At 68.5% G+C, this 54,809-nt stretch carries 56 protein-coding genes and 4 tRNA genes (1 of these 60 only partly in view); 17 read left to right on the top strand and 43 right to left on the bottom strand.

Annotation, left to right across the window (positions count from 1 at the left end):
* The first annotated feature begins 31 nt into the window (after positions 1-31).
* From DDZ18_RS05505 to DDZ18_RS05490, 4 genes are read left to right on the top strand one after another with little or no spacing between them, the layout of a single operon-like run.
* The gene (locus DDZ18_RS05505) at positions 32-1,477 is read left to right on the top strand and encodes a cryptochrome/photolyase family protein (RefSeq protein ID WP_109252379.1); all 1,446 of its coding nucleotides are present in this window, start codon (positions 32-34) and stop codon (positions 1,475-1,477) included.
* Complete coding sequence (locus DDZ18_RS05500) at positions 1,474-2,841, top strand: NAD(P)/FAD-dependent oxidoreductase (protein WP_109252378.1); 1,368 nt, start codon at positions 1,474-1,476, stop codon at positions 2,839-2,841. The genes DDZ18_RS05505 and DDZ18_RS05500 overlap by 4 nt, the downstream gene beginning before the upstream one ends.
* The gene (locus DDZ18_RS05495) at positions 2,838-3,656 is read left to right on the top strand and encodes a DUF1365 domain-containing protein (RefSeq protein ID WP_109252377.1); all 819 of its coding nucleotides are present in this window, start codon (positions 2,838-2,840) and stop codon (positions 3,654-3,656) included. The genes DDZ18_RS05500 and DDZ18_RS05495 overlap by 4 nt, the downstream gene beginning before the upstream one ends.
* Before the next feature lie 49 nt (positions 3,657-3,705).
* Positions 3,706-4,950: an SAM-dependent methyltransferase gene (locus tag DDZ18_RS05490; RefSeq protein WP_199241132.1), complete on the top strand. Its 1,245-nt coding sequence runs from the start codon at positions 3,706-3,708 to the stop codon at positions 4,948-4,950.
* Positions 4,951-5,061: 111 nt separating this feature from the next.
* Here the strand turns inward: DDZ18_RS05490 and DDZ18_RS05485 are convergent, their stop codons facing one another.
* The 3 genes from DDZ18_RS05485 to DDZ18_RS05475 are packed head-to-tail and all read right to left on the bottom strand — an operon-like array spanning position 5,062 to position 8,081.
* A complete protein-coding gene (locus DDZ18_RS05485) occupies positions 5,062-5,850 on the bottom strand; it encodes an SDR family NAD(P)-dependent oxidoreductase (RefSeq protein WP_109252376.1) in 789 nt (262 codons plus the stop codon).
* Complete coding sequence (locus DDZ18_RS05480) at positions 5,847-7,397, bottom strand: cryptochrome/photolyase family protein (protein WP_109252375.1); 1,551 nt, start codon at positions 7,395-7,397, stop codon at positions 5,847-5,849. The genes DDZ18_RS05485 and DDZ18_RS05480 overlap by 4 nt, the downstream gene beginning before the upstream one ends.
* 3 nt (positions 7,398-7,400) lie before the next feature.
* On the bottom strand, positions 7,401-8,081 hold the full coding sequence (locus DDZ18_RS05475; protein ID WP_109252374.1) for a DUF6134 family protein: 681 nt from the start codon (positions 8,079-8,081) through the stop codon (positions 7,401-7,403).
* Positions 8,082-8,225: 144 nt separating this feature from the next.
* Here DDZ18_RS05475 and DDZ18_RS05470 point away from each other — a divergent pair, with 144 nt between their 5' ends.
* Positions 8,226-9,236 carry a cysteine synthase A gene (locus DDZ18_RS05470; protein WP_109252373.1) on the top strand — a complete coding sequence of 337 codons (1,011 nt, stop codon included), beginning with the start codon at positions 8,226-8,228 and terminating at the stop codon, positions 9,234-9,236.
* On the opposite strand, the gene DDZ18_RS05465 is transcribed toward DDZ18_RS05470, so the two are convergent.
* Positions 9,233-10,294: an amino acid ABC transporter substrate-binding protein gene (locus DDZ18_RS05465; RefSeq protein WP_233245719.1), complete on the bottom strand. Its 1,062-nt coding sequence runs from the start codon at positions 10,292-10,294 to the stop codon at positions 9,233-9,235. The genes DDZ18_RS05470 and DDZ18_RS05465 overlap by 4 nt on opposite strands.
* Before the next feature lie 65 nt (positions 10,295-10,359).
* Between DDZ18_RS05465 and metC the strand changes: the two genes are divergently transcribed.
* Positions 10,360-11,499, top strand: a complete 1,140-nt coding sequence (gene metC / locus DDZ18_RS05460; protein ID WP_109252372.1) for a cystathionine beta-lyase — start codon at positions 10,360-10,362, stop codon at positions 11,497-11,499.
* Between the two features lie 9 nt (positions 11,500-11,508).
* Here the strand turns inward: metC and DDZ18_RS05455 are convergent.
* The 4 genes from DDZ18_RS05455 to DDZ18_RS05440 form a co-directional block, all read right to left on the bottom strand.
* A tRNA-Arg gene (locus DDZ18_RS05455) sits at positions 11,509-11,585 on the bottom strand.
* Between the two features lie 8 nt (positions 11,586-11,593).
* On the bottom strand, positions 11,594-11,899 hold the full coding sequence (locus tag DDZ18_RS05450; protein ID WP_109252371.1) for an ETC complex I subunit: 306 nt from the start codon (positions 11,897-11,899) through the stop codon (positions 11,594-11,596).
* A gap of 57 nt (positions 11,900-11,956) precedes the next feature.
* Positions 11,957-12,033 (bottom strand) — tRNA-Pro (locus DDZ18_RS05445).
* A gap of 45 nt (positions 12,034-12,078) precedes the next feature.
* Positions 12,079-12,627, bottom strand: coding sequence for a DUF192 domain-containing protein (locus DDZ18_RS05440; protein WP_109252370.1), 549 nt, complete (start codon positions 12,625-12,627; stop codon positions 12,079-12,081).
* A gap of 154 nt (positions 12,628-12,781) precedes the next feature.
* On the opposite strand from DDZ18_RS05440, the gene DDZ18_RS05435 reads away from it, so the two are divergent.
* Both DDZ18_RS05435 and ppa read left to right on the top strand, forming a co-directional pair.
* On the top strand, positions 12,782-15,175 hold the full coding sequence (locus DDZ18_RS05435) for a TonB-dependent receptor (protein ID WP_109252369.1): 2,394 nt from the start codon (positions 12,782-12,784) through the stop codon (positions 15,173-15,175).
* Positions 15,176-15,329: 154 nt separating this feature from the next.
* Complete coding sequence (gene ppa / locus DDZ18_RS05430) at positions 15,330-15,854, top strand: inorganic diphosphatase (RefSeq protein ID WP_109252368.1); 525 nt, start codon at positions 15,330-15,332, stop codon at positions 15,852-15,854.
* Positions 15,855-15,881: 27 nt separating this feature from the next.
* Here the strand turns inward: ppa and DDZ18_RS05425 are convergent, their stop codons facing one another.
* The 5 genes from DDZ18_RS05425 to DDZ18_RS05405 all read right to left on the bottom strand — a co-directional run bounded on the left by DDZ18_RS05425 (position 15,882) and on the right by DDZ18_RS05405 (position 19,711).
* A complete protein-coding gene (locus DDZ18_RS05425; RefSeq protein ID WP_109252367.1) occupies positions 15,882-16,361 on the bottom strand; it encodes a DUF2165 family protein in 480 nt (159 codons plus the stop codon).
* 95 nt (positions 16,362-16,456) lie between these two features.
* Positions 16,457-16,531: transfer RNA gene (locus tag DDZ18_RS05420), tRNA-Glu, on the bottom strand.
* Between the two features lie 78 nt (positions 16,532-16,609).
* Entirely contained in the window at positions 16,610-18,424 is a 1,815-nt protein-coding gene (gene recJ / locus DDZ18_RS05415; protein ID WP_109252366.1) for a single-stranded-DNA-specific exonuclease RecJ, read from the bottom strand.
* Positions 18,421-19,380, bottom strand: coding sequence for a class II fructose-bisphosphatase (gene glpX, locus DDZ18_RS05410; RefSeq protein ID WP_109252365.1), 960 nt, complete (start codon positions 19,378-19,380; stop codon positions 18,421-18,423). The genes recJ and glpX overlap by 4 nt, the downstream gene beginning before the upstream one ends.
* A 64-nt stretch (positions 19,381-19,444) precedes the next feature.
* On the bottom strand, positions 19,445-19,711 hold the full coding sequence (locus DDZ18_RS05405) for a hypothetical protein (RefSeq protein ID WP_109252364.1): 267 nt from the start codon (positions 19,709-19,711) through the stop codon (positions 19,445-19,447).
* Positions 19,712-19,864: 153 nt separating this feature from the next.
* Here DDZ18_RS05405 and phaC point away from each other — a divergent pair, with 153 nt between their 5' ends.
* Positions 19,865-21,826 (top strand): class I poly(R)-hydroxyalkanoic acid synthase, encoded by a 1,962-nt coding sequence (gene phaC / locus DDZ18_RS05400; RefSeq protein ID WP_199241131.1) that lies wholly within the window; start codon positions 19,865-19,867, stop codon positions 21,824-21,826.
* Here phaC and DDZ18_RS05395 read toward each other — a convergent pair.
* The 3 genes from DDZ18_RS05395 to rplM form a co-directional block, all read right to left on the bottom strand.
* A complete protein-coding gene (locus DDZ18_RS05395; RefSeq protein WP_146190613.1) occupies positions 21,823-23,595 on the bottom strand; it encodes a hypothetical protein in 1,773 nt (590 codons plus the stop codon). The two genes, phaC and DDZ18_RS05395, sit on opposite strands and share 4 nt — an antisense overlap.
* 150 nt (positions 23,596-23,745) lie before the next feature.
* On the bottom strand, positions 23,746-24,246 hold the full coding sequence (gene rpsI / locus DDZ18_RS05390) for a 30S ribosomal protein S9 (protein WP_109252361.1): 501 nt from the start codon (positions 24,244-24,246) through the stop codon (positions 23,746-23,748).
* A 2-nt stretch (positions 24,247-24,248) separates the two neighbouring features.
* Complete coding sequence (gene rplM / locus DDZ18_RS05385) at positions 24,249-24,713, bottom strand: 50S ribosomal protein L13 (protein ID WP_109252391.1); 465 nt, start codon at positions 24,711-24,713, stop codon at positions 24,249-24,251.
* A 226-nt stretch (positions 24,714-24,939) separates the two neighbouring features.
* Here rplM and DDZ18_RS05380 point away from each other — a divergent pair, with 226 nt between their 5' ends.
* Together DDZ18_RS05380 and DDZ18_RS05375 are read left to right on the top strand one after the other, a co-directional pair.
* Positions 24,940-26,358 (top strand): alkaline phosphatase PhoX, encoded by a 1,419-nt coding sequence (locus DDZ18_RS05380; RefSeq protein ID WP_109252360.1) that lies wholly within the window; start codon positions 24,940-24,942, stop codon positions 26,356-26,358.
* Positions 26,322-27,317, top strand: coding sequence for a hypothetical protein (locus DDZ18_RS05375; RefSeq protein WP_109252359.1), 996 nt, complete (start codon positions 26,322-26,324; stop codon positions 27,315-27,317). The genes DDZ18_RS05380 and DDZ18_RS05375 overlap by 37 nt, the downstream gene beginning before the upstream one ends.
* On the opposite strand, the gene DDZ18_RS05370 is transcribed toward DDZ18_RS05375, so the two are convergent.
* Positions 27,242-28,369 (bottom strand): COX15/CtaA family protein, encoded by a 1,128-nt coding sequence (locus tag DDZ18_RS05370; protein ID WP_109252358.1) that lies wholly within the window; start codon positions 28,367-28,369, stop codon positions 27,242-27,244. The two genes, DDZ18_RS05375 and DDZ18_RS05370, sit on opposite strands and share 76 nt — an antisense overlap.
* Positions 28,370-28,536: 167 nt before the next feature.
* Between DDZ18_RS05370 and DDZ18_RS05365 the strand changes: the two genes are divergently transcribed.
* From DDZ18_RS05365 to DDZ18_RS05355, 3 genes are read left to right on the top strand one after another with little or no spacing between them, the layout of a single operon-like run.
* The gene (locus DDZ18_RS05365; RefSeq protein WP_109252357.1) at positions 28,537-29,715 is read left to right on the top strand and encodes an acyl-CoA dehydrogenase family protein; all 1,179 of its coding nucleotides are present in this window, start codon (positions 28,537-28,539) and stop codon (positions 29,713-29,715) included.
* 25 nt (positions 29,716-29,740) lie between these two features.
* A complete protein-coding gene (locus DDZ18_RS05360; RefSeq protein ID WP_109252356.1) occupies positions 29,741-30,865 on the top strand; it encodes an acyl-CoA dehydrogenase family protein in 1,125 nt (374 codons plus the stop codon).
* Between the two features lie 31 nt (positions 30,866-30,896).
* Positions 30,897-31,406 carry a paraquat-inducible protein A gene (locus tag DDZ18_RS05355; RefSeq protein ID WP_109252355.1) on the top strand — a complete coding sequence of 170 codons (510 nt, stop codon included), beginning with the start codon at positions 30,897-30,899 and terminating at the stop codon, positions 31,404-31,406.
* Here DDZ18_RS05355 and DDZ18_RS05350 read toward each other — a convergent pair.
* From DDZ18_RS05350 to DDZ18_RS05320, 7 genes are all read right to left on the bottom strand, one after another.
* Positions 31,371-31,922: a DUF6935 domain-containing protein gene (locus tag DDZ18_RS05350; RefSeq protein WP_109252354.1), complete on the bottom strand. Its 552-nt coding sequence runs from the start codon at positions 31,920-31,922 to the stop codon at positions 31,371-31,373. The genes DDZ18_RS05355 and DDZ18_RS05350 overlap by 36 nt on opposite strands.
* A gap of 68 nt (positions 31,923-31,990) precedes the next feature.
* Positions 31,991-32,068 (bottom strand) — tRNA-Pro (locus DDZ18_RS05345).
* Positions 32,069-32,159: 91 nt separating this feature from the next.
* Complete coding sequence (locus tag DDZ18_RS05340) at positions 32,160-32,585, bottom strand: MerR family transcriptional regulator (RefSeq protein WP_109252353.1); 426 nt, start codon at positions 32,583-32,585, stop codon at positions 32,160-32,162.
* Positions 32,586-32,595: 10 nt separating this feature from the next.
* The gene (locus DDZ18_RS05335; protein WP_109252352.1) at positions 32,596-32,898 is read right to left on the bottom strand and encodes an integration host factor subunit alpha; all 303 of its coding nucleotides are present in this window, start codon (positions 32,896-32,898) and stop codon (positions 32,596-32,598) included.
* Between the two features lie 102 nt (positions 32,899-33,000).
* Complete coding sequence (locus DDZ18_RS05330) at positions 33,001-33,975, bottom strand: beta-ketoacyl-ACP synthase III (RefSeq protein WP_109252351.1); 975 nt, start codon at positions 33,973-33,975, stop codon at positions 33,001-33,003.
* Positions 33,972-35,030, bottom strand: coding sequence for a phosphate acyltransferase PlsX (gene plsX / locus DDZ18_RS05325; protein ID WP_109252350.1), 1,059 nt, complete (start codon positions 35,028-35,030; stop codon positions 33,972-33,974). Before plsX ends, DDZ18_RS05330 begins: the two co-directional genes overlap by 4 nt.
* Positions 35,031-35,126: 96 nt before the next feature.
* Positions 35,127-35,669, bottom strand: coding sequence for a ubiquinol-cytochrome C chaperone family protein (locus DDZ18_RS05320; RefSeq protein ID WP_109252349.1), 543 nt, complete (start codon positions 35,667-35,669; stop codon positions 35,127-35,129).
* Between the two features lie 110 nt (positions 35,670-35,779).
* On the opposite strand from DDZ18_RS05320, the gene DDZ18_RS05315 reads away from it, so the two are divergent.
* Positions 35,780-36,289: an outer membrane protein assembly factor BamE gene (locus DDZ18_RS05315; RefSeq protein ID WP_109252348.1), complete on the top strand. Its 510-nt coding sequence runs from the start codon at positions 35,780-35,782 to the stop codon at positions 36,287-36,289.
* A gap of 87 nt (positions 36,290-36,376) precedes the next feature.
* Here the strand turns inward: DDZ18_RS05315 and DDZ18_RS05310 are convergent, their stop codons facing one another.
* The 10 genes from DDZ18_RS05310 to glyA form a co-directional block, all read right to left on the bottom strand.
* On the bottom strand, positions 36,377-38,503 hold the full coding sequence (locus DDZ18_RS05310; protein WP_109252347.1) for a sodium-translocating pyrophosphatase: 2,127 nt from the start codon (positions 38,501-38,503) through the stop codon (positions 36,377-36,379).
* 154 nt (positions 38,504-38,657) lie between these two features.
* Positions 38,658-39,152, bottom strand: coding sequence for a hypothetical protein (locus tag DDZ18_RS05305; protein ID WP_109252346.1), 495 nt, complete (start codon positions 39,150-39,152; stop codon positions 38,658-38,660).
* Between the two features lie 24 nt (positions 39,153-39,176).
* On the bottom strand, positions 39,177-40,166 hold the full coding sequence (thiL, locus tag DDZ18_RS05300) for a thiamine-phosphate kinase (protein WP_109252345.1): 990 nt from the start codon (positions 40,164-40,166) through the stop codon (positions 39,177-39,179).
* A 5-nt stretch (positions 40,167-40,171) separates the two neighbouring features.
* On the bottom strand, positions 40,172-40,654 hold the full coding sequence (nusB, locus tag DDZ18_RS05295) for a transcription antitermination factor NusB (protein ID WP_109252344.1): 483 nt from the start codon (positions 40,652-40,654) through the stop codon (positions 40,172-40,174).
* On the bottom strand, positions 40,651-41,097 hold the full coding sequence (gene ribH / locus DDZ18_RS05290; RefSeq protein ID WP_408631532.1) for a 6,7-dimethyl-8-ribityllumazine synthase: 447 nt from the start codon (positions 41,095-41,097) through the stop codon (positions 40,651-40,653). The genes nusB and ribH overlap by 4 nt, the downstream gene beginning before the upstream one ends.
* Positions 41,081-42,217: a 3,4-dihydroxy-2-butanone-4-phosphate synthase gene (gene ribB, locus DDZ18_RS05285; protein ID WP_408631533.1), complete on the bottom strand. Its 1,137-nt coding sequence runs from the start codon at positions 42,215-42,217 to the stop codon at positions 41,081-41,083. Before ribB ends, ribH begins: the two co-directional genes overlap by 17 nt.
* The gene (locus DDZ18_RS05280) at positions 42,211-42,828 is read right to left on the bottom strand and encodes a riboflavin synthase (protein WP_109252341.1); all 618 of its coding nucleotides are present in this window, start codon (positions 42,826-42,828) and stop codon (positions 42,211-42,213) included. The genes ribB and DDZ18_RS05280 overlap by 7 nt, the downstream gene beginning before the upstream one ends.
* The gene (locus DDZ18_RS05275) at positions 42,829-43,506 is read right to left on the bottom strand and encodes a RibD family protein (protein ID WP_109252340.1); all 678 of its coding nucleotides are present in this window, start codon (positions 43,504-43,506) and stop codon (positions 42,829-42,831) included. It lies immediately after the preceding gene.
* Positions 43,503-43,985 carry a transcriptional regulator NrdR gene (gene nrdR / locus DDZ18_RS05270; protein WP_109252339.1) on the bottom strand — a complete coding sequence of 161 codons (483 nt, stop codon included), beginning with the start codon at positions 43,983-43,985 and terminating at the stop codon, positions 43,503-43,505. The genes DDZ18_RS05275 and nrdR overlap by 4 nt, the downstream gene beginning before the upstream one ends.
* 12 nt (positions 43,986-43,997) lie before the next feature.
* On the bottom strand, positions 43,998-45,302 hold the full coding sequence (glyA, locus tag DDZ18_RS05265; protein WP_109252338.1) for a serine hydroxymethyltransferase: 1,305 nt from the start codon (positions 45,300-45,302) through the stop codon (positions 43,998-44,000).
* A 247-nt stretch (positions 45,303-45,549) separates the two neighbouring features.
* Between glyA and DDZ18_RS05260 the strand changes: the two genes are divergently transcribed.
* Positions 45,550-45,975 carry a MucR family transcriptional regulator gene (locus tag DDZ18_RS05260; protein ID WP_109252337.1) on the top strand — a complete coding sequence of 142 codons (426 nt, stop codon included), beginning with the start codon at positions 45,550-45,552 and terminating at the stop codon, positions 45,973-45,975.
* A gap of 25 nt (positions 45,976-46,000) precedes the next feature.
* Here DDZ18_RS05260 and DDZ18_RS05255 read toward each other — a convergent pair whose 3' ends face one another.
* The 5 genes from DDZ18_RS05255 to DDZ18_RS05235 form a co-directional block, all read right to left on the bottom strand.
* A complete protein-coding gene (locus tag DDZ18_RS05255; protein WP_109252336.1) occupies positions 46,001-46,246 on the bottom strand; it encodes a DUF6898 family protein in 246 nt (81 codons plus the stop codon).
* The gene (hemA, locus tag DDZ18_RS05250; RefSeq protein ID WP_199241134.1) at positions 46,243-47,463 is read right to left on the bottom strand and encodes a 5-aminolevulinate synthase; all 1,221 of its coding nucleotides are present in this window, start codon (positions 47,461-47,463) and stop codon (positions 46,243-46,245) included. The genes DDZ18_RS05255 and hemA overlap by 4 nt, the downstream gene beginning before the upstream one ends.
* A gap of 127 nt (positions 47,464-47,590) precedes the next feature.
* Positions 47,591-48,496, bottom strand: a complete 906-nt coding sequence (gene mmsB / locus DDZ18_RS05245) for a 3-hydroxyisobutyrate dehydrogenase (RefSeq protein ID WP_109252390.1) — start codon at positions 48,494-48,496, stop codon at positions 47,591-47,593.
* A gap of 282 nt (positions 48,497-48,778) precedes the next feature.
* Positions 48,779-49,825, bottom strand: a complete 1,047-nt coding sequence (locus tag DDZ18_RS05240; protein WP_109252334.1) for an enoyl-CoA hydratase/isomerase family protein — start codon at positions 49,823-49,825, stop codon at positions 48,779-48,781.
* On the bottom strand, positions 49,822-50,958 hold the full coding sequence (locus tag DDZ18_RS05235) for an isobutyryl-CoA dehydrogenase (RefSeq protein ID WP_109252333.1): 1,137 nt from the start codon (positions 50,956-50,958) through the stop codon (positions 49,822-49,824). The genes DDZ18_RS05240 and DDZ18_RS05235 overlap by 4 nt, the downstream gene beginning before the upstream one ends.
* 88 nt (positions 50,959-51,046) lie before the next feature.
* Between DDZ18_RS05235 and hemB the strand changes: the two genes are divergently transcribed.
* A complete protein-coding gene (gene hemB / locus DDZ18_RS05230) occupies positions 51,047-52,033 on the top strand; it encodes a porphobilinogen synthase (protein ID WP_109252332.1) in 987 nt (328 codons plus the stop codon).
* On the opposite strand, the gene DDZ18_RS05225 is transcribed toward hemB, so the two are convergent.
* The 4 genes in view from DDZ18_RS05225 to DDZ18_RS05210 are tightly spaced (at most 32 nt apart) and all read right to left on the bottom strand, a layout consistent with a single transcriptional unit that may run on beyond the window.
* Positions 52,030-52,689: a DUF4396 domain-containing protein gene (locus DDZ18_RS05225; protein WP_109252331.1), complete on the bottom strand. Its 660-nt coding sequence runs from the start codon at positions 52,687-52,689 to the stop codon at positions 52,030-52,032. The genes hemB and DDZ18_RS05225 overlap by 4 nt on opposite strands.
* A 32-nt stretch (positions 52,690-52,721) precedes the next feature.
* On the bottom strand, positions 52,722-53,354 hold the full coding sequence (locus DDZ18_RS05220) for a trimeric intracellular cation channel family protein (RefSeq protein WP_109252330.1): 633 nt from the start codon (positions 53,352-53,354) through the stop codon (positions 52,722-52,724).
* Entirely contained in the window at positions 53,351-54,355 is a 1,005-nt protein-coding gene (locus tag DDZ18_RS05215) for a TIGR00341 family protein (protein ID WP_109252329.1), read from the bottom strand. The genes DDZ18_RS05220 and DDZ18_RS05215 overlap by 4 nt, the downstream gene beginning before the upstream one ends.
* A gap of 14 nt (positions 54,356-54,369) precedes the next feature.
* Positions 54,370-54,809, bottom strand: partial view of an NAD(P)-dependent oxidoreductase gene (locus tag DDZ18_RS05210; protein ID WP_109252328.1) — the 3' portion only. 430 nt of this gene lie beyond the right edge of the window; only the last 440 of its 870 coding nucleotides appear in the window; its start codon lies beyond the right edge, outside the window; its stop codon occupies positions 54,370-54,372.

The raw sequence follows: 54,809 nt of genomic DNA, 5'->3' as shown, positions 1-54,809 counted from the left end.
TCCCGTCATCCATTGGGCGCTGTTTCACACCTTGTCCGACGCTTCCCGTTCTCCCGCCATCGTCTGGTTCCGGCAGGATCTTCGCCTCGCCGACAATCCCGCCCTGCTCGCCGCCTGCGAGAGCGGCCGGCCGGTATTGCCCGTCTACGTCCTCGACGACGAGACGCCGGGCGACTGGCGGCCCGGCGGGGCGAGCCGGTGGTGGCTCCATCACAGCCTCGCCGATCTTGACCGCGCTTTACAGAACAAGGGCGCCCGGCTCCACCTGCGCAAGGGTCCGGCGGACCGGGTCATTCGCGAACTCGTCGAACAGACCGGCGCCGGCGCCGTTTACTGGAACCGCTGCTACGAGCCCTTCGCGACCGAGCGCGATGCGCGCCTGAAGGCCGCGCTGAAGGAGGCCGGCGTCGAGGCGCGCTCATTCAACGGCTCATTGCTCGCCGAGCCCTGGGAGATCGCGACGAAGGACGGCGGTCCGTACAGGGTGTTCACGCCGTTCTGGAAGGCGCTGCAGGCCCGCGGCGCGCCGCCTGCGCCGGCGCCGGAGCCGGGGTCGATCGAGCACTACGCCGCGCACGGCTCGGACGAACTCGACGCCTGGGGCCTGCTCCCGACGCGTCCGGACTGGGCGGGCGGTCTGCGCAAGACCTGGACGCCGGGCGAAGCCGGCGCGCAGACCCGGCTCGAGGCCTTCATCGAAAGCGCCCTCGACGACTATAGCGAGGGCCGCAACCGCCCGGACCGCGAGTCGACTTCCCGCCTGTCGCCGCACCTGCATTGCGGGGAAATCTCGCCCCGCCAGGTCTGGACCGCCGTCGACGCGGCCGCCGCGCCGCCCGACGCCAACGCCGCCGCGTTCCTCAGCGAGATCGGGTGGCGCGAGTTCAGCCATCACCTGCTCCACCACTTTCCGCGCTTTCCCGACGCGAACTTTCAGTCGAAATTCGACGCCTTCCCGTGGCGCGACGGCGACGAGGCCTTCCGCGCATGGACCCGCGGCGAAACCGGCTTTCCCATCGTCGATGCGGGCATGCGCCAGCTTTGGGAGACCGGCTGGATGCACAATCGCGTGCGCATGATTGTCGCCTCCTTCCTGGTGAAGGACCTGATGATCGACTGGCGCAAGGGCGAAGCCTGGTTCTGGGACACGCTCGTCGACGCCGACCTCGCCAACAACGCGGCGGGCTGGCAGTGGACGGCCGGTTCCGGCGCCGACGCCGCGCCTTTCTTCCGCATCTTCAACCCGATCACGCAGGGTCGGAAATTCGACCCCGATGGCGCCTATGTGCGCCGCTGGGTTCCCGAGCTGGGCGAGATGCCCGCTGACCTCATCCACGCCCCCTGGGAGGCGGACTCCGTGACTCTGGCCGGCGCCGGGGTGCGGCCGGGCGAGACCTATCCCGATCCCATCGTCGACCACGGCGAAGCGCGCAAGCGCGCCCTCGCCGCCTTCAACGCACTCAAGGACGCCGCATGAATACGCTCGATCCCCTGCTTCATGAACGCGCCCGCATCGCCGTCGTCGGCGCCGGGATCGCCGGTCTCGGCGCGGCCTGGGCGCTGCGCGACGTCCACGACGTGACCCTGTTCGAGGCCGAGGACCGTCTCGGCGGTCACGCCAACACGGTCACCATCGATTATGACGGCCGGCCGATCGACGTCGACACCGGCTTCATCGTCTTCAACACGGAGAACTATCCCAACCTCACCGCCCTGTTCGAGCATCTCGGCGTCGACTCCTTCCGCAGCGACATGAGCTTCGGTTTCAGCCTCGGCCCCGAGCTGGAATGGTGCTCCAACGGGCTCAAGGGGCTTTTCGCCCAGCCCGCCAACCTGTTCCGGCCGCGCTTCCTGGGCATGCTGCGCGAGATCCTGCGCTTCAACCGCCTCGCGCCGCGCGATCTCGAGTCCGGCGCGCTGCGCGGCCTTTCCCTCAACGATTATCTCGATCAGGCGGGCTTCGGCGCGCGCTTCCGGGAGTACTACCTCCTGCCGATGGGCGCGGCGATCTGGTCGTCGACCGAGGCGGACATGGCGGGATATCCCGCCGAGGCCTTCGTGCGCTTTTTCAAGAACCACCGCCTGATGAACATGAAGCGGCCGAAATGGCGCACCGTCATCGGCGGCAGCCGCACCTATGTCCGGCGTATCGCGGACGATCTGAAAGCCGCCGGCGTGGAGACCGCCCCGGCGGCGCGATCGGTGCGGCGGATCGGCGGCGGCGTCGCGATCACCGACGCCGACGGCCGCACGCGGCGTTTCGACGAGGTCATCCTCGCGTGCCACTCCGACCAGGCGCTGAAGCTGCTCGCCGACGCCGACTACGAGGAGCGCGAATTCCTCGGCGCCATCCCCTACGCGCCCAACGAGGCCGTGCTGCACCGTGACCAGAGCCTGCTGCCGCGCCGGGAGGCGGCCCGGGCCGCCTGGTGCTATCTTCGCGAGGGCGATCGCGAGAACGCCGCCGTGACCTACGACATGAACCGCCTGCAGGGCATTGATGGCGATTGTCCGCTCTTCGTGACCCTCAACCCGTCGCGCCAGCCCGAACCGGCGCTGACCTTCGCGCGGTTCGAGTACGATCACCCCCAGTTCACCGCCGCGGGCATGGCCGCGCAGCGGATCTTCAACCGCATCCAGGGCGTTCGGAACACGTGGTTCGCCGGGGCCTGGCTCGGCTACGGCTTCCACGAGGACGGGCTGCGTTCCGGGCTGCGCGCCGCGCTCAAGCTGGGCGGCCGCATCCCGTGGGATTTCGTGGAGGGCGATATCGACGGCGGCGGGTTCGGCGCCCGCCTGGAGAACGACCACCACGCAGCGCTGATGACGGCCGCCGAATGACGCACGCCGACCCCGCCCCGCTCGAGATCTACGCCGGACGCACGGTCCACGAACGCCGCGCGCCGTTCAGCCACCGGATGAGCTACCGGCTGGCGCTGATCCTGATCGATCTGGATCGCCTTGATGCGGTCGGCCGGATTTCGCGCCTGTTCTCCGTGGAGCGGTTCAACCTCTACAGTTTCCGCGCCCGCGATCACGGGCCGCGCGACGGCTCGTCCCTGCGCGCCTGGGCCGAGGCGCGCTTCGCCGAGGCCGGCGTGGATATCGACGGCTGCCGCCTGCGGCTGCTCTGCTCGCCGCGCGTGCTCGGCTATGTGTTCAACCCGCTGTCGATCTATTTCGCCGAAGCGCCGGACGGATCGCTGCGCGGCGTCATCTACCAGGTCCACAACACGTTCGGCGACGCCCACGCCTATGTCGCGGCGGCGTCCGGCGCGGCGGTGGAGCGCCAGTCCGCCGACAAGGTCTTCCACGTCTCGCCCTTCTTCGATGTTGGCGGCCGCTACGAGTTCACGCTGCGCCCGCCGGGCGAGCGGTTCACGCTGAGCATTCTCAAGCAGCGCGAGGCCGGTCCGGACTTTGTCGCCACGATGAAGCTCAAGCGCGCCCCGGCGAACAACGGCGCCTTCGCGCGCCTGTTCGCCTCCCAGCCCTTCTCGACCCTCAAGACGATTACGGCGATCCATTTCGAAGCGCTCAAGCTCTGGATCAAGGGCGCGCGCTATCATCCGAGGCCAGAACCGATTTCGAAAACCAGCGTGGCGCAACCGGGGCATCGAAAAGACTCGAAGCCTCTGGTCGCGCCGGCGGAATAGCCTTACCTTTCGTTAAACATTGAAACCGTCCGTGATCGGAGCCGCGCCCATGTCCGACGCCGCCCTCTCCTCTCCCGGATCCGCCATCCCCGCCGACTCGCTGTCGATCTCCTCTCTGAAAGACGTCCCGCGTCTTTTCCGCATGGGGCTGATGCGCCTGCTGAAACTGAAGCGGGGCCGATTGGACGTCGTCCTGCCGGACGGGCGGACGCTTGCGTTCGAGGGCGTGGCGGAAGGCCCGCACGGGGTGCTGAAAGTACACGACTACGCGGTGGCGCGCCGGGTCCTGGCCGGCGGCGATATCGGCTTCGCCGAGGGCTATATGGACGGCCAGTGGACGACCCCGGACCTGCCGGCCGTGCTCGGCGTCTTCTCGGCCAATCTCGACGACATCGAGGGCGTGGCGAGCGGCGGACCGCTCACCCGCTTCGTCCACTGGCTCCAGCACCGCATGCGCGCCAACACCAGACGCGGCGCGCGGAAGAACATCGAGGCGCACTACGACCTCGGCAACGACTTCTACGAGCTCTGGCTCGACCCCTCGATGACCTACTCGAGCGCGCGGTTCGCCGCGTCGGACCAGAGCCTCGAGGACGCCCAGCGCGAGAAATACGCCGCCCTCGCCCGCTCCATCGGGCTGGAGCGGGACCATTCGGTTCTCGAGATCGGCTGCGGCTGGGGCGGTTTCGCTGAGTACGCGGCGAAGGAAGTCGGCGCCAACGTGACCTGCCTCACCCTGTCGCCCTCGCAGCGCGACTACGCGCTCGAGCGCATCCAGCAGCACCAGCTGGGCGACAAGGTCGAAATCAAGCTGCAGGACTATCGCGACGAGACCGGCCGCTACGACCGGGTCGCCTCGATCGAGATGTTCGAAGCCGTCGGCGAGGAATACTGGCCGAGCTTCTTTTCCAAGGTCGGCGAGGTGCTCAAGCCCGGCGGCCGCGCCGGCCTGCAGATCATCACCATCCGCGACGACCTGTTCGAGGACTATCGCGGCCGCGCCGATTTCATCCAGCGCTACATCTTCCCTGGCGGCGTGCTGCCGAGCGTGGAGAAGCTCAAGGAGCAGTTCGCCCGGGCTGGCCTTCTTTTCGACGGCATGGAGGCCTTCGCCGAGGACTACGCCCGCACGCTGAACCAGTGGCTGCACCGCTTCCGCGACGCCTGGGACGAGATCCGCGTGATGGGCTTCGACGAGCGCTTCAAGCGGATGTGGGAGTTCTATCTCGCCTATTGCGAGGCGGGCTTCCGCACCGGCCGCATCGACGTCGCCCAGTTCGCGCTGTCGCGCTGAGGTCGGGCCGGGTCGTCATCGCCGGACTTGTTCCGGCGATCCAGGCTCGCTATCCGCTGGATGACCGGGACAAGCCCGGTCATGACACGGAGTTGGCGGATGCGAGACGCGTCAGTCGTCCCCCGCCTTCCCCCAGCCCGTCTGCTTGCGCACGAGCGGCAGATACCAGGCCTTCGGCAGGGCGTAGATCAGCTTCAGCATCCAGGTGAAACGCCGCGGGAAGGTGATCTCGAAGCGGCGGGACCGGAACCCCGCCGCCATCCGGCGGGCCGCCGTCTCGGGGCTGATCATGAACGGCTTGGGAAATTCATTATCTTCCTGGGCGGGCGTCTCGACGAAGCCCGGCGTGACCGCCTGGACGAGCACGCCGTGACGGTGAAGCTCGATGCGCAGGCACTCGGCCATGTTGAGAAGCGCGGCCTTGGTCGCGCCATAGGCCGAGGCCGTCGGCATGCCGCCGAACGCCGTCGCCGAGGACACGATCGCGATCTGTCCCGATCCGCGCGCGACCATGCGCGGGGCGAGCGCGCAATAACACGCCGCCGTCCCGGCGAGATTGACGTCGAACGTCTTGCGATAGGCGTCGAACTCGGGGGCTTCGGCGGCGACGGGGATGTAGACGCCGGCGTTCAGAACGGCGAGCGCGATCGGTCCGTGCTCGTCTTCGATCCCCGCGACCGTCTCCTCGACCGCGGCGGCGTCGGTGACGTCGAGCGGCGCGGCGTGAATGCGGCCTCGGCCCTCCCCTGCCAGCTCCTCCAGCGCCTCTTGGCTGCGCGCGGAGATGACGACCGTCCAGCCCTGCTGCGCCATGCGTCGGGCCAGCGCGGCCCCGATCCCCGAGCTCGCGCCGGTGATCCAGCACACGCCGTCGGCCGGTGTCGCGGGACGCGGGGTCATGACGCGGTCTCCTCTTCGCGGGCGACGCCGATGCGATCAAAAAAGCGGCGGGCATCCGCGCGCACGGCGGATCGCTTCTCGGCGCTCATGCGGTCGAGCGTGTTGTAGATCATGCCGAGCCGATGGTTGTCCCGCAGCCTGTCTTCGTTCTCGATCAGGAAATTCCAGTAGAGGTAATTGAACGGACAGGCGGTTTCGCCGGTCTTCGCCTTCACCGAGTAGGCGCAGCCCGCGCAGTGATTGCTCATCCGGTCGATATAGGCGCCGCCGGCGGCGTAGGGCTTGGTCGCCATCAGCCCGCCGTCGGCGTAGAGCGCCATGCCGTGCGTGTTCGGCGCCTCCACCCATTCATAGGCGTCGGCGTAGACGGCGAGATACCAGGCGTTGACCTCGGCCGGGTCGACCCCGGCCAGAAGCGCGAAATTGCCCGTCACCATCAGCCGCTGGATGTGGTGAGCGTAGGCGTGCTTGCGCGTGGTGCGCACCACGTCGGCGACGCAGGCCATGTCGGTTTCGCCGGTCCAGTAGAAGTCCGGCAGCGGGCGCGTCGCCGCGAGATGGTTGCGCTCGAGATAGCCCGGCATGAAGCGCCAGTAGATCCCGCGCACGAACTCGCGCCAGCCGAGGACCTGCCGGATGAAGCCCTCCACGGCGTTGATCGGCGCTTCGCCGTCGCGCCAGGCCTGCTCGGCGACGCGGCAGACGGCCATCGGGTCCAGCAGCCCGGCGTTGAGATACATCGACAGGACGGAGTGGAAGAGGAAGGCCTCGCCTTCGGCCATTGCGTCCTGGTAATCGCCGAAGCGTGGCAGGGCGTGGGCGACGAACCAGTCGAGCTGGGCTTCGGCGTCCGCGGAGGCGACCGCGTAGCCGAACGGCTCGAGATCGCCGAAGTGATCGGCGTAGCGGTCGGCCACCGTGTCCAGAACCTCGCGCGTGATCGCGTCGGGCGCGACGGCCGGACGCTCGGGAATGTCGATTCCCGTGGGCAGCGCCTGGCGGTTGTCATGGTCGAAGTTCCATCGGCCGCCGGCGGGTTCGTCGCCCTCCATCAGCAGGCCCGTCTCGCGACGCATCTCGCGGTAGAAATACTCCATGGTGAGCCGCTTGCGGCCCTCGGCCCAGGCGTCGAAGCGCTCGCGCGAGCAGATGAAGCGATCGTCGCGGCGCACCTGTACGGGAACGCCGAGCGCCCCGGGCCAGCTCTCCATCTCTTCGCGCAGCCGATATTCGCCGGGCTCCACCGCGACCACCTCGTCGAATCCGCCCGGCTCCAGGGCGCGGGCGACCTCGCCGCGCAGGTTGTGCGTATTGTCCGGATCGTCGATGCGCGTGTAGGCGATCCGGACGCCTTCGGCCTCCAGCTCGGCGGCGAAATGGCGCATCGCCGAGAAGACGAAGGCGATCTTCTTCTTGTGGTGACGCACATAGGTCGCCTCGGTGTCGACCTCCGCCATCACGACCAGATCCGCCTCGGGGTCGAGGTCGCGCAGGCTGGCGATGTCGCGCGTCAGCTGGTCGCCCAGGACGAGGCGGAGAGCAGCCATGGCTCAGCTGAAGCTTTGCGGCGGCGCGCGGCGGACATAGCGGATCGACTGGCCGCGGGCTTCGAAGGCGCAGCCGGCCCAGTGGCCGTTCTCGTCATACCAGAGATCGACGGTGATATCGCTGACGACGCGGAACCGGTGAGCGCGGATCGTGCCGCCGTCTCCCGCGATGCGCTCCTCGCCGAGATACTGCACGTCGACCGGCAGGGGCCGCCCGGTCTCGGTGCTGATCATCCGGTCGAGCTCGACGCCGTAGCGATGCCAGTGCGAGGACGGCGGCGGCGCCGACTGGAACAATTCGTCGAAAGCCCCGGCCTCGTCCTCGCCGCGGACCCGCAGGCCTTCGCGCGTGCGCTCGGCCGCCACGCGGTAAGTCTCGCCGTCCTTCAGCGTGCGCGCGCGCAGCGAGACGAGCTCGTCGCCGCGCCAGCGTTCCGTGGACTCGTGTTCGTAGCGGAACATGGTGATCGGACCGAGGCCGGCCCGGAGGCGAATGGAGACGTCGACTTTGAGCGCATCTTCTTCTTCGGAGAACTCGACGCGATGCTCGCCGAATTCCGCATTCCCGCGATAGACGTCGAACACGATCGACTGGCCCGGGCGGGGCTCGGGCTCCGGCGCGACGTCCGCGACGGCGGCCGGCGCGGCGGCGAGGCAAACGACGAATGCGAGGGCGCGGATCATGAGGGGGCTCCTGCCTGAACTGGACATACGTAATACGCGTCGCCCCGCTGTTCGGATCACGGCCGCTTCATTCGCGCCCTGCCGGCGTTGAACCCCCAGGCGGGGGCGCCTAGCTTGCGGTCACCTTCACGAGGAGACCGCGCCATGCCCGCCGCCGCGACCAACGTCATCGACCTGATCGGGAACACCCCGCTCCTCCGCCTTCGCAAAGCCTCCGAAGAGACTGGTTGCGAGATCCTCGGCAAGTGCGAGTTCCTCAATCCGGGCGGCTCGGTGAAGGATCGCGCCGCGCTGGGCATCATCCGCGACGCCGAGGAGAAGGGCCTGCTCAGGCCCGGCGGGACCATCGTGGAGGGCACGGCGGGCAATACGGGCATCGGCCTGGCGATGGTCGGATCCGCGCTCGGCTATCGCACGGTGATCGTTTTCCCGCGCACCCAATCACAGGAGAAGCGGGATGCGATCCGGCTGATGGGCGCCGAGCTGATCGAGGTCGACGCCGCGCCCTACTCCAACCCCAACCACTATGCGCGCTACTCCGGCCGTCTCGCCGAGGAATTGAACGCGTCCGAGCCGAACGGGGCGATCTGGGCCAACCAGTTCGACAACATCGCCAATCGCAAGGCGCACTACGAAACCACCGGCCCGGAGATCTGGGACCAGCTCGGCGGGAAGGTCGACGGTTTCGCCGCCGCCGTCGGCTCGGGCGGCACGATCGGCGGGGTGTCGATGGCGCTCAAGGAACGCCGCAAGGACGTGCGGATCGCACTCGCCGATCCCGGCGGCGCGGCGCTCTACGGTTATTACGCCCATGGCGAGCTCAAGGCCGAGGGGACCTCGATCACCGAGGGCATCGGCCAGAGCCGCATCACGGCGAACCTGGAGGACGTCGAGATCGACGAGGCCTTCCGGATACCCGACGCCGAGGCGCTCGAGATCCTGTTCGACCTGGTCCAGGAGGAAGGCCTGTGCCTGGGCGGCTCGGCCGGGATCAATATCGCCGGCGCGGTCCGACTGGCGCGCAAGATGGGACCCGGCCACACCATCGTGACCATTCTCTGCGATCACGGCCAGCGCTATCAGTCGAAGCTCTACAACCCGGATTTCCTGCGCGAGAAGGAATTGCCGGTCCCGCCGTGGATGGACGCCGCCTAGCGGAAAGGCGGCGCGTAGAGCAGCCCGCCCTGGGACCATTGCGCGTTGAGGCCGCGCCTGAGGCCGAGACGCGAGTCAGCTCCGAGATGCCGCTCGAACAGCTCGCCGTAATTGCCGACGGCGGCGATCGCATCGAGCGCAAAGTCCGGCTCGAGATAAAGCTCTTCGCCGATCGCGCCCTCCGCGCCGAGCAGGCGGCGGACCTCCGGATTGCGCGAGGTCTCCGCAAGCTCGCGGGCATTGTCGCGGGTGACCCCGTACTCCTCGGCGGCGATGAGCGCATACAGCACCCAGCGCGCGGCTTCGGCGAAGCGCGGATCATCGGCCGAAACCACGGGCCCGAGCGGCTCCTTGGAGATCACGTCGGGCAGCAGGACATGCGCCTCGGGATCCTCGAGCGTCACGCGCAGGCCGGCCAGCGAAGAGATGTCGTTGGTGAACGCGTCGCACTCGCCGGCCTCGTAGGATTCGAGCGCGGCCGCCGCCGTCTCCCTTTCGACGGGCGTGAAGCTGATGTCGTAGGTCGCGGCGTAGTCGTTGAGATTGAGAACGGTCGTGGTCGCCCGTTGAACGCAGATGCGCGCGCCGTCAAGCTCCCGGGCGCTCGACACGCCGAGATCGGCTGGGGTCATGAAGCCCTGGCCGTCATAATAGTAGACGCCCGCGAAGCTCACCTCGAAGCCGGCGTCGCGCGCAAAGGTCCAGCTGGTGTTGCGGATCAGGATGTCGGCGCGGCCGTCGACGACGGCCTCGAAGCGCTCCGCCGTCGTCAGCGGCACGAACTCGACCCGGCGGGCGTCGCCCAGGAAAGCCGCGGCGTAGGCGCGACAGAGATCGGCTTCGAAGCCCGTCCAGCGGCCCTCTTCATTGCGGATCGCGAAGCCTTCCAGCCCGGTGTCCACACCGCAGCGCAGCACGCCGCGATCGCGGACCGCCTCCAGCTGGGAGCCCATTTCCTCGAATCCGCTCTCGGAAACCGTGAAACCCAACGCGAACGCCGCCGCCGCGCGTGCGAGACGACGCGGCGTGAACAGATCGAAGAACGGCGCAGTCGCCACCTCTTCCTCCGGGCCTAAGGCTGGGGCACGCTTCGGGTTTAGCGAACAGCGGAAGCGGCGTCGACATGAAACGAACCACGCGCCTGATCCATGCCGGGCGGCCCGACGACGACGACGGACTGGTCAACCCGTCGGTCCAGCGCGCCTCGACCCTGCTGGCTCGAAGCTCGGAAGCCCTCTACGCACCTGCGAAACGCCCCTTCCACTACGCGCGCGGCGGGCTCAGCCCGCAGGCCGAACTCCGCGATGCGCTCGCCGATCTCTACGGCGCCGACCATGTCGCGCTCGCGTCGTCGGGACTCGCCGCGGTCGCGCTCGCGCTGCGGCTGGCCGTGGAGGGCCCCGGCGAGGCGCTCATCTCCGACAGCGTCTACGGTCCGGTGCGCTATTTCTGCGACGAGGAGCTGCCCCGGCTTGGCGTCACGCCGCGCTACTACGCTCCCCGGATCGGCGCCGGCATCGCCGACCTGCTTTCCGAGGAGACGCGGTGCGTCCTGATGGAGTCGCCCGGCTCGCTCACCTTCGAGGTTCAGGACGTTCCCGCGATCGCGGACGCGGCACGCCGCGTCGGCGCGAAGACGGTGATCGACGACACCTGGAGCGCGGGCCTCCTGATGAATCCGCTGGAGCTCGGCGTCGATTTCGCCGCCCAGGCGCTGACCAAGTATGTGGGCGGCCATGCCGACTTCCTGATGGGCTCGGTGGCGGCGCGCGGAGACGACGCCGATGCGCTCGCGCGGCGGGAGATCCGCTACGGGCTGCATGTCTCGCCGGACGACGCCTTCCTCGCCCTGCGGGGGTATCGGACGCTGGCGCTCCGAATGGAGCGATCCGGCGCGTCGGGCCTGGAGATCGCCCGACGCCTGCAGGCGCATCCGCGCGTCGCCGAGGTGCTGCATCCAGGTCTCGAGGACAGCCCGGACAACACGCTGTTCCGACGCGATTTCTCGGGCGCGGCGGGATGCTTCGGCGTGGTCCTGAAGGACGTATCGGGGCGCGAGGCCGAGGCGATGCTCGATCGCCTCGAGCTCATCGCGCTGGGCTTCTCCTGGGGCGGGTTCGAGAGCCTGGCGATGCCCTGCGATCGCCAGCTCAGGCGACCGGCCGGCTCCTGGACGGCCGACGGCGCGCTGATCCGGCTCGCGATCGGGCTGGAGGACGTCGATGATCTCTGGGCGGATATCGAGCAGGCGCTGGCGGATTAGGGCAGGGTCTGGCGCCTCCGGCAGGACTCGAACCTGCAACCGTCCGCTTAGAAGGCGGGTGCTCTATCCGGTTGAGCTACGGAGGCGTCGCGGTTCAGTGCGACCAGGGCTCCTTGCGGTCATAGGCGAAATTGGACGCATATGACTTCACGGGACGTGGCGCTTCATGAACGTCGCGCACGCGGAAGGGAATGCCGTGGCGCCGCGCGTATTCGACCGCCTCGTCCTTCGTGTCGAAGCGAAGCGTGACCTGGCGCTGCATGTCGGTGCTGCTCGCCCAGCCCATCAGGGGATCGGGCCGCTTGGCGTGACGGGGTTCGAACTCGAGCACCCAGCGCTTGGTCTTCGCGCGGCCCGACTGCATGGCGGTTTTCGACGGGCGATAGATCTTCGCGAACATGAGCGATCGTCCTCACCTGATGACGCTTGCGGCGGCCGACGCCGAAGCGGATTGAGTTGGTCGGGGCGGCCGGATTCGAACCAGCGACCCTCTGCTCCCAAAGCAGATGCGCTACCAGGCTGCGCTACGCCCCGGCGCCGACGCCGGTTTAGGCCGCGCCGGCCGGCGAGGCAAGCCGATCAGCCCTCCCCGCCCTCGGACGCGTCAGCGTCGGCGGGCGCCTCGGTCTCCGGCGCATCGGCCTCGGTCGTGCCGAACATGGCGTGGCGGACGAGGTCGCCCGGCGCGATCCCCGCCTGGGCGGCGCGACCGCCGGCGATTTCCAGCACGCCGATCACCGGGAAATCCGACGGCAGCTGGCGCAGCGAGCGCGGCTGGGCGTGAGCGACCACCTTGGCGATCGTGCCGTCGGCGCGGATATAGACGATGTCCAGCGGGATCAGCGTGTTCCGCATCCAGATCGTGACCGGGCGCACCTGGCCGAAATCGAACAGCATCGCCTCGTCCGGCGCGATCGACTCCCGCCACATCATGCCGCGCTGGCGGCTGGCCGGGGTGTCGGCGATCTCGGCGGAGAATCGCACCGGTCCGGCGTCCGTTTCGACGACGACCGGCTCAGGGCCGCCGTACTCGACGACGGCGTCGCGCGCCGTGGGGTCGACGGGTTGCGCCGCGGCCGAGGCGGTGGCGAAGGCGAAGGCGGCGAAGAGTGCGATGAGGCGTGTCATGGCGCGCAAGCTAGCCGCCCGCCCCGGCGCGCGCAATCGCGTGGACTGGGCTGCGCGCGGATCGGGCTGCTGCATTTCATCATATTTCATGCATTCACATCGCCGTGAGCCGCGTTAACCTTTGTTCATAGAAAATGAGCACGGGGAGAAAGCGATGAAATATCCAAAGAGCGTTCTTTTTTCGGGAGCGGGCGTGAGCTGGCTTGCGCTCGCGCTGGCAGGTGCGGCTCATGCGCAGGAGCCGGCCGGCGCCGTTGAAGAGACGGAAGTCATCGTGGTCACCGCGACGAAACGCGAGCAGTCGCTTCAGGATGTTCCCTTCTCGATCAACGCCCAGACCCAGGCCGATATCCAGCGCACGGGCGCGGATACGCTCGAGGATCTCTCGCGCAATATCGCGGGCCTCTCGATCCAGAATCTCGGGCCCGGCCAGAGCCAGGTGGCGATCCGCGGCGTGTCGGCCGGCCAGATCGTGCGCGACCAGCCCGGCGTGAAGGAGCAGGTCGGCGTCTATCTCGACGAATCGGTGATCTCGCTGTCCCTGTTCACGCCGGATATCGATCTCTACGACCTCAACCGGGTGGAGACGCTGCGCGGGCCGCAGGGCACGCTGTTCGGATCCGGGTCGATCGGGGGCACGATCCGCTACATCACCAATGAGCCCGACCCGAGCGGGTTCGAGGCCTCCGCCGAAGCCGAGATCAATCAGATCGACGACGGCGGGACCGGCGGCCATATCAAGGGCATGGCGAACATGCCGCTCGGCGAGACGGCCGCGCTGCGCGTCGTCGGCTACCACACCGAGTACGGGGGCTTCATCGACGCGCTGCGCGAGGGCGGCGGCGTTGACGAGAACGTCAACAGCGGCAGCCGGACGGGCGTGCGCGCCGCGTTGCGCTTCGAGCCGACGGAAAATCTCACGATCACGCCGCGCGTCGTCTACCAGGAGATCGAGACCGACGGCTTCAACCGCCAGGAAGTCTACAATCTCTACGCCAACCCCTACACGACGACGCGGCCGGCGATCCAGCTGGGCGAGCGTCAGCAATACCTGTTGCTCGACGAAGGCTTCAGCGACGAATTCCTGCTGGCCGACCTCACCGCCAGCTACGATTTCGGGCCGGCGACGCTGACCTCGATCAGCAGCTACACGGACCGCAGCATCCTCGTCAGCCGCGACGCCAGCGCGCTGAGCGGCAGCGTCTCGGTCGATCTCGGATTTCCGGACGCGGGCGTGCTGCTGCCCTCGAACCTGCGCGATACCACCGAAGTCGAGCAGTTCACCCAGGAGGTCCGGCTGAGCTCCAACGGCGCCGGTCCGCTCGAATGGATCATCGGCGCCTTCTACGCCGAGACCGACCGGGTCTACGCCCAGCGCCTTCCCACCCCGGGATACGACGCGTTCACCGACGCCACGCTCGGCGCCGGCACGTCGGCGGCGGTGGCCAACGGCTTCCCGGCCGACTCGCCGTTCAACTCGGACCTGCCCTACACGATCGAGCAGCTGGCCGTGTTCGGCGAAGCCACCTGGGCGGCGACCGACCGGCTCGACCTGACCGCCGGCGGACGCTGGTACGAGTTCGACGAGACGCGGACCATCACGACCGGCGGCCTGTTCGCCGCGGGCGACACGGGCGTCGTCGACGAGACCTCGTCGGACGGCTTCACGCCGCGCTTCATGGCGAGCTACGCAGTCAACGACGAGCTGACGCTCAACGCGCAGGCCTCCCAGGGCTTCCGCCTGGGCGGCGTCAACGACCCGCTCAACACCGCGCTGTGCACGCCGGCGGACCTCGCGACCTTCGGCGCCTTTCAGGACTATGACGACGAGACGCTGTGGAACTACGAAGTCGGCGTGAAGTCGCAGAGCCGCGGCGTGACGTTCAACGCGGCGGCCTTCTATACCGACATCAGCGATCTCCAGGTGACGCTGGACGCGGGCTCCTGCTCGTCGCGGATCTCGTTCAACGTGCCCGAGGCGCACACCGCCGGCGTCGAGGCCGAACTGACCCTGCAGCCGACCAACGGGCTGACGCTGGCTTTCGCCGGCAGCGTGGTCGAGGCCGAGTTCGATTCCACCGTCCGGGCCGGCGACGGCTCGATTCTCGGCGGCGTCGAGGAGGGCAACCGCCTGGCCTCCGTGCCGGAGACGCAGTTCTCCGCGAGCGCGATCTACACCTTCCCGGCGCCCTGGGCGGGCGCGACGGCGGAAGGTTTCGTGACCGCGGCGGTCCAGCATATCGGGTCGCGCTACACCCAGCCGGGCGACCAGGTCCCCGGAGCCGGCGACTTCGTCTCCGGCCTGCCCTTCGGCGGGGCGACCGGGACCGAGGTGACGTCGCTCGATCTCGAGCTGGATCCCTATGAGGTCGCCTATCTCAGCGCCGGCCTCGATTACGGCGATCTGCAGATCACGGTCTTCGTCGACAATGTCTTCGACGAGAACGCGAACCTGTCGTTCGACCGGGAGCGCGGCGGACGCGCCCGCCTGGCGTTCCGCACCAACCAGCCGCGGACGTTCGGGATCACGATCCGCAAGCAATACTAGAACCTGTCGACCCGTTCGGGTCTCTCTCCGGCGGCGCCCTTCGCGGGGCGCCGCTTTTCTTTGCGCCGCGGTCCACGCTGTGCAGTCCCCGGCTTGCCCGACCGGGCGCGCCCGGCTTATCTCCGCGCGCCTTAAAGAAGCCGGAGCCCTCCCCATGCGCCTCGACAAGATTTCCATCGGCGAGAACCCGCCCGACGACATCAACGTCATCGTCGAAGTCCCCGTCGGCGGCGAGCCGGTGAAGTACGAGATGGACAAGGACGCCGGCACGGTCTTCGTCGACCGCTTCCTGCACACGCCCATGCGCTATCCGTGCAATTACGGCTTCGTGCCCCACACCCTGTCCGACGACGGCGACCCGATCGACGTCATGGTGCTCGGCCAGACCTCGCTCATACCGGGCTGCGTCGTGCGCACCCGGCCGATCGGCGTGCTGCTGATGGAGGACGAGAGCGGCATCGACGAGAAGATCCTCGCCGCGCCGCACCCCAAGCTCAGCCCCTATTACGACGAGATCCGCGACTACACCGACGTCCACGAGGCCCAGCTCGCGCGCATCACCCACTTCTTCGAGCACTACAAGGATCTCGAGCCGCGCAAGTGGGTGAAGATCGGCGGCTGGCACGGCGTCGACCGCGCGCGCGAACTGATCACCGAGGCGATCGAAAGGGCGGGGTGATCACGGCGCCGGGCCGGCGTCGGCGGCTCAGTCCTCCAGCGCGGTGAAGATCATGATCAGCGCGATGAAGCCGCCATAGCGGAAGGCCGCCGCGCCGGCCTGGGCCGTTCCCTCGTCGAGGAACATCAGGAACAGCGTCTCGCCGATGACGGTGAATCCGCCGAACAGCGAGGCGACGGCGAGGCCGCAACCCAGCAAGGCCCAGCGCTTGGCGCGCTGGAATCCGGCGCTGTCGGCGTTTACCGCGCGCAGCATGGCGATCGCGCCCCCGCCGCAGAAGACGAAGGCGGCGATCTTGCCCGCGACGATCAGGGTGGCGCCGAGCCAGATCACGGTCGGGCTCTGCGTCGCCCAAGGCGGCCGCTCGCCGGCCGGGAGCGCCTCCATCGCGGCGACCTCGGCCACGGCGTCGTAGGCCACGTCCGGCTTGGCCAGATTGCCGAACGCCCCGATCAGCCCCCACAGGGCAACCAGCAGGATCAGCAGGATCTTGAGGTATCTTATCAACGCACCCTCCCCGGCCCGTCAGGGAGGACGCTAGCACGACGGCGCACAGGCAAGCACGTCCGGACGGCGCTTCGGTTATGGCGGGTGAACGCGAGTGGCAGGCCCTAGGGGAATCGAACCCCTGTTTCCAGGTTGAAAACCTGGCGTCCTAACCATTAGACGAAGGGCCCGCGATCTCGCGAGGCGCACCATATATCCGCCCCGAATCCGGGATGCAAGTCATTGGCGTCGGCGACGCAGCGACTTTTTCACTCCGTCGGCGCGAGATCCTCGAGGTGAAGCTCGGCGCGCCGGCCGAAGCGATTGTCCTCGGCCTTGAGGCGGCCCGCGGCGTGCCACGGCCCCTCCCCGCCTTCCAGGAGCGCCGCGCCGATCGGATTGTCGGCGACGCGGAACGCGATGCCCTGCAGCCGCGCGCCGGCCTCCGATTCGAAGGCGAAGCGCACATGGTCCTTGCCGACGCGCTCGGCGTAGCGCTTGCGCAGGTCGGCGAAGGCGAACCGGGGCTCGGGATTGCCGACGCCGTAGGGCGCGGCGGCCTGTAGCGCCGAGCAGAACTCGAAATTGACCGCCGACGGGCTGATCACCGCATCGATGTCGTAGCGGCGCGCCTCGTGGGCGGCTTCCCATTCCGGCGCCAGGCGTTCGCGCATGAAGGCGCGGAAATCATCGATCGCGTCGGCGGCGACCGTCAGGCCCGCCGCCATCGGGTGGCCCCCGCCGGCGACGAGCAGGCCTTCGGCGCGCGCCGCGCCGATCGCCGCGCCGAGATTGACGCCCTTGCACGACCGGCCGGAACCCTTGGCCAGCCCGGTCTCGGGATCGATCCCGATGACGATCGAGGGCCGGTTGAAGCGCTCCTTGATGCGCCCGGCGACGATGCCGATCACGCCGGCGTGCCAGTGCTCGCCCGCTGCGATCAGAACCGGGTCGGCGTCGGGATCGGCCTCGCGTTCGATGCGCGCGAGCGCGGCCTCCAGCACGTCGGCCTCGATCTCGCGGCGTTCGGCGTTGAGCCGGTCGAGCTCCGCAGCGATGCGCCGGGCTTCGTCGGCGTCCCCGGTGGTGAGCAGCGTTGCGCCCAGATCGGACTTGCCCACGCGGCCGCCCGCATTGATGCGCGGGCCGATCAGGAACCCGGCGTGATAGGGCGTCGCCTCGCCCGAGAGCCCGGCGGCCTCGGCGAGCGCGGCCAGTCCCGGCCGCGCCCAGGCGCTCATCACCTTCAGCCCCTGGGCGACGACGGCGCGATTGACGCCGGTGAGCGGGACGACGTCGCAGATCGTGCCCAGCGCGGCGAGATCGGCGAATCCGAGAATGTCGGGCGCTTCGGCGTTTCCGAACGCGCCCCGACGTCGGCCCTCGCGATTGAGCGCGGCTAGCAGCACGAAAGTCACGCCGGCGGCGGCCATGTGTCCGCAGCCCGATTCGTCGTCGGGCCGGTTGGGATTGACCAGTGCGGCGGCCGGCGGCGTCTCGCCGCTCATCATGTGATGATCGATCACGATCACCGGCAGTCCGATGGATTCGGCGGCCCGGAGCGGCTCGAGCGCCGCGGCGCCGCAATCGACGGTGAGGACGAGCTCGGCGCCCTCATCCTTGAGATGCGCGAACGCCTCGGCTGTGGGGCCATAGCCCTCCTCGATCCGGTCGGGCACGTAGATCAGCGGCTCGGCGCCGACCGCGCCCAGCCAGCCCGAGAGCTGGGCCGCCGAGGTGGCCCCGTCCACGTCGTAGTCGGCGAACACGGCGATCTTCCGCCCGGCGGTGATCGCGTCCCAGATCAGGCCCGCGGCCTTGTCCATGTCCTGAAAGCGCGTGGGATCGGGGAAGCTGTCGCGCAGGCGCGGCGCGAGGAAGCCGGCCGCGGCGTCCGGCGCGATACCGCGTGCGGCGAGCAGGCGCGCCAGCGCGTCCGGACATCCCGAGATCCGCGCGATCTCGCCGGCGATGCGGTCGTCGGCGGGGTTGAGCCGCCAGGCCTTGCCCGCCAGCGACCGCTCGACGCCGAACAGCGGCTCGTCCGGGCCGGCGTCGGAGCGGATGGCGGGCTCGACCGTCATGCGTCGATGCGGGTCCGGGTCTGCACGCGGCGCCGCGCGCCCGTGACCGAGGAGAAGATCAGCGACTCCGTCGAGACGAGCCCGCCGGATTCGTGAACGCCTGCTACCAGCGCGCCGTCGGTCACGCCGGTGGCGATGAACAGGCAGTCCTTCGAGGCGAGCTCGGCGAGGTCATATTTACGGTCGAGATCCTCGACGCCGACCCGGCGGGCGCGTTCGCGCTCCTCGTCGGTGCGGAAATGAAGCCGGCACTGCATCTGACCGCCCAGGCAGCGCAGCGCCGCCGCGCCGAGCACGCCTTCGGGCGCGCCGCCCCGGCCGATATAGATGTCGGGATCCGCCTCGGGGTCGGCGACCGCGATGACGCCGGCGACGTCGCCGTCCGGGATCAGCATGACGCGCGCGCCGACCGCGCGCAGGTCATCGATGATGTGCTGGTGGCGATCGCGCTCCAGAACGCAGGCGGTGATGTCCGACGGCGATACGCCGCGCGCCTTGGCCAGCGCGGCGACATTGTCTTTCGTCGAGGCGTCGAGATCGATCACGCCTTCGGGGAAGCCGGGGCCGACGGCGATCTTGTCCATGTAGGTGTCGGGCGCGTGCAGCAACCCGCCGCGGGGCGCCAGCGCGAGCACGGCGAGCGCGTTGGCCATGCCCTTCGCCGTCAGGCTGGTGCCCTCGAGCGGATCGAGCGCGATGTCGATCTCCGGGCCCTGCCCGGATCCGACCTCCTCGCCGATATAGAGCATCGGCGCCTCGTCGCGCTCGCCCTCGCCGATGACGATGCGGCCCTTCATCTCCATCGCGTTCAGGCCGGTGCGCATGGCGTCGACGGCGGCCTGGTCGGCGGCGATCTTGTCGCCGCGTCCGGCGAGCTTCGCCGCGGCGATCGCGGCGGTCTCCGCAGCGTGGAGGGATTCAAGGGCGAGACGTTCGAGGGCGCGGCCTTCAGACATTCAACAAGCTTCCTGCAATGAAATTCGAGCGTAAGCGGATTCCCCGGCGCGGGGAGCCGCGGTGTCAGCGTGGGTCGGGCGCCGGCGGTTCGGCGCGGCGCAGCGATTCGGCGGCGTAGGCCTCGGCGTCGAACGCGCTGCGAAGGGCCTGGGCGTTGACGCGCACCTGCGCGGCCACCCGGATCAGAACATCGGTCTCAGCCGTCATGCGGGCGAGTTCGCCGTCCGGCAAGCGTCGTTCGGGCACGTAGGCCGGCGTCGGCGCGGCCTCGTCCGCGGCGAGCAGTTCATCGGTCCAGCGCGCCTCGGTCGGCTCGGGCCGGATCGTCATGCAGCTCGATGCGCCTGCGGCGGCGAACGCCGCAAGCCCCGCCCTGAATGCTGAACTGAACCGCACTTGCGACCTCCCGCGCAGTGGACGCGCCGAATGGTTTCTATACGTTCGCGGCGTGCGGTGTCACGTTTTCAGAGGAGTATCGGAACGATGGCGCAGCGAAAGTCGGACAAGGCCCCCTCCACGCCGCGCAAGCTCCGCGCGAAAAGCGCGGCGAAGCCGTCGAAGGCGGCTTCGGCGAAGGCGCGCGAATCCGGCTCGGAGAAGCCGGCGGCCAAATCGGCGCCCGAGGCGGAGGCCGCGCTCGGCTGGTCGGATTTCCCCGCCGTCTCGCAGGCCGATCTCGACCGGCTCGAGGAGGTCTCCCGCAACGTCATGCAGGCCTCGCTGAAGAGCCAGAAGCTGATGAGCGACGTGATGCGGCGCTCGCTCGAGGGCGATCCGGAGCTGACGCCCCAGGCCGATCCGCTGCACGCCGCGCCGGAACTCGTCGACGTCTGGGGCAAGATCGCCGCCGACCCCGAGCTCATCCTCCAGGCCCAGGCCGACCTCTATCGCGGCTATCTCGATCTGTGGGGCGGCGCGACCAAGCGCATGATGGGCGAACAGGCCGACCCCGCGATCGAGCCGGAGAAAGGCGACAAGCGGTGGCGCTCCGAGGCCTGGTCGGACAACCCGTTCTTCGACGCCATGAAGCAGTCCTACCTGCTCAACCAGCGTTTCCTGATGGGGCTGATCTCGGGCGCGAAAGGCGTCGACGAGGCGACCAAGCGCAAGGTCGAGTTCATCACCCGCCAGATGGTCGACGCCATGGCGCCGACGAATTTCGCGCTGACCAATCCCGACGTACTCCAGGCGACCTTCGAGAGCCGCGGCGAGAACCTGACGCGCGGTCTCATGAACCTCGTCAACGACCTCGAGCGCGGTCATGGCCGGCTCGCCCTGTCGCAGACCGACATGGAGGGCTTCAAGGTCGGCGAGGATCTTGCCGCGACGCCCGGACAGGTCGTTTTCCGCAACGAGATCATGGAGCTGATCCAGTACGCGCCGGCGACCGACGAGGTGCGCAAGCGCCCGCTGCTGATCGCGCCCCCCTGGATCAACAAGTACTACATCCTCGACATGCGCCCGGCCGGCTCGATGATCCGATGGCTGGTCGAGCAGGGCTTCACCGTCTTCCTGATCTCCTGGGTCAATCCGGACGCGAGCCTCAAGGACAAGACCTTCGAGGACTATATCCGCCAGGGCCTGTTCACCGCGCTCGACAAGATCGAGGACGCCACCGGCGAGAAGCAGGTCGACGCCGTGGGCTACTGCATCGGCGGCACGATGCTGGGCGCCGCGCTCGCGCTGATGGCCGCCGAGGGCGACGACCGGATCGCCTCGGCGACCTTCTTCGCCGCCCAGCTCGATTTCGAGCGCGCCGGCGACCTCCTCGTCTTCATCGACGAGGAATGGTTCAAGGAGATCGAGCGGCTGATGGACGTCCAGGGCGGGGTGCTCGACGGGCGCACCATGGCCGACACCTTCAACATGCTGCGCTCGAACGACCTCGTCTGGTCGTTCGTCATCAACAACTATCTGCTCGGCAAGCAGCCCCAGGCCTTCGACCTGCTCTACTGGAACGCCGACCAGACGCGCATGCCCAAGGCGCTGCACCTATACTATCTCGACAGCTTCTACCGGAAAAACCTTCTGGCCAAAGGCGAACTGGAGATCGGCGGGCACACGCTCGACCTGTCGAAGGTCAAGGTCCCGGTGATGATGCAGGCCTCGGCCCAGGACCACATCGCGCCCGCGGAGTCGGTCTATCGCTCGGTGAAGCTGTTCGGCGGACCGGCGCAGTACCTCCTCGCCGGCTCGGGCCACATCGCCGGCGTCGTCAATCATCCCGGCGCGAAAAAGTATCAGCACTGGATCAACGACGCCCTGCCCGCCACGCGGGAGGAATGGCTCGAAGGCGCCGAGGAGCATCCCGGCTCCTGGTGGCCCTACTGGCGCGACTGGCTCTTCGGGATGGACGACGCCATGGTCACCGCCCGCGAACCCGGCGGCGGCGAGCTCGAGCCGATCTGCCCGGCCCCGGGCGAATACGTGAAGGTGCGGAGCTAGCCGCCTCGCTCCGCTTGCGGTTCAAGATGGAGGATGCGGCGTACGCGATCCGCGTCCTCTCCGAACCGGCGTTCCAGTTCCGAAGAACAGGTTGAGTCGACCGCGGGCCCGACGTTTCCGCCGAACAGGCCGGAACGTTCGTACTCAACTCGCTCGACGGATGCGGCGCGCACCTGAGCATCGATCTGCTCGATAACGGCGAGTTCGCCCCGCTCGAGCAATTCGTCCAGTCGGAACCGACGCCCGTTCTCCGTAACAAGATGATATTTGGTGAAGAACGCCGGTTGATCATCCCTTTCGCCGGAATAACAGGCCGTCTCCAAGCCTGCCGCGTCCCCATATCGATACGACTCGCGTGCGAACGACCAATAGCCTGAGCGGATCATCTCGTCGCGCGTGAACGCCTGAAACGAAAAGGCGTCGAGCACTGTGAAGACCAAGGTGACGGCGATGGCAAGGGACCCGACGGCCGCCGAGGCGCCGTCGTATCTGCGATAGGCTTGCTGAACGTATGCGCCCGGATCGAACTCCGTATCGGGCTTCAGCCGGTCGCGTCGCAGATCGAATTCGAGCTCACGCGCCAGCTGCTCCGGCGGGCGCGCCTGCGAATTCGTCGTATTCCAGCCGCATCGCAGGTAAAGGAATTCGGCGAAGCCCGCACTCGTCCGTCCCGCTATCTGGCCCAGCGGCCAGATGAGCGTGATTCCGGCGAACACACCCAATACCACTGCAAAACCAATAATATCGCTTTCAAGCACGATGTCGTTGTAATCGGAGAGAGCTACTGAGTTCCGCAGAAGGAGGGTTAGGAAGTACGCGCCGCTCGTAGCGCACGCCATTCCAATCGCCATGCCGCCGAGCGGGATTGCAGCCACCGCAAGAAAAGCCCAGTACCGCGGATAGGTCTGCGCGGACGCGTACTCCGCTAGCCGCTCGCGCGCTGCGACGAGGAATTCCTGCTCGGCTTCCGTCAAGCGCCGCCTGTATCGGCGGGGGTCGCCGGACAAGAAACGCGCGATGACGAATCTCCCCAACCCCAAGATGGCTAGAAGAACGACAACAGCGAGCGGAATGATCGCGGCGTAGAGGCCCAGCTCCAGCCAGAAATCATCCTTGATCGCTTGGAGCAATCGCTCAAGCGGGAGGACAGCCCCTTCAAATACGGCCAAGCGCATCAGTTCGAAGACGAGCGCGCCGAGGCCGAACCATAAGACGATCAGCGGCAGTGTGATCGCCGAAACCGCCGCCGCCATGAACCAACCGGCCGAGTCATTCGCAACCGCCTCCGCGGACGAGTGTCCCTCGCGGTTCGATTCGTCGAGACGCTTTTCAGACAGTCCCGCACCTGCACTGGCGTGGTCGCGAGCGCTCTCATCACTGAGCCGGAAGAAGAGCCAACCTGCAGCGATAGCAGGCGGAGAGAGCCCGAGCAGCCACAGTCTCTCTGTGCTGAAGTCGAAAACAAGACAAACCACAAGGCCAAGATTGATGATGGCGACACCGTAGACGGGGAACACCAGCAGCATGTACGCGATCGTCCGCCGGAGACCGGGCGACGGCAGATTCATACCGACCCGCCAGCTGGAAACCAGCACGGCAAGGTTCAGCGCCAGGTAGGTTTGAACCAGAGACAGCGAGCCGGAGTGGATGTTCGTCCATGCCTGGAACTTCTCTGAGGCGCCGAACAGGACAACGCCTGCTCCAAGCAGTCCGATCGACCCCACGAGCGCGATCCGCAACGACCGCGGCAGTTTTCGCTTTTCAATCAAGGGCCGCCTCCCCCCGCGCGCGCTGGCGATCTTCCGCAAACGGGACGGCGACGCAAGTTTGAGTGGCGTCGTCTAGCAAACAAAAACGGGCGGCCGCATCGCGACCGCCCGTCTCTTCGTCTGCAAGCGCCCGCTGTCGCGGGAGCCGCCCTAGCGCTTCGAGAACTGGAAGCTGCGGCGGGCTTTCTTCTTGCCGTACTTCTTGCGCTCGACCACGCGGGAGTCGCGGGTGAGGAAGCCGCCGGCCTTGAGCACGGGGCGCAGTCCCGGCTCGTAGAAGGTCAGCGCGCGCGAGATGCCGTGGCGCACCGCGCCGGCCTGGCCCGACAGGCCGCCGCCGGTGACGGTGGCGTAGACGTCGAACTGGTCCTTGCGGTCGGCGGTCTCGAACGGCTGCTGCAGGAGCATGCGCAACACGGGCCGCGCGAAATAGGTCTCCTGGTCGCGGCCGTTGACCTCGATCTTGCCGTTACCCGGCTTGATCCAGACGCGCGCGATCGCGTTCTTGCGCTTGCCGGTGGCGTAGGAGCGGCCGTGCTCGTCGATCTTCGGTTCGGGAAGGGCTTCCTCCTCGACGTCCGGGGTGATCGGCGATTCCGCTTCCTTGAGCGCGGACTTCAGATCTTCGAGAGAGCGAGCTTGTTCAGCCATGATCAGCTCCGCGCGTTCTTGGCGTTGAGGGACTTGAAGTCGACGACTTCGGGCTTTTGCGCCTCGTGCGGATGCTCGGCGCCGGCGTAGACGCGCAGCTTCGAGAACTGCTTGCGCGCCAGCGGGCTTTCCTTGGGCAGCATGCGCTTGACCGCGGCCTCGACGACGCGCTCGGGGAACTTGCCCTCGAGCAGCTTGCGCGGGCTGGTCTCCTTGATGCCGCCGGGATGGCCGGTGTGGCGGTAATAGCGCTTGTCGTCGGTCTTGCGACCGGTGAACCGCACCTTGTCGGCGTTGATCACGACGACATGGTCGCCGGTGTCGACATGGGGCGTGTAGTCCGGACGGTGCTTGCCGCGCAGCCGGGTGGCGATGTAGGCGGCGAGACGGCCGACGACGGCGTCCTCCGCATCGATCACGACCCACTTGTGCTCGACGTCGGCAGGCTTGGCGGTAAAGGTCTTCATCGCTTCGGCCTCGATCAAACGGCGTGCGCCGGGGACCTCCCCCGGCGCGTCTGCGGCTTCCTTACGCGCGCGCCCGTCAAAGGTCAATGGGCGCGTTCCGGAAAGCGTATGGATTCAGGGCGCTAAATGCACGGTATTACACTACCGTATATTTCGGCGTCGGGGTGTCGCGCCGCGCGCGGCTTCGCGCTAAACACGGCCGGGGCATCTGTTCACGCGAGGCCGCATGACCGTCTCCCGCCGCGCCTTCCTGCGCTCCGCCGCCGCGACTTCGACGGCCTTCGCCGGCCTGCCCGTGCTCGCAGGATGCGGGCGCGGCGTCGACGCGGATTATCTCAGCGAGGTCGAGGGCTTCGGCCCGCTCGTCGCCGATCCGCGGCGGCTATTCGATCTGCCGGAGGACTTCAGCTACGCGGTCTTCTCCGAGTTCGGCGACCTGATGGACGACGGTCTGCTGGTCCCCGGCGACCATGACGGCATGGCGGCGTTTCCCGGTCCGGACGGCCGGGTGACGCTGGTTCGCAATCACGAGCTCTATCCGGACGAGGCCGACAAGTCGGCCTTCGGCGCCAACGCCGAGCGCCTGGCGCGGGTCGACGAGACGCGCATCTTCGACTTCACGCCCGAGGGCGAGCCGCACCTGGGCGGAACGACCACGGTGGATGTCGACCCCGAGACCCTGCGCGTCGAGCGCCAGTTCCTTTCGCTGGCGGGGACCTGCAACAACTGCGCGGGCGGGCCGACCCCGTGGGGCAGCTGGATCAGCTGCGAGGAGACGCTGATGAGGGCGGGCGAACGGGCCCGCGTCGATCACGGCTATGCCTTCGAGGTCGCCGCCGACGCGACGGGCCTGGTCGATCCCGTGCCGCTGCGCGGCCTCGGGCGCTTCGTCCACGAAGCCGTCGCCGTGGACCCGGCCACCGGCGTCGTCTACCAGACCGAGGACGACGACCCCGGCCTGATCTATCGTTTCCTGCCCGACCGGCCCGGCGAGCTCTGGCGCGGCGGCCGGCTGCAGGCGCTGGCGATCGAAGGGCGGCCGGGCGCGGACACGCGCAACTGGTCGGGCGAGGACGCGATCCCGGTCGGCGAGCGGCTGTCCGTCCGCTGGATCGATCTCGACGAGATCCATTCGCCCGAGGGCGATCTGGCTGCTCGCGGCGTCGCGGCCGGCGCGGCGCGCTTCACGCGCGGCGAAGGCATGTGGTTCGGCGACGGCGAGGTCTACTTCTGCTGCACCGACGGCGGACCGGAGCGCATCGGCCAGATCTGGCGCTACCGCCCCAGCCGCTTCGAGGGCTACGCGCAGGAATCGAGCGAACCGGGCGTGCTGGAGCTGTTCGTGGAGAGCACGGACCCGCGACTTCTGGAGAACTGCGACAACATCACGGTGGCGCCGTGGGGCGATCTCATCGTCGTGGAAGACGGGCCCGCCGAGCAGTACATACGCGGGGTGACGCCGGAGGGCCGCCTCTACACAATCGGACGCAACGCCGCCTCCGAGGGAGGCGAATACAGCGAGATTACAGGACCATGCTTTTCACCCGACGGATCGATTCTCTTCTTCAACGTTCAGAGACCGGGACGGACTTTCGCCGTGCGCGGGCCGTGGGCGCGACGCTCCTTGCAGCCGCGCTCGGCCTGAGCGCCTGCGGCGAGCCGCCCGCCGAGGAAACCACTGACGCCGAACCCGAGACTCGGATCGAGTCCGCGCTCGTCACGAACGTGTTCGAGCCCGCCGGTGCGGTGGAGTCGCTGGCCTTCCTGCCGGTCCCGGACGCGCCCTGGACGGGGCTTCTGGCCGCCTCGATGCGCCAGGGCGGGTTCGACATCTACACGATCGACGGCGAGCGCATCATTCAGAGCGCCGGCCCGCGACTGATCGATGTCGGGGCCGTGGCCGGATTCGACCTCAGGGGAGAACGCTTCCCGTTCCTGTTCGGCGTCGATCTCGAGGGCGCGCTCAGGAGCTACGCCCTGATCCGCGAGACCCGCGAGATGGCCGAGCTGCCGCTCGGCGCCGACGCGCCGTCGGAAGGCGCGGCCGGCGTGTGCGTGTTCGACGAGGGGATCGGCTATGTCGATCTCGCCGTATTGGGCGAGGACGCCGAGGCGACGATCCTCAGGATCCGCGATCGCGGCGAGGATGCGCTGTCGGTCGAGACCCGCGCGACGATCGCGCTTCCCTTCCCCGCGCGCGCCTGCACCTCGGCGAACGGCGAGCTGGTGATCGGCGGGCCGACGGCCGGCCTGGCGCGGATAGATTCCGGCGGCGAGATCGTCGCCGACGCGCCGGGCCTGGCCGTGAGCGAACTGGTCTACGCCGAGCTGCTGGGCCGGCCGGTGGTGATCGCGCCCGCGCCGGAGCTTGGCCGCCTGATCGTGTTCGACGCGCGCACGCTCGAAGAGATCGCCGCGCTCGAACTCGAGGATGGCTTGAACGCCCCGGCGGTCCAGCGTCCCGGTGCAGTGGCGCTCACGCTGGAGTCCTATGGCGGGATGGCGTTCTCGTCCGGCGTGATGGCGGTCTACGACGCCGGCGATTCCCGGGTGAAGCTGGTCGCCCGCGAAGTCGTCTCGCGGGCCGTCGTCGCGCCCGAGTGACCCGCCCGGGCCGCCGCCCAGGCGGTTATCCCGGCGACCAGGAAGAGCGCGATCGCCCCGGCCTGGTGGATGAGCGACAGCCAGAGCGGCGCGGCGGCCATGAGCGTGGCGACGCCCAGCGCGACCTGGGCGAGGATCGTGATCGCCATCACCACGGCGAGGCGCTGCAGCGCGATGTCGTCTTGCCGCCTCAGCCGGACGGCCAGCGCCAGCGCCGCGGCCGTCAGCAGATAGGCGAACCAGCGGTGGTGGAGCTGCACCGCCGGCCGGCTCTCGAAGGCCGCCTGCCAGAGCGGCAGGCTGGACAGATAGCCGTCCGGGATCAGCCGGCCCTCCATCAGCGGCCAGGTCGTGAAGATGCGCCCGGCGTCGAGCCCGGCGACGAAGGCGCCCAGCGCGACCTGGAGCAGCACGCCGGCCCATAGCGCGGCCGTCCAGCGAAAGACGCGCGCGGAAGATCCGATCCGCGCCGCGCCATAGCGCAGCTCGAGCGCCGTCCACAGCGTCACGCCGAGAATGATGAAGGCCATCACCAGATGGGTCGCCAGCCGGTACTGGCTCACGTCGAGCCGGTCGGCGAGCCCCGACGACACCATCCACCAGCCGATCGCGCCCTGCAGCCCGCCGAGTCCGAAAAGGATCCACAGGCGCGGCTTGAGCCGCGCGGGAACCCGCCTGCGGAAGAGGAAGATCGCGAACGGGACCGCGAAGACGAGGCCCAGCGTGCGGCCGAGCTGGCGATGGCCCCACTCCCACCAGTAGATGAACTGGAACTCGGCCATCGACATGCCGCGGTTCTGTTCCTGGTATTCGGGGATGCGGCGATACTTCTCGAGTTCCGCCTCCCAGCCATCGGTCGTAAGCGGCGGCACCGCGCCGGTGACCGGACGCCACTCGGTGATCGACAGACCGGAATCGGTCAGACGCGTCGCGCCGCCCACGAGGATCATCGCGCACACGAACGCCGCGACGACGACCAGCCACCAGAACATCGCCCGGTCCGTGCCGGGCTGCGTGAAGGGGCGCGTTTCGTGAAAGGCCGGAACGGTCATCGAGCATCCTCGCCGCAATTCGCGCTCCTAATTATCCGGACTGCGCCGGGGAGCAAGCGCAGCGCGCGCATTCGCCGCGCCGGCGCGTGCGATTTCGCCGAATCCGGACTGGCGAAGCCGCCGGCTCCGCCCTAACCTTGACGTAAACGTCAATGGGAGGAGCGACCATGTCCCTCGAAACCTTCCGCGCCGAGACGCGCGCCTGGCTGGAGGAGAACTGCCCGGACGCGATGCGCGAGCCGGTCAGGGGCGAGCAGGATATCTGCTGGGGCGGCCGGAACGCCGAGTTCGCCAGCGACGACCAGCGCATCTGGCTCGAGCGCATGGCCGAGAAGGGCTGGACGGTGCCGACCTGGCCGACCGAATACGGCGGCGGCGGGCTGTCCAAGGAGGAGGCCTTCGTCCTCAAGGAGGAGATGAAGCGCATCAATGCGCGCTCGCCGCTGGCCTCCTTCGGCATCTGGATGCTCGGCCCGGCGCTTCTGAAGTTCGGCTCCGAGGAGCAGAAGAAGGAGCACCTGCCGAAGATCGCGCGCGGCGAGATCCGCTGGGCTCAGGGCTATTCCGAGCCCGGCGCGGGCTCGGACCTCGCCTCGCTGCGCACCAAGGGCGTGCTCGACGGCGATCATTACGTGGTCAACGGCCAGAAGGTCTGGACCTCCTACGCCGACAAGTCCGACTGGATCTTCGCGCTCGTGCGCACCGAGCCCGACAAGCCCAAGCACGAGGGCATCTCGTTTCTGCTCATCGACATGGACACGCCCGGCGTCTCGACGAAGCCGATCAAGCTCATCTCGGGCAAGTCGCCCTTCTGCGAGACCTTCTTCGACGACGCCAAGGCGTACGTGAAGAACCGCGTCGGCGAGGCCGGCCAGGGCTGGACCATCGCGAAATACCTCTTGAGCCACGAGCGCGCCGGCATCGTCTCGGAAGCCCAGTTCGGCGGGCTGAACCCGGTCACGGCGGCCCACCAGTCCGGCGAGGCCGACGAATCCGGGCGCCTCGCCGACCCGATCCTGCGCGGCGACGTCGCCCGCCTGACCATCGACGGGCTGGCCTTCGAGGCCACGATGCAGCGCGTGAAGGAAGAGGCCGACCAGGGCGAAGGCGTTGGGGCGCGCGCCTCCATGCTCAAATATATCGGCACCGAGCTGAACAAGCGGAAGAACGAACTCAACATGTCCGCGCTCGGCTCCGACGGCCTGCTCTGGGAAGGCGAGAACGAGACCGACGGTGATCCCGCCCGGTCCTGGCTCCGCTCGCGCGCCAATTCCATCGAGGGCGGCACGAGCGAGATCCAGCTCAATATCGTCGCCAAGCGCGTGCTCGAACTGCCGACCGAATAGGCCATTTCAGACAGGGATTTCCGCAATGACTTTCGTGCTTTCCGACGAAGAACAGATGCTCCGCGACAGCGCGCGGTCCTTCCTTGCGCAGTCCGCGCCCGTCGCGGCGCTCCGCAAGCTGCGCGACGAAAAGAACGCCGAGGGCTTCGACCGGGGCCTCTGGACGTCCATGGCCGAGATGGGCTGGTGCGGCGTGCTCGTCCCCGAGGCCCATGGCGGCGTCGAGATGGGCAACGCCGCCGCCGGCGTCCTGCTGATGGAGATGGGCCGGACGCTGGCCGCTTCGCCCTTCCTGTCCACCTCGGTGCTCGCGGCGACGGCGTTCGACCGCGCCGGGACCGACGCGCAGAAGGCCGAATGGCTGCCGAAGATCGCCGCGGGCGAGACCGTCATCGCCTTCGCGGTCGACGAGAAGGCCCGCCACGACCCCGGCGTCATCGAGACGCGCGCGAAGAAGGACGGCAACGGTTTCCGGCTCGACGGCAGGAAGCGCTTCGTCGCGACCGCGATGGGCGCTGACCTGCTGATCGTCGCGGCGCGCACTGACGACGACCGGATCAACCTCTTCATGGTCGATCCCGAAGCCGAAGGCGTGACGCGCACGCCGCGGCGCACCGTCGACAGCCACGTGCCCGCCGATATCGACTTCTCCGACGTCAAGCTCGACGGCGACGCGCTGCTCTCCGGCGCCGACGATCCCGAGGACGCCTATCAGCAGATCCTCAACGCCGGACGCGCCGGGCTGGCCGCCGAGAGCCTCGGGGTCGCCGAGCAGGCCTTCGACGCCACGCTCGACTACATCAAGGAGCGCGAGCAGTTCGGCAAATCCGTCGCCTCCTTCCAGGGGCTCCAGCATCGCGCCGCCCATCTCTACGGCGAGCTGGAGCTGGCGCGTTCGCTGGTGATGAAGGCGCTTCGCGCGCTCGACGAAACGCCGTCCCAGGCCCCGATCTGGTGCGCAGCGGCGAAGGCCAAGTCCTGCGAGGTCGCCCGGCTGTCCGCCGCCGAAGGCATCCAGATGCACGGCGGCGTCGGCATGACCGACGAGTACGATATCGGCCTGTACTACAAGCGCGCCCAGGCCGCCGGGGAATTCCTCGGCGACGATGCGTGGGGCGCGGGCGAGGTAGCCCGGCTCAGCGGCTACTGACGCGTCGGGGCGGCTCGGCTAGAATCCGCCCATGGCCCGATCCGTCCCTGCTGATCGTCACGGCGCCGGCGGCGCGCTCGCGCGCGGCCTGATCGCGCTCGCCGCCTTCCTGTTTCCGCTGGGCGTGATGCTGCCGATGATGGAGACGCGGCGCTTGCTGCTGTGGAAGGACAGCTACTCGCTGCTCGACACCATCGCCGCGTTGTGGGCGAGCGACGAGGTCGCGCTGGCCGTGCTGATCACGCTGTTCTCGCTGGTGACGCCGCCCGCGAAGGCGCTGGTGCTCCTGCGTCTCCACCTGGCGGACGATCCCGTCTCGCCGGGGCTGCTCGCCTGGGTGGAGCGGCTGGGCAAGTGGTCGCTCACCGACGTGCTCGTCGTCGCCGTGGCCATGGTGATGTGGTCGAGCTCGGGGCTGGCCAGCGCCGCCAGCCAGCCCGGGCTCTGGTTCTTCGCCGCCTCGGGCGTGCTGCTGATGCTCGCCTCGGGACGCGTGTCCCGCGACCTACTGCGGCGCGTGGACTCCGACGAAGAGGGTTGAGGCCTCCGCGATCCGGTAGCGGCCCGCGTCGTCCCGGCGCAGCGTCACCGGCCGGCTGGTCCCCTGCCCCGACGTGACGACCTTCACCCGATACTCGCCTCCGCCGAGATCGAAGCGCCGGTCGCGCTCGAAGCGGATCGTCCAGGGCGGCTCGGGCAGCGCATAGCCGTTCTCCGGCGTCGCGCCCTCGACATAGGACCGGGCGATCTCGGCGTGACGGTCGACGCCCACCTCGATCAGGTAGTCGAAATTGCGGCTGAGCTCGCCGTTGGCGAGATAGCCGTCATCGACGATGCGGGTCATGCAGTCGCGCGCGACCGCCTCGTCGAATTCGTACGTGATGAGCGCGGCGACGAACACGGCCGCGGCCATCTCCGGCGACTCGGCGTCCGCCCAGACGCGTTCGCAGGTGTCCCCGTCCGGAAGCGCGCCCGGAATGTCGATCCCCTGACCGGCATGTGCGGTAGCGCCGATGGAAATCGCGGCTGCGGCCGCGATGGCGGAAGTTCTGATCATGGCGTCCTCCCCGTGTGACGCGGCGAGCCTAGCACGCCGGCGGCGGAGAAAGGGAGGCGGTAGAGAAATGGTCGGAGCGGCCGGATTCGAACCGGCGACCCCCGGTCCCCCAGACCGGTGCGCTAACCGGGCTGCGCCACGCTCCGACTAGGCCTCCCGCGAGACGCAGGTCGCGGGAAGCGGGTTTATAGGCGCGCGCCCGCTTGCGGGCAACCATCTCGCGCGGTGCGGATTCGACTATTCTCCGAGCGCGTCCGACAGGCGCTCCCGGGCGTGCTCGAGCTTGCCGATCGCCCGCCGAACCGTGTCCGGCTCGGCCGCGGTGCGCGCCGGATTGCTCGACGCCGGCGCTGTCGACGCCGTCCCGTCGCCGGGATTGATCTCGCCGCGCCCCTCGCCCAGAGCCGCCACCTCGGCGACGCCGTGATCCTTGAGATATTTCTGCGCGCCCTTGATCGTCAGCCCTTCCTCGTAGAGGAGCCGGCGCAGCCCCTTCAGCAACGCGATGTCCTGGGGGCGGTACAGCCGGCGCCCGCCCTTCCGCTTGAGCGGCTTGAGCTGGCTGAACTTCGACTCCCAGAAGCGCAGCACGTGCGCGGGCAGCTCCGATTCCGCGGCGGCCTCGGAGATGGTCCGGTAGGCGTCGGGAGACTTCGCCGTCATCGCGGCCGGCTCACGGCGAGAGCGACCGGTCGACTCGGTCCTTGAGCACCTGCGAGGGCTTGAACACGAGGACGCGGCGCGGGTCGATCGGAACCTCTTCGCCGGTCTTCGGATTGCGCCCAACCCGCCCGTTCTTGTCGCGCAGGAGGAAGGAGCCGAACGAGGAGAGCTTGACGTTCTCGCCGCCGGCGAGCGTGTCCGACATCATGCCCAGAAAGGATTCGACCAGCTGGGCGCTTTCCTGGCGCGACAGCCCGACCTCCCTGTGAACGGCGTCGGCGAGATCGGCGCGGGTAAGCGTTTTGCCTGTCATCACCGGGTCCTCTTCCAGACGGCCAGAGAGCGTACGTCCGCATTCCAGACGCGGTCAACGGCGGGATTTCCAATTCCGGCGCCGGCGCGGCCGCCCGGCCGTTCAGTAACGCACCAGCGCCGCGCCCCAGGTGAAGCCGCCGCCCAGCGCCTCCATGAGCAGCAGATCGCCCCGCTTGATCCGACCGTCCCGGATCGCGAAATCGAGCGCCAGCGGGATCGAGGCCGCCGAGGTATTGCCGTGCTCGGCGACGGTCGAGATGACCTTCTCGGTGGCGATGCCGAGCTTGCGCGCGACGCCCTGCAGGATCCGCTCATTGGCCTGGTGGGGCACGAACCAGTCGATCTCGGGCACCGGAACGCCGGCCATCTCGGCCAGCTCCTCCATCGAGCCCGCGATCTTGTTCACCGCGTGTCGGAACACCTGGTTTCCCTGCATGCGCAGATGCCCGACCGTCTGCGTCGCCGACGGGCCGCCGTCGACATAGAGCAGGTCCTTGAACCGCCCGTCGGAGCGCAGGTGGGTCTTGATCACCCCCAGGCGATCCTCCGGCCGCCCTTCTTCGGCGGCGAGAACGACCGCCCCGCCCCCGTCGCCGAACAGCACGCAGGTCGTCCGGTCGGTCCAGTCGAGAATGCGCGAGAAGGTCTCCGCGCCGATCACCAGGACGTTCGTCGCCTGGCCGCAGCGGATGAAATTGTCGGCCGCCGCCATCGCATAGAGAAAACCCGAGCAGACGGCGTGGATGTCGAACGCCGCGCCGGTCTCGATACCGAGCTTTTCCTGGACGATCGTCGCCGTCGCCGGAAAGGTCAGGTCAGGCGTCGCCGTCGCCAGCACGATGAGATCGATATCGCCGGCGACCATGCCGGCGTCGGCGAGCGCGCGCTCGGCGGCTGCGACGCCGAGATCGGAGGTCATCTCGCCATCGGCGGCGATATGGCGCCGGGCGATCCCCGTTCGCTCGCGGATCCATTCGTCGCTGGTCTCGACGATCCCGGCGAGATCGTCATTCGTCATCACGCGTTCGGGGAGATACGCGCCGACGCCGGCGAGACGCGAATAGAGATCGGTCACGCGGTTTCCTTTTTCTCGGCCATCCGCTCTTCAGTCGCCGAGAGGCGGGACAGGTTCTGTTCGATTTCGGTCAGGAAGTCGCTGTCGGCCATCTCGAGCGCGATCCGCAGCGCGGTCGCGAAGCTCGGCCCCGTCGCGCCCCCGTGGCTCTTCACCACCACGCCGTTCAGGCCGAGGAACACGCCGCCGTTGACGTTGCCGGGATCCATCCGCTCGCGGAGCTGCCTGAGCGAGCTGAGGCTGAGCAGGAAGGCGCCCGCCTTGGCGAGAACCGAACCGGTGAACGCCTCCTTCATCCAGCCGCCCAGCAGGCGCGCGGTCCCCTCGGCGGTCTTCAGCGCGACATTGCCGGTGAAGCCGTCCGTCACGACGACGTCGGTCGTGCCGAGCGAGATGTCGTCGCCCTCGACGAAGCCCTGATAGTCCATGTCGAGCTCGGCCTCGCGCAGCAGCGTGTCGGCGTCGCGAACGACCTGGTCGCCCTTGAGCTCCTCCTGGCCGACATTGAGCAGCCCGACCGTGGGCCGCTTCACGTCGCGCAGCGCGCGGTGGAAGGCCTCGCCCAGCACCGCGAACTCGACCAGCTGGGCCGGCGTGCAGTCAACGTTGGCGCCGACATCCAGCACGGTCGTGAACCCCTTCGGGCCCGGCCAGCTCGCCGCGATGGCGGGCCTGTGGACGCCCGGCTTCATGCGCAGGATGACCTTGGAGATCGCCATCAGCGCGCCGGTGTTGCCCGCCGAGACCGCGACATGGGCCTCGCCGTCCTTCACGGCGTGCACGGCGTTCCACATCGACGAGCCGCGCGCTCGACGCACCGCCTCGGAGGGACGCGTCGTCATGTCGACTTCTTCGGCGGTGTGGCGCACCTCGGAGGCCGCGCGCACCTCGGGATGCTTGTCGAGCAGCGGCTCGATGCGCTCGGCGTCGCCGTGCAGAAGCAAGCGAACGGGGCGTCGTCTGCCCTTCAGGAAACCCGCCGCTCCCTCGACGACGATCTCCGGGGCCGCGTCGCCGCCCATCGCGTCGACTGAAAGAATGAGCGGTGAATTCATCAACAAAACCGAACAAGCGAATCCGCGCTGCAGCCTCGGCCGCAGCGCGCGAAACTTACCGGATGACCTTCGAGATGCAAGCGCGCCTGAGCCCGTTCAACGCAGCTCAGCAAAGCGCGGCGCCTCCCCGGCGATGACGGCCTGCACGTCCTGATCGTTCAATTCGGCCGCGCAGGCGCTCGCGTAGGACGCGAGGCGCCGCGACGCCGCGCCGGGGCCGTCGGCGGCTTCGGCGTCGAAAAGATTACGCTCGATGGCGTCGGCCAGCGCCGCCTCGTCGCGCTCTCCCAGCGCTTCGTCATAGGCCGCGGCGCGTCCGTAGAAGGCTTCGGCCATCTTGCGGACCTTCTTGCCGACGCTGAGATCGCCGGTCCCCATTTCGCGCAGCGCCGCGTCCATGTCGTCGAACATGGCGTCGAACACCGCCTGGGCGGCCTGTCGGCCGGGTTCATCCCCTTCCCGCAGCCTCCGCATCAGCACCGCGGCGTGGAGTACGATCATGTCGAAGCGGCCGTCGACCGTATCGGGCGCGCCCTGCTCGCCATAAAGCTCGGGGCGCCGCGCCGCCTCGACCAGCTGGGCGTAGAGCCGCCGGCCAACCGCGCGCATCGGGCCTTTCCTGAACAGTCGTTTGAACATGTGCCTTGCGCGACTCCCGTGACGGCGCGCTTGAAGCTAAGCTTGCGGGACGTTAGGTCAACGAACGAGGTCCGCTCGCGGACGACCATGGCGCCTCCGGAGGGCCGGGAATGAATAAGCCATCGCTTCGCGCCGCAGTCGGCGTCGCCGCGCTCGTCGGGGCCGTCGCGCTCGCGGGCTGCAATCCGACGCTGCGCACCCACGGCTATCGCTATTCCGACGGCGAGGTGCCCGAATTCACGCCGGGCGAGGACAATGAGGCGACCGTGCTCGCCGCGCTCGGCAATCCCTCGACGCGCGGCGTGTTCGAGCAGGACACCTGGTACTACATCACCTCGACGCGCGAATATCTGGCCTATCTGCGGCCCGATACGCGCGCCCGCCGCATCATCGCCGTGCGCTTCGAAGACGACGGGACCGTCGCCAGCGTGGACGAGTACGGGCTCGAGGACGGCCGCGTGATCGCGCTGGTCGACCGCGAGACGCCGACGCGCGGGCGCGAGCTGACGATCCTCGAGCAGCTGCTCGGCAATGTCGGCCGGCTTCCCAGCGAGCAGTTCAGCGGCGAGCAGAACCTGCCCGGCGGCGCGGGCGGGCCGCGTCCGGACGGCGGTCCCTAGGGCTGCGCACGCGCCGACACAGCGCCAGGAAAGAAAAAGGCCCCGGTCACGAGACCGGGGCCTTCTCGTAGACGATCCGGGCCGCGCCTAGTGCGCGCCGCCCGCCAGCACCGCCAGCAGCAGAAGCGCGACGATGTTGGTGATCTTGATCATCGGGTTCACGGCCGGACCGGCGGTGTCCTTGTAGGGATCGCCCACCGTGTCGCCGGTCACCGCGGCCTTGTGGGCCTCCGAGCCCTTGCCGCCGTGATGGCCGTCCTCGATGTACTTCTTGGCGTTGTCCCAGGCGCCGCCGCCCGAGGTCATCGAGATCGCGACGAACAGGCCGGTCACGATCACGCCGAGCAGCATCGCGCCGACCGAGGCCAGCGCGGCGGCCTTGCCCGCGATCATCAGGATCACGAAGAACAGCACGATCGGCGACAGCACCGGCAGCAGGGACGGCACGACCATCTCGCGGATCGCCGACTTGGTCAGGATGTCGACGGCGCGGCCGTAATCCGGCTTGGCCTTGTGTTCCATGATGCCGGGAATCTCCCGGAACTGGCGGCGCACTTCCTCGACGACCGACTGCGCGGCGCGGCCCACGGCCATCATCGACATGCCGCCGAACAGGAAGGGCAGCAGCCCGCCGAACAGCAGGCCGACCACGACATACGGGTTGGACAGCGCGAAATCGACGCTCACGCCCGCGAAGAAGGATCCTTCAGGCGCGTTGTCGCGGAAGAAGGCGATGTCCTCGGTGTAGGCCGCGAACAGCACCAGCGCGCCGAGGCCCGCCGAGCCGATGGCGTAGCCCTTGGTCACCGCCTTGGTCGTGTTGCCGACCGCGTCGAGCGCGTCGGTGGTGTCGCGGACCGAACCGTCCAGCTCGGCCATCTCCGCGATGCCGCCGGCATTGTCGGTGACCGGGCCGAACGCGTCGAGCGCGACGACGACGCCCGCGAGCGCCAGCATGGTCGTGGTCGCCACCGCGATGCCGAACAGGCCGGCGAGATTGAAGGTGACGATGATGCCCGCGATGATCACGAGCGCGGGCAGAGCGGTCGCCTCGAGCGAGACGGCCAGACCCTGGATCACGTTGGTGCCGTGGCCGGACTCCGAGGCCTTGGCGACCGAGCGGACCGGACGGTGCTCGACGCCGGTGTAGTACTCGGTGATCCACACGATCAGACCGGTGACCGCCAGGCCCGCGACGCCGCACAGGAACAGGCTCATCGCCGGCACGACCTCGCCCGTTCCGCGGGTGAGCCCGTCCGGGGCGATCGTCCAGATGACGGCGGCGACGGCGGGAATGGACAGCACCGCCGAGCCGATGAAGCCCTTGTAGAGCGCGCGCATGATGTTCTGGGACTTGCCCAGGCGCACGAAGAACGTTCCGACGATGGAGGTGACGATGCACACCGCGCCGATCGCGAGCGGCAGCACCATCGCCGGGGCCAGCGAGGCGCCGGTGAAGAAGATCGACGCCAGCACCATCGTGGCGACCACGGTCACCGCGTAGGTCTCGAACAGGTCGGCGGCCATGCCCGCGCAGTCGCCGACATTGTCGCCGACATTGTCCGCGATGGTCGCCGCGTTGCGCGGATCGTCCTCGGGAATGCCGGCTTCGATCTTGCCGACCATGTCGCCGCCGACATCGGCGCCCTTGGTGAAGATGCCGCCGCCGAGACGGGCGAACACCGAGATGAGCGATGCGCCGAAGCCGAGCGCCACGAGGGCGTCGATCACGGTGCGGCTGCTGGTCTCGAAGCCGAGAACGCCGGTGAGCACGGTGAAGTAGACCGCCACGCCGAGCAGCGCGAGGCCGACGACGAGCATGCCCGTCACCGCGCCGGAGCGGAACGCAATGGAAAGGCCCTCGGCCAGGCTCTGCTGGGCGGCCTGGGTGGTCCGCACATTGGCGCGCACGGACACGAGCATGCCGATGAATCCAGCCGCGCCGGAGAGCACCGCGCCGATCAGGAAGCCGATCGCCGCATAGATTCCCAGAAGGAAGAATGCCGCGACGAAGATCACGACGCCGACCATCGCGATCGTGGTGTATTGGCGTTTCAGATACGCGTTGGCGCCTTCCTGGATCGCATTGGCGATCTCCTGCATCCGCTCGCTGCCCGCGCTCGCGGACAGGATCGAGCGGATCATCACCGCGCCGTAAAGAATGGCCAGCAGACCGGCGCCGATCGCCAGCCACAGCCAGAGTTCGCTGCTCATCGTGAATTCCCCGTTGCAGGTCTTGTTTTGATTGGGAGACCCGATCGGCCGGCGCCCCGAACGAATCAGGCGCGCCGCAGCCCCCCTGAAGGATGCGCGCGACTATGCATAATGGGGAAACCCTGCGCAACAAACGCGCGGGGTCGAGGCCCGTCTAGTTGTTGAGCGGGCGGATGTCGCCGCCGAGGAGATGGATCTCCTCGACCATGCCCTCGCCGATCATCGCCTCGGCCTCGGCGATGAAGGCCGCCTCGGTCGCGCTGCGGTCGTAGGCGCCCCGCCCGCTGCTCCGGAACGGAACGGCGTGAGCGGTCTTCACCAGCCGGTCGAGGAGGAAATGCTGCTCGTCGCGGACATTCCAGTGGTCGGCGCGATCGCTCATGCACAGCCGCACGGTCACGAAGGCGTAGGCGCTCAACCGCTCGCCGGCGACGACAGGCACGACCATGGGCGGCAGGTCGACATTGCGGCAGTCCTCGTCGGGAATGAAGGCCTCCTCGGTCGCCCGGGCCTGGTCGGCGATGACGTTGGGCGGCGAGACGCGGGAGACGTAGCGGCCGCGCTCGTCCACGCGTCCCGATCCGTCGCCATCGTGTGAAGACGGCGCAGCGGCGAGCGCAATGACAAGGCTGGCGAGCGCGGCGATCATGGCGGCGAGTATCGCGCCGCGGCCTCAAAAATGGGTGAATCCCGCCTGCTCGATGTCGACCGGCGCTCCGTTGATCGTCACGGTCACGCCGCCGTCGCCCTCGCGGAAGCGGCCGATTTCCGTGACGTCCACGCCCTGCTCCGCACAGGCGCGGGCGAAACCTTCGACATTTTCCGGCGCCACCGCGCATGCGAGTTCGTAGTCGTCCCCGCCCGACGCGAGGCGGGCCAGCGCCCGCCCCGCATCCGGCTGCGCCTCGGCCCAGCGTCGCGCCGCGCCCGACAGCGGAACCCGGTTCAGCTCGATCGCGGCGGCGACCCCGCTTGATTCCGCGATATGGCCGACATCGGCGATCAGGCCGTCGCTGACATCGACCGCGGCGTGAGCGTGCTCGCGCAGTGCCTCGACGATCGCGAGGCGCGGCTGCGGCAGGCGGTAGCGATCCTCGAGCCATGCGGCGTCCTCCGGATCGGCGATCGCCGCTTCGCCGCCAAGGGATTCGAGACCGAGCCGGCCGTCTCCGATCGTCCCCGTCACCAACAGCCGGTCGCCCGCCCGCGCGCCGCGCCGCCGAACGGCGCGCCCGGCGGGGCACTCCCCGAGCGCGGTGATCGTGATCGTCCACGGACCCGGCCCGCTGGTCGTGTCGCCTCCGATCAGGGGCAGCGCCCAGACCGCGCGTTCGGCCTCGAGCCCGTCGGCGAAGCCGTCCATCAGCGTGCGGTCGGCGTCGTGCGGCCAGACCACGCTGGTGAGATAGGCCAGCGGCCGCGCGCCCATCGCGGCGAGGTCGGACAGGTTCACCCGCAGCGCCTTGCGCGCGGCGATGGCGGGGTCCTCGTCGTCGGGAAAGTGGCGGCCGGCGACGACGGTATCGGTGGTGACCACGAGTTCGCAGCCGGCCGAGGGCGCGATGACGGCGGCGTCGTCCTTCAGCTCGAACGCGCCGGGAAAGCCCGCCGACAAGGGCGCGAGCCTGCGGGCGATGTATTCGAACTCGCCCTCCCCGGCCATGGCGCTTACTCCTTCGCGGCGAATTCGTCGGCGCGCACCTTGCGCGCGAACGCCTCCAGCGAGGCGTTGACGAAGCCCGGTTCGCTCTTCTCGAAAAAGGCGTGGGCGACGTCGACATACTCGTTGATGACGACCTTCGCGGGAACGTCGGCGCGCTCCAGCAGCTCGTAGGCGCCCGCGCGCAGCACGGCGCGGAGCGTCGCGTCGAGACGCGAGAGCTTCCAGTCCTCGCGCAGCGTGCCGCCGATCGCCTCGTCGACGCGGTCCTGGGCGGCGACTACGCCGTGCAGCAGGTCCTCGAAGAAATCCTCATCGGCCTCGAGATAATCGCCCGGTTCGCCGGCGTGTCCGAAGCGGTGATCGCGGAACTGGCGCACGACCTCCGTCGCGCCGGTCCCGGCCACCTCCATCTGGTAGAGCGCCTGGACGGCGGAAAGGCGCGCGGCGCGACGCAGGCGTGCGCGGTCTTCGGAGGCGGCGCCGGTCATCGGGATGCTCCGAAGCGATTGCGGGCGGCGATCATGGCGAGGCAGGCCTCGGCGGCGTGGCGGCCCTTGTCGCCGCGGTCGACATGGGCGCGCGCCCGGGCCTGCTTGATGTTCTCGACGGTCAGTATCCCGTAGCCGAGCGCGACGCCGCGCAGGCTTAGATCCATCAGGCCGCGCGCCGATTCCCCGCATACATAGTCGTAATGGCTGGTCTCGCCGCGGATCACGCAACCCAGTCCGACATAGCCGTCGAACGGGTTTTCGCCGGCCTCGGCCATGGCGATCGCGCCGGGAATCTCGAACGCGCCGGGCACTTCGAGCGTCTCGCAGCGCGCGCCGGCGGCGTCGAGCGCGGCGCGCGCACCGGCGAGCAGCTGCTCGGTGATGTCCTCGTAGAAGGGCGCCGCGACCAGCAGCACCCGCGCCTCATTCGCCATCCGCATCTCCGTCGATCACGCGCTGTTCGACCAGTTCGAGGCCGTAGCCCTCGAGGCCGACGATGTTCTGAGGGCGGGTCGAAAGCAGGATCATCTTCCTCACGCCGAGATCGAGCAGGATCTGCGCCCCGACGCCGTATTCGCGCAACCGCCGCTCTTCGCGCTGGTCGGGCGCGTCGGCGGGCGGCGCGCCGAAACGCTCGGTGATCGCATAGGGGTTGGTCTCGCGGATGAAGACCATCACGGCCGGGCCCTCATGCTCCGACAGCGCCTTCACCCCGTCCTCGACGAGGCCTTCCCGCGGCCCCACCGCGCCGAGGACGTCGTCGGCGAAGCTCACCTTGTGCATGCGCACGAGCGCCGGGGCGTCCTTGCGCACTTCCCCCTTCACCAGCGCGACATGCTCGACATTGTCCACGAGCGACCGGAACACGACGAGCTTGAACGGCCCGCCCCAGTGCGTCGTCACCTCGCTGTCGAGGCGGCGTTCGACGAACCGGTCGTGCTGGCGGCGATAGGCGATGAGATCGGCGATCGCGCCGATCTTCAGACCGTGGCGCTGCGCGAAGCCGACGAGGTCCGGCAGCCGCGCCATGGTGCCGTCCTCGTTCATGATCTCGCAGATCACGCCGGCCGGATTGCCGCCGGCCAGCCGCGCGATGTCGACAGCCGCCTCGGTATGGCCGGCGCGCACGAGGACGCCGCCGTCGCGCGCCATCAGCGGAAAGACATGACCCGGCGAAACGATCGCCTCGGGGCCGTTGGCGGGATCGATCGCCGCGGCGATGGTCCGGGCCCGATCATGCGCGGAGATGCCTGTCGTCACGCCCTCGCGCGCCTCGATCGAGACGGTGAAGGCCGTCGACTGGCGCGACCGGTTGTGGGCGCTCATCAGCGGCAGGCCCAGCGTGGCTGTGCGCTCCTGGGTGAGCGCCAGGCAGATCAGCCCGCGCCCGTGCTTGGCCATGAAGTTGATCGCCTCGGGCGTGGCGAACTGGGCGGGCACGATCAGGTCGCCCTCGTTCTCGCGGTCCTCCGCGTCGACGAGGATGAACATCCGCCCGTTGCGGGCGTCCTCGATGATGTCCTCGATGGGCGAAAGCGGGGTGTCGAGTTCGCTCACGATGCGCCGTCCTGGGCGGGAGCCTCCATGAGGCGTGCGGCGTAGCGCGCCATCACGTCGGCCTCAAGGTTTACCTTCGATCCGGACTGCAGGCGGCCCAGCGTGGTGACCTCGGCGGTGTGCGGAATGATCATGAGGCTGAACACGTCGGCCTCGACCGCGTTCACGGTCAGCGACACGCCGTCGACGGCGATCGATCCCTTCTCGGCGATGAATTTCGCGAGCGCGCGGGGCGCGCGAACCTTCAGCGTGAGCCAGCCGTCGGCATCGGTGCGCTCCACCACCTCTCCCACGCCGTCGACATGGCCCTGCACGATGTGCCCGCCGAGTTCATCCCCGACGCGGAGGCTGCGCTCGAGATTGATCTCGGTCCCCTCGCTCCACTCGCCCAGGGTCGTGCGCGCCAGCGTCTCCGGCGACACCTCGACGACGTGCCGCGCGCCGTCGCCGGCCGGTTCGACCGAGACGACCGTCAGACATGCGCCGTCATGGGCGATCGACGCCCCGAGATCGACGCCGGCGGGATCGTAGGGACTCGTGATCGCGAACCGGCGCACGGGCCCGTCCTCGATACGCTCCACGCGCCCCTTCGCGGTGACGATTCCGGTGAACATTCAGCTCGCGTCCCGTTCGTAGACTTCGTGCAGGTCCGCGCCGCACGCGCGCACGTCGACGCGTCGGAATCTGGGCGCGTCAGCGAGCGTCTCAAGGCCGAGCGCCGCGACCACGGGCCGCGCATCCCCGCCAAGCACGACCGGCGCGCGGAACCAGTCGATCCGATCGACCCGTCCGGAGCGCAGCGCGGACGTCGCGACGCCGGCGCCGGCCTCCACCATCACGCGCGTCAGGCCGCGCCGCGCGAGATCGTCCAGCGCCGCCGCGAAAGCGGGGCGACCGTCGGCGTCCTGCGCCAACCGGACGATCTCGGCGCCGGCGGCCGCGAGGGCCTCGGCGCGCGAGTCGTCAGCTTCGGCGTGGTAGGCGATCACTGCGCCGCCTTCCTCGAACAGGCGAGCGTTCGCAGGTGTGCGCAACCGCGTATCGAGGATGGCGCGCGCCGGCTGGCGCGCGGCCTGCGCGCCGTCCGGCCGCGCCGTCAGTTGCGGATCGTCGGCGATGATGGTGCCCGCGCCCGTGAGGATGACGTCGTGGTTCGCGCGCATTTCGTGAACCGCCGCGCGCGCCTCGGGACCCGTGATCCATCGGGAGGCGCCGTTGGCGAGCGCGATGCGGCCGTCGGCCGAGGTCGCGAGCTTGAGCGTGACGCGGGCGGAGACCGGCCCGTCGCTCATTCGCCTTCTTCCCCGCCCTCGCCGTCGCCGGAGAGCTGCTCGCCCTTGATGAAGGCGGAGAAGTCCTCGACCTCGCGGAAGTCCTTGTAGACCGAGGCGTAGCGGACATAGGCGACGGTATCGAGGTGGCGCAGCCCCTCCATCACCAGCTCGCCGATCTTCTTCGAGGGCACGTCGGGCTCGCCGCCGCTCTCAAGGCGCCGGACGATGCCCGAGACCATCTGCTCGATGCGGTCGCGGTCGATGGCGCGCTTCTGGGCGGCGAGAAGGACCGAGCGACTCAGCTTCTCCCGGTCGAACGCCTCGCGCTTGCCGTCGCTCTTGATGACGTTGAGATCGCGCAGATGCACCCGCTCGAAGGTGGTGAAACGCGCCGCGCACTGCGGGCACTGCCGTCTCCGGCGGATCGCCTGCCCGTCCTCGGCGGGACGGGAGTCCTTCACCTGGGTGTCGGGATGACTGCAGAACGGGCAGCGCACCGCGCGGATCTCCTAGCCGAGTTCGGGATAGATCGGGAAGCGCTCGCACAACGCGATCACTTCGTCACGCACACGTCCCTCGACGGCGGCGTCGCCCTCCGGGTTCGCCGCCAGCCCGTCGAGCACTTCGGCCATCAGTTCGCCGACGCGGCGGAACTCCGCCGCGCCGAAACCGCGCGTGGTGCCCGCCGGCGACCCAATGCGCAGCCCCGACGTCACCATCGGCTTCTCCGGGTCGAACGGCACGCCGTTCTTGTTGCAGGTGATGTTGGCCCGCTCGAGCGCCTGCTCGGAAATGTTGCCCGTCAGCCCCTTCGGCCGCAGGTCGACGAGCGCGAGATGGCTGTCCGTCCCGCCCGAGACGAGATCGAGCCCGGCCTCCGACAGCGCGGCGGACATCGCCCGGCAGTTCTCGATCACCGAAGCGGCGTAGGTGCGGAATTCCGGCTGCAGCGCCTCGCCGAACGCCACGGCCTTGGCGGCGATGACATGCATCAGCGGACCGCCCTGCAGACCGGGGAAGACCGCCGAATTGAATTTCTTCCCGAGATCGGCGTCGCGCGACAGGATCATGCCGCCGCGCGGGCCGCGCAGCGTCTTGTGGGTCGTGGTCGTGACCGCGTCGGCGAACGGCACGGGATTGGGATAGGCGCCGCCGGCGACGAGGCCGGCGAAATGCGCCATGTCGACGAGCAGGTACGCGCCGACCTCGTCGGCGATCTCGCGGAACGCCTTGAAGTCGATGACGCGGGGATAGGCCGACCCGCCGGCGATGATCAGCTGCGGCTGGAGCTCCTTCGCCTGCTCGCGCAGCGCGTCATAGTCGATGCGCGCGTCGTCCTCGCGCACGCCGTAGTGATGCGCCTCGAACCACTTGCCCGAGATGTTCGGCTTCGCGCCGTGCGTCAGGTGGCCGCCCGCCGACAGGTCCATGCCGAGAATCTTGTCGCCGGGTTTGAGCAGGGCGAGGAAGACGGCCTGATTGGCCTGGCTGCCGGAATTGGGCTGGACGTTCGCGTAGGCCGCATCGAACAGGCGCTTGGCGCGGTCGATCGCCAGATCCTCGGCGATGTCGACGAATTCGCAGCCGCCGTAATAGCGCTTGCCCGGATAGCCCTCGGCGTACTTGTTGGTCAGCGGAGAGCCCTGGGCCTCGAGGACGGCGCGCGAAACAATGTTCTCCGACGCGATCAGCTCGATCTGCTGCTGCTGGCGCCGGATCTCCTTGCCGATCGCATCGGCGATCTCCGGATCGCGGGCGCCGAGGCTGTCGGTGAAGAATCCGCCGGTCTTGTCGTGGTGCGGCGCGTCCGCCATTGCATGCTCCTGCTTTGCTCGGCGCTACACATACGGCGCGCAGGGGATCGGGACAACACCACCGGTGCGAACTGGCGACGCGCCGGTTCTTGCGGGTTTCAACGCTGCGTCTTGAATGTAGCTCGAGTTCGGAAATTCTTCACTGAAAATGTTCGCCGTATTACTTGCGAAGCTCAACGACGAGGACTATACGAGGGACGAAAGCCTGTGATTCCCCTCGACCAGCTGTCCGATAAGGATCTGTGAAATGACCGAAGAAAACATTCAGCCGGTGGACAATGAGGAACTTCTCCGCATGACCACCGATATCGTGGCGTCTTTCCTTACGCACAATTCAGTTCCGTCGGAGAACGTCCCCGATCTCATCAAGTCGGTTCACGGCACCATGAAGGAGATTTCCGGCGGCGAAGCAAAGCCGGAATCGAAGCCCAAGCCGGCGGTTCCGGTCTCCAAGTCGGTGACCGACGACTACATCGTCTGCCTGGAAGACGGCAAGAAGCTGAAAATGCTCAAGCGCTATCTGCGCTCGCAATACGGCATGTCGCCGGAAGAGTATCGGCGCAAGTGGGGGCTGCCCGCCGACTATCCCATGGTGGCGCCCAGCTATTCGCGTCGCCGTTCCGACTTCGCCAAGGAGATCGGCCTGGGCCGCGGCGGCCGCAAGTCGCGCTGACGCCGCATCATCCAGGACGCTTCAACTATATGATCACGCCCCGGCCGCCGCGCCGGGGCGTTTTCGATTCCGGATCCTCGCGCCCCTGGAGCCGCCGGGCGAGCTTGCGCGCGGCGATCCGCTCGAGATCGGCCTGCGGCGTCGACGCCGGGCCGCTGATGACGACCTCCTCGCCGGTCGCCACGTCGACCGCGGCGACGCGCACGGAATCGCCCACGCTCTGGAATTCGAAGATGATCTCGCGACCCGGGTCCGGATCGCCGCCGCTCATCCCACGACCCGCAATTCGCCGGCGCTCTCTGCATAGACGGCCTTCAGCGCGGCGATGAGCTCGTCGAACATCGCATCGGTGTGGAGCGGCGTCGGGGTCAGCCGCATCCGCTCGGTCCCCTTGGGCACGGTCGGGTAATTGATCGGCTGGACATAGATGCCGTGCTGATCGAGGAGAAGATCGGTCATGCGCTTGCAGCGGACCGGATCGCCGACATGGACGGGAACGATGTGCGTTTCCGAGTCCATGACCGGCACCCCCTCCTCCGCCAGCCGCCGCTTCAGCGTCGCGGCGCGCTCCTGGTGCGCCTCGCGCAGGTGATTCGCGGATTTGAGATACTCCACGCTCGCCCGCGCCCCGGCGGCCAGCACCGGCGCCAGCGAGGTGGTGAAGATGAAGCCCGGCGCCCACGAGCGGATGGCGTCGCACACGACCGCGTCGGCGGCGATATAGCCGCCCATCACGCCGAAGGCCTTGCCGAGCGTGCCCTCGATGATGTCGATGCGGTCGAGCAGGCCGTCGCGCTCGGCGACGCCAGCGCCGCGCAGGCCATAGAGGCCGACCGCGTGAACCTCGTCGAGATAGGTGAGCGCGCCGTACTTGTCGGCGAGATCGCACACCGCCTCGAGCGGTCCGACATCGCCGTCCATCGAGTAGACGGACTCGAGCGCGATCACCTTGGGCGCGTCGGCAGGCGCAGCCTTCAGAAGCTCCTCGAGGTGAGCGACGTCATTGTGCCGCCAGACATGCTTTTCGCAGCGCGCGCCCTTCACGCCCTCGATCATCGAGGCGTGGTTGAGCTCGTCGGAGAACACGATCAGGCCGGGCAGGATCTTGCCCAGCGTGGCGAGCGTCGCCTGGTTGGCGAGATAGCCCGACGTGAACAGAAGCGCGGCTTCCTTCTGGTGAAGGTCGGCGAGCGAGCGCTCAAGCTCGACGTGATAGTGCGTGGTCCCGGAGATGTTGCGCGTGCCGCCCGCCCCGGCGCCGACATCGTCGATCGCGTTCTTCATCGCGCCGATGACGCAATTGCTCTGGCCCATGCCGAGATAGTCGTTCGAGCACCAGACGGTGACCTCGCGGGTGTCGCCGTGCTCGGTGCGGTAGCGCGCGCGGGGAAACTCGCCGCGCTTGCGCAGCAGATCGGCGAAGACCCGATAGCGGCCCTCGGCCCGGACCCGCGCGACGGCGGACTTGAAAGCGCCGGTGTAGTCCATCATGCGTGCGCCGCGGAGCGGCGACTCTCCCTGACCTGACCTTACATAGACATACGCCTACGCGCTTCCACGCGAAAGGGCTCGGGGACCAAAGGTCGCGGCTAGCGTCTGAAAACGCTTCGCAATTTCAATCGGCGCTCTCGCCGAACTCGCCCGACACCATCTTGATGATGCCCGAGAAGTCGAGGCTCTCGCCGCCCAGCTGGTTGAACATCTGGTAGAGCGCCTGGGCCTCGGCGCCGAGCGGCGTCGACGCGTCGACCGAGCGCGCCGCATCCATCGCCAGCTTCAGGTCCTTGAGCATCATCGGCGCAGCGAAGCCGGGCTTGTAGTCGCGATTCGACGGCGCGGCCGGCACCGGGCCCGGCACCGGGCAGTAGCTCGTCAGCGACCAGTTCTGGCCGGACGCCTGCGAGGCGATGTTGAAGAAATTCTGCGGATCGAGCCCCAGCCGCTGGGCGAGGTTCATCGCTTCGCAAGTGCCGATCATGTGGATGGCGAGCAGCATGTTGTTGCAGATCTTGGCGGCCTGGCCGTCGCCGGCCTCGCCGGCGCGGATCACCGCCTTGCCCATGCCTTGCAGGATGGGCTCGGCCTTGGCGAAAGCCTCCTGCGAGCCGCCGACCATGAAGGTCAGCGTGCCGCCTTCGGCGGCGGCGACGCCGCCCGAGACCGGCGCGTCGACAAAGGCGAAACCCTTCTCTTTCGCCGCCTCGGCGACGGCCCGCGCCGACGCGACGTCGATGGTCGAGCAGTCGATCAACACCGCGTCGGACTTGGCGAGCGACAGGATGCCGCCATCGCCCTCATAGATGCCGCGCACGTGCTGGCCGGCGGGCAGCATCGTCACCACCGCATCGGCGCCGTCGACGGCCTCTTCAACGCTTTTCGCCGCCGTCGCGCCCTTTTCGGCGAGCTGCTTTACGGCGTCGGGATTGAGGTCGAAGCCGCGCACCTCGTGGCCGGCCTTGACCAAGTTCGCGGCCATGCCGGAGCCCATGTTTCCCAGTCCGATGAATCCGATGAGCGCCATCATTGTCTCTCCAGCTTTCTGATCCGGCGGCTGCTTCTATTGCGTCACCGGAGCGTTCGTGAACGTCCTCCCTCCCCCCTCTCGGGGGAGGATTGGGGTCGAGCGTGGTCTCCATGAAACCCCGGCCGACCAAAGGGAGAGCCGGGGCCTCGCCCAGAAAATATCGCGCCCAGGTCCCGGATCGCGCCTGCGGCGCGTCCGGGATTTCAATTCACCCACCCTGGCCCTCCCCTAAAGTGGAGGCGAAATTCCTTTCGGTGCTCAATCGACAGCGCATGAGACCTAGACGAACGTCATCTCGTGATCGGCGTCGAGCGGGGCGAAATACGCCTCGATCTGCGCGTCGGACGCCGCCGCGCCCCAGTGCGGCTCGTTGTCCTTGTCGACGACGACGGCGCGAACGCCCTCGTAGAAGTCGGAGCCCTCGGCGAGGCAGCGGATCGAGACCCGCAGGTCCTGGGCCATCACCTCGCGGAAGTCGAGATCGGCGCCGCGCCGGAGCGCTTCCAGCGTGATCCGGCACGAAGTCGGCGACTTCTTCCTCAGGGTGGCGGCCTGCTTCGTCGACCAGGCGTCGCCGGCCTCGTCCAGCCGCTCGAGGATCGTCTCGACGGTCTCGCCCGAAAACGCCGCGTCGATGAGACCGCGCGTGTGGGCGAGATCCGACGAGCCCGCGTCGCCGCCGAATCCCTCGAGCAGCGCCTCGATGCGCTCGCCCTCGGGATCGATTCTGTCGGTCTCGAGCGCGTCGATCAGCTCGTCCATGCGCTCGCTCGGCACGTAGTGCGTGGCCACGCCCGCCGCGATCGAGTCGGCGGTCTTCAGCCGCGCGCCGGTCAGACCCATCCACATGCCGAGTTCGCCGGCCAGCCGCGGCAGGAAAAACGCCCCGCCGACATCCGGGTGAAAGCCGATGCCGGTCTCGGGCATGGCGAACAGTGTGCGGTCGCCGGCCACGCGGTGCGAGCCGTGGACCGAGATCCCGACGCCGCCGCCCATCGTCACGCCGTCGATCAGCGCGATGTAGGGCTTGGAGAATTCCTTGATCAGCGTGTTCAGCCGGTACTCGTCGCGCCAGAACCGCCAGGCGCGGTCGTCGCCGGCCCGGCCGCTGTCGGCGAGCACCTTGATGTCGCCGCCCGCGCAGAAGCCCTTCTCGCCCTCGCCGTCGACCACGACGGCGGCGACCGCGTCGTCGTCGCGCCATTCGGTCAGCGCGGCGATCATCGCCTCGACCATGTCCTGGTTGAGCGCGTTGAGCGCCTTGGGGCGATTGAGCGTGATCCGGCCGACATCGCCGGCGCGGCGGATGATCACGTCGTCGGTCATTTCATCAGGTCCTTCGCGATGATGACGCGCATGATCTCGTTCGTGCCCTCCAGGATCTGGTGGACGCGCAGATCGCGCACGATGCGTTCGAGCGGATAGTCCCGCAGATAGCCGTAGCCGCCATGAAGCTGCAGCGCGTCATTGGCGATCTTGAAGCCCATGTCGGTCGCGAAGCGCTTGGCCATGGCGCAGTATTTCGGCGCGCTTCCATCCTTGGCGTCGAGCGCGGCGGCGGCGCGGTAGAGCATCAGCCGCGAGGCCTCGAGCTCGGTGGCCATGTCGGCGAGCTTGAACTGGGTGGCCTGGAAATCGGCGATCGCCCGGCCGAACTGTGTCCGGCCCTGGACGTATTCCTTCGCCGTCTCGAAGGCCTCCGTCGCGCCGCCGAGCGAGCAGGCGCCGATATTGATGCGTCCGCCATTGAGGCCGTTCATCGCGATGGAGAAGCCGATCCCCTCCTCGCCCAGCCGGTTTTCGACGGGCACGCGGCAGTCCTCGAAATTGACCACGGCGGTCGGCTGGGAGTTCCAGCCCATCTTCTTCTCCATCGCGCCGAAGGACAGGCCGGGCGTGTCCTTCTCGACGACGATGGTGGAGACGCCCTTCGGCCCCTCCCCGCCGGTGCGGCACATCACGACATAGACGTCGGAGGTTCCGGCGCCGGAGATGAAGGCCTTCGATCCGTTGAGGACGTAATGGTCGCCGTCGCGCTTCGCCTTCGTTCTGAGGCTGGCGGCGTCCGAGCCCGCGCCGGGCTCCGTGAGGCAGTAGGAGCCGATCAGCTCCATCGTGGTGAGCTTCGGCAGCCACTTCTTGCGCTGGGCGTCATTCCCCCACGTGTCGATCATCCACGAGACCATGTTGTGGATGGAGATGAAGGCCGCCGTGGAGACGCAGCCGCGCGAGAGCTGCTCGAAGATGAGGGCGGCGTCGAGCCGGCTCATGCCCGAGCCGCCGACGTCTTCGCTCGTATAGATGCCGGCGAAGCCCAGCTCAGCGGCCTCGCGCATGACATCGACGGGGAAGATTTTCTCCTCGTCCCACTTCGCCGCGTTGGGTTTGAGGCGGTCGTCTGCGAAGCGGCGCGCCGCGTCCTGGATCAGGGTCTGATCTTCGCTCAGCTCGAAATGCACGGAAAATCTCCTTACAAGGCGGGCAGAGGCCTAGCGCGGAGCTTCGCGCCGGGCAAGGCGTCCCCTGGTCGAGGCGAGATAGACCACCATGGCTTCCTTTCCCACAACGCGCCTGCGGCGAACCCGCGCGCATGACTGGTCGCGCCGCCTGGTGCGCGAGACCCGGCTGAGCGTCGACGACCTGGTCTGGACGATGATCGTCTCCGACCGCGTCGACGCGTCCGAGCCGGTCGAGTCGATGCCCGGCGTCGAACGGCTGTCGGTCCACATGGCCGCCACCGCCGCCGAGGAGGCCGAGCGGCTGGGCATCCCCGCGATCGCGCTGTTTCCGAACATCGATCCGGCGAAGAAGGACGCGGCCGGCTCCGAGGCGGTCAACGCCGACGGCCTCGTTCCCGACGCGATCAAGGCGATCAAGGACGCCGCGCCGGGCGTCGGCGTCATCTGCGACGTCGCGCTGGATCCCTTCACCACGCACGGCCATGACGGCGTCGTCGAGGACGGCCGCGTCCTCAATGACGCCACGGTGGAGCGGCTGTGCGAGCAGGCGCTCGTCCAGGCCCGCGCCGGCTGCGACGTCATCGCGCCGAGCGACATGATGGACGGGCGCGTCGGCGCGATCCGCGACGCGCTCGACGCCGAGGGCTTCGAGGACGTGATGATCCTGTCCTATGCGGCGAAATACGCCTCGGCCTTCTACGGGCCCTATCGCGACGCCATCGGCTCGGCCAAGGCGCTCGCCGGCGACAAGAAGACCTACCAGATGGATCCCGCCAACACCGACGAGGCGTTGCGCGAGGTCGAACTCGACATCGAGGAGGGCGCGGACATGGTGATGGTCAAGCCCGGCCTGCCCTATCTCGACATCGTCGCCCGCGTGAAGGAGACGTTCGGCCTGCCGACCTACGCCTTCCAGGTCTCCGGCGAGTACGCGATGATCGAGGCCGCCGCGGCGAATGGCTGGATCGACGGCGAGCGCGCGATGATGGAGAGCCTGCTGGCGTTCAAGCGCGCCGGCGCCGACGGCGTGCTCACCTATTTCGCGCCGCGGGCGGCGCAGTTGCTGCACGATTAGCCCCGGCCGTACTCCCGCGGATCGCCCATGCCTTCCTTCACACCCATTTTCACCAGCGCGATATTGACCGGCCAGGCGGCGAGATAGCCGAGGCTGAGCGACACGACCAGCGAGCTCCAGAAGCGCACGTCGCCCATGCCCGCGTTTCCGGCCAGGTAGAGGTCCGCGCCGATGGCGACGATCTCCATCACAGCGATGGAGGCGGTTTCGGAATAGAAGGCGTCCTTGAGCGCGGTGGGCAGGCCGACGCCCTCCTGCATCAAGGGGGCGACGGTGAGGGCGTAGCCGAAGACATAGGCGAGCGCGAAGGTGGTCAGCGCCACCGGCCAGGTTCCCAGCGACAGGATGCCCACCGTGATGACGATGCCGGTGATCTCGCCCGCCCCGCAGCCGGAATAGCAGTGCGCCGTCGAGCGCGCGCCGCGCCGCCAGTCGGCGTCGTCGGCGATTCGCGGCCGGCCCGAGACCCAGTAGACGATGAGGCCCAGCAGGCCCGAATAGCCGACCGTGAAACTCCAGACCCATTTCATCAGGCCCGGCATGGCGGCGTTCACCGTGCGCACGTCGCGGACGAGCAGCGCCACGGCGATGAGCGCCTGGGCGGCCCACAGGCCCAGAAACCAGGGCGAGGAAAGCATGGCGGTGATCACGGTCATGGCCGCCACAACGCCCGTTCGGGCCGAAGGGTTCAGTCGAGCTTGCTCACCGGCGGCAGCGTCCAGTTGAAGATCATCGCCGCGCCGCGCAGCGCGAAGACGAGCGCGGCCGTCGCCGGCGCGGCGATCTCGCCGGATAGGCCGAGCGCGATCGCGGCGACATAGACGCCCGCCCCCGCCAGAGACGCGAGCGCATAGATCTCGGCGCGCAGCACCAGCGGCACGTCGTTGACGATGACGTCGCGGATGAGCCCGCCGAAGGCCGCGCTCATCACCCCGGTGAGCATGGCGATCGACCAGTGCGCGCCGGCGGCGAGGCCCGCCTCGGCGCCGATGACGGTGAACACGCTCAGGCCCGCCGCGTCGGCCCAGGCGAGCGCGCGCTGGCGCGCCCCGCGCTCTCCGCGCACGATGGTCGAGCCGTAATAGCCGACGAGCGCGGCGACGACGGCGACTCCGAGATAGGCCGGCGCGTCGACCCAGAACACGGGCAGCGCGCCGAGGAAGAGATCGCGAAGCGTGCCGCCGCCCATGCCCGCCGCCGCGCCGACGATCGCCGCGCCGAAGGGATCGAGAGTCTTTCTGGCGGCGAGGATTCCGCCCGACAGCGCGAAGAAGAACACGCCGACGAAATCGAGGACGGAGAAGACGAGCTCGACGCTCACGGCAGCGGGCCGCCGGGCTGGGCTGCGAAATGGGCCGCGATGGCGGTGAGCGCGACGATCATCGCCGCCCAGACCGCAGCGTTGACGTAGACCGAGCGCTTGGCCGAACGCCGCTCGAGCCAGGTCCGCGGCCGTACGCCCTTGAGGTAATAGACGATGAGCGCCGCCAGATTGACGCTGACCACGTTGATAAGGAGCAGCAGTCCGGCCCGCATGGCCAGCCCCCACTCCCCGGCCCCGGCCAGCATGCCGGCCGCGCCCGCCGGCGGCAGCAGCGCCACGGCGACCATCACGCCCACGAGCGCGCTCGACAGCCCCGCCGCGATCGACAGCGCCGCCGCCGCGCCGGCCGCGAGCGCCAATGCGGGCGAATCCAGCCCGACGACGGTCCGGCTCATCAGCTCGTGGGAGGAGAAATTGACGTCGAAGACGAGCCCGACGGCGAAGCTGACGAGAAGGCCGAGCCCGAGCCCGAGCAGCGACGTGCGCGCCGCCTTGGCCATCAGCGGCAGATCGCCGAGCGCCGAGGCGAAGGAAAACGACAGGATCGGCCCCAGCAGCGGCGCGATCACCATCGCGCCGATGACCGCCGCGATATTGTCCGCCGACAGGCCGAACACGACCACGACCGTGGACAGGAAGGTCAGCAGCAGGAAGTCCGCGTTGACCTTCGCGCCCTTGGCGATGTCCTGGTACAGCTCCTCGCGCAGGGCCAGCGTTCGCTCCTGGCGCTGCTCCTCGCCGTTCTCGTCCTCGATCTTGGGCAGGCTCGCCTCGACGGGCACGATGAGCAGACGCCAGTCCTCCTCGTCCTCGAGGAGCGCCTGGATGGCGTCGATCGCCTTCTGGCCCTCGCCGGTGCGGAAGGTCAGCCGCAGCAGGCGGCGATCGTGCTCGTCCGGCCCGGACAGCCAGTAATCCAGCGGCTCGGTCTTGAGCGTCGCCTTGAGGACCGCCTGGACGCGGTCGCCGTCGGGCAGAGTGAGTTCGATCAGGCGCACGCGCGCACGCCTCCCTAGCGGTCCGCGTTCTCCAGCCGGGCGATCAGGCTGGAGGTGTCCCAGCGCTCCCCGCCCATGGCCTGGACCTCAGCGTAGAACTGATCGACGAGCGCGGCGACAGGCAGACGCGCGCCGTTGCGGCGCGCTTCCTCGAGCGTGATCCGAAGATCCTTGCGCATCCAGTCGACAGCAAAGCCGAAATCGAACTCGCCGTCGACCATGGTCCGCCAGCGATTCTCCATCTGCCAGCTCTGCGCCGCGCCCTTGGAGATGGCGTCGATGACGGTTTCGGGATCGAGGCCGGCCCGCTGGGCGAAGTGTAGCCCTTCGGAGAGCCCCTGCACCACGCCGGCGATGCAGATCTGGTTGACCATCTTGGTGAGCTGGCCGGCGCCGGCCGGGCCGGCGTGGGTGATCTGCTTGGCGTAGGCCTCCATCACCGGCTTGGCCGTCC

Source organism: Marinicauda salina (assembly GCF_003122085.1).
In the GTDB taxonomy this organism is placed as follows: domain Bacteria; phylum Pseudomonadota; class Alphaproteobacteria; order Caulobacterales; family Maricaulaceae; genus Maricicauda_A; species Maricicauda_A salina.
The sequence above is the reverse complement of the archived record's forward strand: the minus strand, read 5'-3'. Positions and strand labels throughout refer to the sequence as shown.

Excerpts from the sequence above, each read along its gene's own strand:
- DDZ18_RS05450 (WP_109252371.1), bottom strand. The coding sequence starts at position 11,899 with ATGTTCGCGAAGATCTATCGCCCGTCGAAAACCGCCATGCAGTCGGGC.
- hemA (WP_199241134.1), bottom strand. The coding sequence starts at position 47,463 with ATGGACTACACCGGCGCTTTCAAGTCCGCCGTCGCGCGGGTCCGGGCC.
- phaC (WP_199241131.1), top strand. The coding sequence starts at position 19,865 with ATGGCGCAGCGAAAGTCGGACAAGGCCCCCTCCACGCCGCGCAAGCTC.
- DDZ18_RS05275 (WP_109252340.1), bottom strand. The coding sequence starts at position 43,506 with ATGAGCGACGGGCCGGTCTCCGCCCGCGTCACGCTCAAGCTCGCGACC.
- nusB (WP_109252344.1), bottom strand. The coding sequence starts at position 40,654 with ATGACCGGCGCCGCCTCCGAAGACCGCGCACGCCTGCGTCGCGCCGCG.
- DDZ18_RS05485 (WP_109252376.1), bottom strand. The coding sequence starts at position 5,850 with ATGACCCCGCGTCCCGCGACACCGGCCGACGGCGTGTGCTGGATCACC.
- DDZ18_RS05370 (WP_109252358.1), bottom strand. The coding sequence starts at position 28,369 with ATGACCGTTCCGGCCTTTCACGAAACGCGCCCCTTCACGCAGCCCGGC.
- DDZ18_RS05255 (WP_109252336.1), bottom strand. The coding sequence starts at position 46,246 with ATGAGCGGCGGCGATCCGGACCCGGGTCGCGAGATCATCTTCGAATTC.
- DDZ18_RS05365 (WP_109252357.1), top strand. The coding sequence starts at position 28,537 with ATGTCCCTCGAAACCTTCCGCGCCGAGACGCGCGCCTGGCTGGAGGAG.
- DDZ18_RS05335 (WP_109252352.1), bottom strand. The coding sequence starts at position 32,898 with ATGACAGGCAAAACGCTTACCCGCGCCGATCTCGCCGACGCCGTTCAC.
- DDZ18_RS05350 (WP_109252354.1), bottom strand. The coding sequence starts at position 31,922 with ATGATCAGAACTTCCGCCATCGCGGCCGCAGCCGCGATTTCCATCGGC.
- metC (WP_109252372.1), top strand. The coding sequence starts at position 10,360 with ATGAAACGAACCACGCGCCTGATCCATGCCGGGCGGCCCGACGACGAC.
- rpsI (WP_109252361.1), bottom strand. The coding sequence starts at position 24,246 with ATGGCTGAACAAGCTCGCTCTCTCGAAGATCTGAAGTCCGCGCTCAAG.
- DDZ18_RS05440 (WP_109252370.1), bottom strand. The coding sequence starts at position 12,627 with ATGACACGCCTCATCGCACTCTTCGCCGCCTTCGCCTTCGCCACCGCC.
- mmsB (WP_109252390.1), bottom strand. The coding sequence starts at position 48,496 with ATGGCGCTCATCGGATTCATCGGACTGGGAAACATGGGCTCCGGCATG.
- DDZ18_RS05500 (WP_109252378.1), top strand. The coding sequence starts at position 1,474 with ATGAATACGCTCGATCCCCTGCTTCATGAACGCGCCCGCATCGCCGTC.
- DDZ18_RS05480 (WP_109252375.1), bottom strand. The coding sequence starts at position 7,397 with ATGGCTGCTCTCCGCCTCGTCCTGGGCGACCAGCTGACGCGCGACATC.
- hemB (WP_109252332.1), top strand. The coding sequence starts at position 51,047 with ATGGCTTCCTTTCCCACAACGCGCCTGCGGCGAACCCGCGCGCATGAC.
- DDZ18_RS05240 (WP_109252334.1), bottom strand. The coding sequence starts at position 49,825 with ATGACCGACGACGTGATCATCCGCCGCGCCGGCGATGTCGGCCGGATC.
- DDZ18_RS05310 (WP_109252347.1), bottom strand. The coding sequence starts at position 38,503 with ATGAGCAGCGAACTCTGGCTGTGGCTGGCGATCGGCGCCGGTCTGCTG.
- DDZ18_RS05490 (WP_199241132.1), top strand. The coding sequence starts at position 3,706 with ATGTCCGACGCCGCCCTCTCCTCTCCCGGATCCGCCATCCCCGCCGAC.
- ppa (WP_109252368.1), top strand. The coding sequence starts at position 15,330 with ATGCGCCTCGACAAGATTTCCATCGGCGAGAACCCGCCCGACGACATC.
- DDZ18_RS05280 (WP_109252341.1), bottom strand. The coding sequence starts at position 42,828 with ATGTTCACCGGAATCGTCACCGCGAAGGGGCGCGTGGAGCGTATCGAG.
- DDZ18_RS05495 (WP_109252377.1), top strand. The coding sequence starts at position 2,838 with ATGACGCACGCCGACCCCGCCCCGCTCGAGATCTACGCCGGACGCACG.
- glpX (WP_109252365.1), bottom strand. The coding sequence starts at position 19,380 with ATGTCTGAAGGCCGCGCCCTCGAACGTCTCGCCCTTGAATCCCTCCAC.
- DDZ18_RS05355 (WP_109252355.1), top strand. The coding sequence starts at position 30,897 with ATGGCCCGATCCGTCCCTGCTGATCGTCACGGCGCCGGCGGCGCGCTC.
- DDZ18_RS05340 (WP_109252353.1), bottom strand. The coding sequence starts at position 32,585 with ATGACGGCGAAGTCTCCCGACGCCTACCGGACCATCTCCGAGGCCGCC.
- recJ (WP_109252366.1), bottom strand. The coding sequence starts at position 18,424 with ATGACGGTCGAGCCCGCCATCCGCTCCGACGCCGGCCCGGACGAGCCG.
- DDZ18_RS05435 (WP_109252369.1), top strand. The coding sequence starts at position 12,782 with ATGAAATATCCAAAGAGCGTTCTTTTTTCGGGAGCGGGCGTGAGCTGG.
- glyA (WP_109252338.1), bottom strand. The coding sequence starts at position 45,302 with ATGGCGGACGCGCCGCACCACGACAAGACCGGCGGATTCTTCACCGAC.
- DDZ18_RS05225 (WP_109252331.1), bottom strand. The coding sequence starts at position 52,689 with ATGACCGTGATCACCGCCATGCTTTCCTCGCCCTGGTTTCTGGGCCTG.
- DDZ18_RS05305 (WP_109252346.1), bottom strand. The coding sequence starts at position 39,152 with ATGATCGCCGCGCTCGCCAGCCTTGTCATTGCGCTCGCCGCTGCGCCG.
- DDZ18_RS05360 (WP_109252356.1), top strand. The coding sequence starts at position 29,741 with ATGACTTTCGTGCTTTCCGACGAAGAACAGATGCTCCGCGACAGCGCG.
- DDZ18_RS05260 (WP_109252337.1), top strand. The coding sequence starts at position 45,550 with ATGACCGAAGAAAACATTCAGCCGGTGGACAATGAGGAACTTCTCCGC.
- ribH (WP_408631532.1), bottom strand. The coding sequence starts at position 41,097 with ATGCGGATGGCGAATGAGGCGCGGGTGCTGCTGGTCGCGGCGCCCTTC.
- DDZ18_RS05470 (WP_109252373.1), top strand. The coding sequence starts at position 8,226 with ATGCCCGCCGCCGCGACCAACGTCATCGACCTGATCGGGAACACCCCG.
- DDZ18_RS05475 (WP_109252374.1), bottom strand. The coding sequence starts at position 8,081 with ATGATCCGCGCCCTCGCATTCGTCGTTTGCCTCGCCGCCGCGCCGGCC.
- DDZ18_RS05320 (WP_109252349.1), bottom strand. The coding sequence starts at position 35,669 with ATGTTCAAACGACTGTTCAGGAAAGGCCCGATGCGCGCGGTTGGCCGG.
- DDZ18_RS05405 (WP_109252364.1), bottom strand. The coding sequence starts at position 19,711 with ATGACGATCCGGCCCGAGCCGACCGAGGCGCGCTGGACCGATGAACTG.
- DDZ18_RS05380 (WP_109252360.1), top strand. The coding sequence starts at position 24,940 with ATGACCGTCTCCCGCCGCGCCTTCCTGCGCTCCGCCGCCGCGACTTCG.
- thiL (WP_109252345.1), bottom strand. The coding sequence starts at position 40,166 with ATGGCCGGGGAGGGCGAGTTCGAATACATCGCCCGCAGGCTCGCGCCC.
- DDZ18_RS05315 (WP_109252348.1), top strand. The coding sequence starts at position 35,780 with ATGAATAAGCCATCGCTTCGCGCCGCAGTCGGCGTCGCCGCGCTCGTC.
- rplM (WP_109252391.1), bottom strand. The coding sequence starts at position 24,713 with ATGAAGACCTTTACCGCCAAGCCTGCCGACGTCGAGCACAAGTGGGTC.
- plsX (WP_109252350.1), bottom strand. The coding sequence starts at position 35,030 with ATGAATTCACCGCTCATTCTTTCAGTCGACGCGATGGGCGGCGACGCG.